The organism is Helicobacter himalayensis, from assembly GCF_001602095.1.
Lineage (GTDB): Bacteria > Campylobacterota > Campylobacteria > Campylobacterales > Helicobacteraceae > Helicobacter_F > Helicobacter_F himalayensis.
In genome coordinates, this window is the sequence record NZ_CP014991.1 from 230687 (window position 1) to 287678 (window position 56992).

General features: G+C 40.0%; 58 protein-coding genes, 1 tRNA gene and 1 pseudogene (2 of these 60 cut by a window edge). 35 read left to right on the forward strand and 25 right to left on the reverse strand.

All coding sequences use genetic code 11. The features are described 5' to 3' along the window. The 6 genes from A3217_RS01105 to A3217_RS01130 form a co-directional block, all read left to right on the forward strand. On the forward strand, positions 1–625 hold the 3' portion of the coding sequence (locus A3217_RS01105) for a homoserine O-succinyltransferase (protein WP_066386942.1). Its footprint begins 257 nt before the window's first position; only the last 625 of its 882 coding nucleotides appear in the window; its start codon lies off the left edge, out of view; the stop codon is at positions 623–625. A gap of 90 nt (positions 626–715) precedes the next feature. Next, complete coding sequence (locus tag A3217_RS01110) at positions 716–1738, forward strand: ABC transporter substrate-binding protein (RefSeq protein WP_066386945.1); 1023 nt, start codon at positions 716–718, stop codon at positions 1736–1738. A 9-nt stretch (positions 1739–1747) separates the two neighbouring features. Continuing rightward, the gene (locus A3217_RS01115) at positions 1748–2527 is read left to right on the forward strand and encodes an ABC transporter permease (RefSeq protein ID WP_066386948.1); all 780 of its coding nucleotides are present in this window, start codon (positions 1748–1750) and stop codon (positions 2525–2527) included. Beyond that, positions 2527–3291: an ABC transporter ATP-binding protein gene (locus tag A3217_RS01120; protein ID WP_197456894.1), complete on the forward strand. Its 765-nt coding sequence runs from the start codon at positions 2527–2529 to the stop codon at positions 3289–3291. Before A3217_RS01115 ends, A3217_RS01120 begins: the two co-directional genes overlap by 1 nt. A gap of 157 nt (positions 3292–3448) precedes the next feature. Then, positions 3449–3988 (forward strand): OsmC family protein, encoded by a 540-nt coding sequence (locus A3217_RS01125; protein WP_066386952.1) that lies wholly within the window; start codon positions 3449–3451, stop codon positions 3986–3988. After that, positions 3988–5256, forward strand: coding sequence for an acyl-CoA dehydrogenase family protein (locus A3217_RS01130; protein ID WP_066386954.1), 1269 nt, complete (start codon positions 3988–3990; stop codon positions 5254–5256). Before A3217_RS01125 ends, A3217_RS01130 begins: the two co-directional genes overlap by 1 nt. A gap of 95 nt (positions 5257–5351) precedes the next feature. Here A3217_RS01130 and A3217_RS01135 read toward each other — a convergent pair whose 3' ends face one another. The 4 genes from A3217_RS01135 to A3217_RS01140 form a co-directional block, all read right to left on the reverse strand. Then, positions 5352–5795 carry a hypothetical protein gene (locus tag A3217_RS01135; RefSeq protein ID WP_066386957.1) on the reverse strand — a complete coding sequence of 148 codons (444 nt, stop codon included), beginning with the start codon at positions 5793–5795 and terminating at the stop codon, positions 5352–5354. A gap of 57 nt (positions 5796–5852) precedes the next feature. Next, positions 5853–5984: a hypothetical protein gene (locus A3217_RS09545; protein ID WP_257722277.1), complete on the reverse strand. Its 132-nt coding sequence runs from the start codon at positions 5982–5984 to the stop codon at positions 5853–5855. A 14-nt stretch (positions 5985–5998) separates the two neighbouring features. Beyond that, positions 5999–6163 (reverse strand): hypothetical protein, encoded by a 165-nt coding sequence (locus A3217_RS08915; protein WP_156471815.1) that lies wholly within the window; start codon positions 6161–6163, stop codon positions 5999–6001. A 313-nt stretch (positions 6164–6476) separates the two neighbouring features. Continuing rightward, positions 6477–7325, reverse strand: coding sequence for a ferritin-like domain-containing protein (locus A3217_RS01140; protein WP_066386966.1), 849 nt, complete (start codon positions 7323–7325; stop codon positions 6477–6479). A 66-nt stretch (positions 7326–7391) separates the two neighbouring features. Between A3217_RS01140 and A3217_RS09270 the strand changes: the two genes are divergently transcribed. From A3217_RS09270 to murA, 7 genes are all read left to right on the forward strand, one after another. Continuing rightward, positions 7392–8321 (forward strand): class I SAM-dependent methyltransferase, encoded by a 930-nt coding sequence (locus A3217_RS09270; protein WP_231860251.1) that lies wholly within the window; start codon positions 7392–7394, stop codon positions 8319–8321. Positions 8322–8383: 62 nt separating this feature from the next. Further along, on the forward strand, positions 8384–8740 hold the full coding sequence (locus tag A3217_RS01150; RefSeq protein ID WP_066386967.1) for a rhodanese-like domain-containing protein: 357 nt from the start codon (positions 8384–8386) through the stop codon (positions 8738–8740). A gap of 17 nt (positions 8741–8757) precedes the next feature. Beyond that, a complete protein-coding gene (locus A3217_RS01155; protein WP_066386969.1) occupies positions 8758–9048 on the forward strand; it encodes a YggT family protein in 291 nt (96 codons plus the stop codon). A gap of 1 nt (position 9049) precedes the next feature. Continuing rightward, the gene (locus A3217_RS01160; RefSeq protein ID WP_066386971.1) at positions 9050–10675 is read left to right on the forward strand and encodes a lytic transglycosylase domain-containing protein; all 1626 of its coding nucleotides are present in this window, start codon (positions 9050–9052) and stop codon (positions 10673–10675) included. A 21-nt stretch (positions 10676–10696) separates the two neighbouring features. Next, positions 10697–11515 (forward strand): UTP--glucose-1-phosphate uridylyltransferase GalU, encoded by an 819-nt coding sequence (gene galU / locus A3217_RS01165; RefSeq protein WP_066386974.1) that lies wholly within the window; start codon positions 10697–10699, stop codon positions 11513–11515. 9 nt (positions 11516–11524) lie between these two features. Then, on the forward strand, positions 11525–11932 hold the full coding sequence (locus A3217_RS01170) for a hypothetical protein (protein ID WP_066386976.1): 408 nt from the start codon (positions 11525–11527) through the stop codon (positions 11930–11932). 18 nt (positions 11933–11950) lie between these two features. After that, entirely contained in the window at positions 11951–13237 is a 1287-nt protein-coding gene (gene murA, locus A3217_RS01175; RefSeq protein ID WP_066386977.1) for a UDP-N-acetylglucosamine 1-carboxyvinyltransferase, read from the forward strand. Positions 13238–13247: 10 nt separating this feature from the next. Here murA and A3217_RS01180 read toward each other — a convergent pair whose 3' ends face one another. From A3217_RS01180 to A3217_RS01230, 11 genes are all read right to left on the reverse strand, one after another. After that, a complete protein-coding gene (locus A3217_RS01180; protein WP_066386979.1) occupies positions 13248–13802 on the reverse strand; it encodes a DUF2393 family protein in 555 nt (184 codons plus the stop codon). After that, a complete protein-coding gene (hisIE, locus tag A3217_RS01185) occupies positions 13802–14491 on the reverse strand; it encodes a bifunctional phosphoribosyl-AMP cyclohydrolase/phosphoribosyl-ATP diphosphatase HisIE (protein ID WP_066389657.1) in 690 nt (229 codons plus the stop codon). The genes A3217_RS01180 and hisIE overlap by 1 nt, the downstream gene beginning before the upstream one ends. A gap of 102 nt (positions 14492–14593) precedes the next feature. Further along, the gene (locus A3217_RS01190) at positions 14594–15685 is read right to left on the reverse strand and encodes a prohibitin family protein (protein WP_066386980.1); all 1092 of its coding nucleotides are present in this window, start codon (positions 15683–15685) and stop codon (positions 14594–14596) included. A 21-nt stretch (positions 15686–15706) separates the two neighbouring features. Then, a complete protein-coding gene (locus tag A3217_RS01195) occupies positions 15707–16630 on the reverse strand; it encodes a branched-chain amino acid transaminase (RefSeq protein ID WP_066386983.1) in 924 nt (307 codons plus the stop codon). 69 nt (positions 16631–16699) lie between these two features. Then, positions 16700–17089 (reverse strand): 30S ribosomal protein S9, encoded by a 390-nt coding sequence (rpsI, locus tag A3217_RS01200; RefSeq protein WP_066386987.1) that lies wholly within the window; start codon positions 17087–17089, stop codon positions 16700–16702. Between the two features lie 20 nt (positions 17090–17109). Next, positions 17110–17547: a 50S ribosomal protein L13 gene (rplM, locus tag A3217_RS01205; RefSeq protein ID WP_066386989.1), complete on the reverse strand. Its 438-nt coding sequence runs from the start codon at positions 17545–17547 to the stop codon at positions 17110–17112. Between the two features lie 36 nt (positions 17548–17583). Then, positions 17584–18222, reverse strand: a complete 639-nt coding sequence (locus A3217_RS01210; protein WP_066386990.1) for a hypothetical protein — start codon at positions 18220–18222, stop codon at positions 17584–17586. Then, positions 18212–18568, reverse strand: coding sequence for an AtpZ/AtpI family protein (locus A3217_RS01215; RefSeq protein WP_066386992.1), 357 nt, complete (start codon positions 18566–18568; stop codon positions 18212–18214). The genes A3217_RS01210 and A3217_RS01215 overlap by 11 nt, the downstream gene beginning before the upstream one ends. Positions 18569–18570: 2 nt before the next feature. Then, positions 18571–19878, reverse strand: coding sequence for a glutamate-1-semialdehyde 2,1-aminomutase (gene hemL, locus A3217_RS01220; protein ID WP_066386994.1), 1308 nt, complete (start codon positions 19876–19878; stop codon positions 18571–18573). Positions 19879–19974: 96 nt separating this feature from the next. Then, complete coding sequence (locus A3217_RS01225; protein WP_066386995.1) at positions 19975–21276, reverse strand: fibronectin type III domain-containing protein; 1302 nt, start codon at positions 21274–21276, stop codon at positions 19975–19977. After that, entirely contained in the window at positions 21227–22354 is a 1128-nt protein-coding gene (locus A3217_RS01230) for an RluA family pseudouridine synthase (protein ID WP_066386999.1), read from the reverse strand. Before A3217_RS01230 ends, A3217_RS01225 begins: the two co-directional genes overlap by 50 nt. 43 nt (positions 22355–22397) lie before the next feature. Between A3217_RS01230 and A3217_RS01235 the strand changes: the two genes are divergently transcribed. From A3217_RS01235 to A3217_RS01245, 3 genes are all read left to right on the forward strand, one after another. After that, positions 22398–23555 (forward strand): FtsW/RodA/SpoVE family cell cycle protein, encoded by a 1158-nt coding sequence (locus A3217_RS01235; RefSeq protein ID WP_082807940.1) that lies wholly within the window; start codon positions 22398–22400, stop codon positions 23553–23555. Then, positions 23517–23593, forward strand: a tRNA-Ile gene (locus A3217_RS01240). Before A3217_RS01235 ends, A3217_RS01240 begins: the two co-directional genes overlap by 39 nt. 165 nt (positions 23594–23758) lie before the next feature. Next, the gene (locus tag A3217_RS01245; RefSeq protein WP_066387002.1) at positions 23759–25333 is read left to right on the forward strand and encodes a DUF6056 family protein; all 1575 of its coding nucleotides are present in this window, start codon (positions 23759–23761) and stop codon (positions 25331–25333) included. 35 nt (positions 25334–25368) lie between these two features. Here A3217_RS01245 and A3217_RS01250 read toward each other — a convergent pair whose 3' ends face one another. Then, entirely contained in the window at positions 25369–26727 is a 1359-nt protein-coding gene (locus A3217_RS01250) for a M99 family carboxypeptidase catalytic domain-containing protein (RefSeq protein ID WP_066387004.1), read from the reverse strand. A gap of 149 nt (positions 26728–26876) precedes the next feature. Here A3217_RS01250 and A3217_RS01255 point away from each other — a divergent pair, with 149 nt between their 5' ends. Both A3217_RS01255 and gltX read left to right on the forward strand, forming a co-directional pair. After that, the gene (locus A3217_RS01255; protein WP_066387007.1) at positions 26877–27410 is read left to right on the forward strand and encodes a flagellar FLiS export co-chaperone; all 534 of its coding nucleotides are present in this window, start codon (positions 26877–26879) and stop codon (positions 27408–27410) included. A gap of 1 nt (position 27411) precedes the next feature. Next, complete coding sequence (gene gltX / locus A3217_RS01260) at positions 27412–28743, forward strand: glutamate--tRNA ligase (protein WP_066387009.1); 1332 nt, start codon at positions 27412–27414, stop codon at positions 28741–28743. 17 nt (positions 28744–28760) lie between these two features. On the opposite strand, the gene A3217_RS01265 is transcribed toward gltX, so the two are convergent. Next, positions 28761–29813, reverse strand: coding sequence for a type I restriction endonuclease (locus A3217_RS01265; RefSeq protein WP_066387011.1), 1053 nt, complete (start codon positions 29811–29813; stop codon positions 28761–28763). A 108-nt stretch (positions 29814–29921) separates the two neighbouring features. On the opposite strand from A3217_RS01265, the gene A3217_RS01270 reads away from it, so the two are divergent. From A3217_RS01270 to mutY, 3 genes are read left to right on the forward strand one after another with little or no spacing between them, the layout of a single operon-like run. Continuing rightward, positions 29922–30176 carry a helix-turn-helix domain-containing protein gene (locus tag A3217_RS01270; protein ID WP_082807833.1) on the forward strand — a complete coding sequence of 85 codons (255 nt, stop codon included), beginning with the start codon at positions 29922–29924 and terminating at the stop codon, positions 30174–30176. Between the two features lie 55 nt (positions 30177–30231). After that, complete coding sequence (locus A3217_RS01275; RefSeq protein WP_066387013.1) at positions 30232–31722, forward strand: Na+/H+ antiporter NhaC family protein; 1491 nt, start codon at positions 30232–30234, stop codon at positions 31720–31722. Between the two features lie 9 nt (positions 31723–31731). Continuing rightward, positions 31732–32748: an A/G-specific adenine glycosylase gene (gene mutY / locus A3217_RS01280; RefSeq protein ID WP_197456895.1), complete on the forward strand. Its 1017-nt coding sequence runs from the start codon at positions 31732–31734 to the stop codon at positions 32746–32748. A 283-nt stretch (positions 32749–33031) separates the two neighbouring features. Here mutY and A3217_RS01285 read toward each other — a convergent pair whose 3' ends face one another. From A3217_RS01285 to A3217_RS01315, 7 genes are all read right to left on the reverse strand, one after another. After that, positions 33032–33580, reverse strand: a complete 549-nt coding sequence (locus A3217_RS01285) for an FKBP-type peptidyl-prolyl cis-trans isomerase (RefSeq protein ID WP_066387017.1) — start codon at positions 33578–33580, stop codon at positions 33032–33034. Between the two features lie 11 nt (positions 33581–33591). Further along, the gene (locus A3217_RS01290; RefSeq protein WP_066387018.1) at positions 33592–34473 is read right to left on the reverse strand and encodes a tetratricopeptide repeat protein; all 882 of its coding nucleotides are present in this window, start codon (positions 34471–34473) and stop codon (positions 33592–33594) included. A gap of 38 nt (positions 34474–34511) precedes the next feature. Next, positions 34512–35048, reverse strand: a complete 537-nt coding sequence (locus A3217_RS01295) for an OmpA family protein (protein ID WP_066387020.1) — start codon at positions 35046–35048, stop codon at positions 34512–34514. A gap of 76 nt (positions 35049–35124) precedes the next feature. Further along, positions 35125–36387 (reverse strand): Tol-Pal system protein TolB, encoded by a 1263-nt coding sequence (tolB, locus tag A3217_RS01300; protein WP_231860252.1) that lies wholly within the window; start codon positions 36385–36387, stop codon positions 35125–35127. A 131-nt stretch (positions 36388–36518) separates the two neighbouring features. Beyond that, the gene (locus tag A3217_RS01305) at positions 36519–37418 is read right to left on the reverse strand and encodes an NAD(P)H-dependent glycerol-3-phosphate dehydrogenase (RefSeq protein WP_066387021.1); all 900 of its coding nucleotides are present in this window, start codon (positions 37416–37418) and stop codon (positions 36519–36521) included. 3 nt (positions 37419–37421) lie between these two features. Next, a complete protein-coding gene (locus tag A3217_RS01310) occupies positions 37422–38831 on the reverse strand; it encodes an alanine/glycine:cation symporter family protein (protein ID WP_082807834.1) in 1410 nt (469 codons plus the stop codon). A 63-nt stretch (positions 38832–38894) separates the two neighbouring features. Beyond that, positions 38895–39401 carry a DUF2147 domain-containing protein gene (locus A3217_RS01315; protein WP_082807835.1) on the reverse strand — a complete coding sequence of 169 codons (507 nt, stop codon included), beginning with the start codon at positions 39399–39401 and terminating at the stop codon, positions 38895–38897. A 94-nt stretch (positions 39402–39495) separates the two neighbouring features. Here A3217_RS01315 and A3217_RS01320 point away from each other — a divergent pair, with 94 nt between their 5' ends. From A3217_RS01320 to A3217_RS01345, 6 genes are all read left to right on the forward strand, one after another. Further along, the gene (locus A3217_RS01320; protein ID WP_066387023.1) at positions 39496–40191 is read left to right on the forward strand and encodes a hypothetical protein; all 696 of its coding nucleotides are present in this window, start codon (positions 39496–39498) and stop codon (positions 40189–40191) included. 54 nt (positions 40192–40245) lie between these two features. Then, a complete protein-coding gene (gene pyrE, locus A3217_RS01325) occupies positions 40246–40854 on the forward strand; it encodes an orotate phosphoribosyltransferase (protein WP_066387029.1) in 609 nt (202 codons plus the stop codon). After that, the gene (locus A3217_RS01330) at positions 40854–41384 is read left to right on the forward strand and encodes an RDD family protein (RefSeq protein WP_066387032.1); all 531 of its coding nucleotides are present in this window, start codon (positions 40854–40856) and stop codon (positions 41382–41384) included. The genes pyrE and A3217_RS01330 overlap by 1 nt, the downstream gene beginning before the upstream one ends. A gap of 269 nt (positions 41385–41653) precedes the next feature. Continuing rightward, complete coding sequence (ccoS, locus tag A3217_RS01335; protein ID WP_066387034.1) at positions 41654–41878, forward strand: cbb3-type cytochrome oxidase assembly protein CcoS; 225 nt, start codon at positions 41654–41656, stop codon at positions 41876–41878. A gap of 16 nt (positions 41879–41894) precedes the next feature. Next, positions 41895–42860 carry an NAD(P)-binding domain-containing protein gene (locus tag A3217_RS01340; RefSeq protein ID WP_066387036.1) on the forward strand — a complete coding sequence of 322 codons (966 nt, stop codon included), beginning with the start codon at positions 41895–41897 and terminating at the stop codon, positions 42858–42860. 8 nt (positions 42861–42868) lie between these two features. After that, positions 42869–43624 carry an exodeoxyribonuclease III gene (locus A3217_RS01345; RefSeq protein ID WP_066387039.1) on the forward strand — a complete coding sequence of 252 codons (756 nt, stop codon included), beginning with the start codon at positions 42869–42871 and terminating at the stop codon, positions 43622–43624. Between the two features lie 535 nt (positions 43625–44159). On the opposite strand, the gene purH is transcribed toward A3217_RS01345, so the two are convergent. Beyond that, the gene (gene purH / locus A3217_RS01350) at positions 44160–45698 is read right to left on the reverse strand and encodes a bifunctional phosphoribosylaminoimidazolecarboxamide formyltransferase/IMP cyclohydrolase (protein ID WP_066387042.1); all 1539 of its coding nucleotides are present in this window, start codon (positions 45696–45698) and stop codon (positions 44160–44162) included. A gap of 91 nt (positions 45699–45789) precedes the next feature. Between purH and A3217_RS01355 the strand changes: the two genes are divergently transcribed. The 8 genes and pseudogenes from A3217_RS01355 to A3217_RS01390 form a co-directional block, all read left to right on the forward strand. Continuing rightward, the gene (locus A3217_RS01355; protein WP_066387043.1) at positions 45790–46674 is read left to right on the forward strand and encodes a 3'-5' exonuclease; all 885 of its coding nucleotides are present in this window, start codon (positions 45790–45792) and stop codon (positions 46672–46674) included. Positions 46675–46683: 9 nt separating this feature from the next. Beyond that, positions 46684–48234 (forward strand): NFACT family protein, encoded by a 1551-nt coding sequence (locus A3217_RS01360; protein ID WP_066387045.1) that lies wholly within the window; start codon positions 46684–46686, stop codon positions 48232–48234. Positions 48235–48367: 133 nt separating this feature from the next. Continuing rightward, a complete protein-coding gene (locus A3217_RS01365) occupies positions 48368–50860 on the forward strand; it encodes a DNA methyltransferase (RefSeq protein WP_066387046.1) in 2493 nt (830 codons plus the stop codon). Positions 50861–50897: 37 nt separating this feature from the next. Then, the gene (locus A3217_RS01370) at positions 50898–51203 is read left to right on the forward strand and encodes a hypothetical protein (protein ID WP_066387047.1); all 306 of its coding nucleotides are present in this window, start codon (positions 50898–50900) and stop codon (positions 51201–51203) included. Positions 51204–51372: 169 nt separating this feature from the next. Beyond that, entirely contained in the window at positions 51373–52704 is a 1332-nt protein-coding gene (purB, locus tag A3217_RS01375) for an adenylosuccinate lyase (protein ID WP_066387053.1), read from the forward strand. Between the two features lie 145 nt (positions 52705–52849). Beyond that, on the forward strand, positions 52850–54226 hold the full coding sequence (locus A3217_RS01380) for a DNA methyltransferase (RefSeq protein ID WP_066387055.1): 1377 nt from the start codon (positions 52850–52852) through the stop codon (positions 54224–54226). Between the two features lie 383 nt (positions 54227–54609). Continuing rightward, a pseudogene (locus A3217_RS09275) lies at positions 54610–55071 on the forward strand (DNA methyltransferase); the annotation flags it as partial. Beyond that, a protein-coding gene (locus A3217_RS01390; RefSeq protein ID WP_066387058.1) for a DEAD/DEAH box helicase crosses the window boundary here: on the forward strand, positions 55068–56992 show its 5' portion. Its footprint extends 247 nt past the window's final position; only the first 1925 of its 2172 coding nucleotides appear in the window; its start codon is at positions 55068–55070; its stop codon lies off the right edge, out of view. The pseudogene A3217_RS09275 and the gene A3217_RS01390, both read left to right, overlap by 4 nt.

A 56992-nucleotide genomic window follows, 5' to 3' on the forward strand; every position in this document is an offset into this window, starting at 1 on the left:
TTTTTATGTAAATTTTAAGGATATTAAGCACACGCGCTTTGATGGTGCGATTGTGACAGGCGCGCCTATTGAGCATTTAGACTTTGAGAGTGTGAAATACTGGCGGGAGTTGGTAGAGATTATGGATTTTTTAAAAGAATCTTGCACAAGCACAATGTATCTTTGCTGGGGAGCGATGGCGGGTTTATACCACTTTTATGGCATTGAAAAAATCGCGCGTAAAAGCAAACTTTTTGGCGTTTTTCCACATTTGCAAAAGAACCAAGATGTGCTGTTAGGCGGACTTGATGATTTGGTGTTGATGCCACATTCTAGGCATTCTCATATCAATGAAAAGCGAGTGGCGCAAGAAAATGCGCTTAGTGTGCTTTTACAAGGAAAGCAAAGCGGGATAAGTGTGCTTAAAGATTCTAAAGATATTTTTATCTTAGGACACCCAGAATACGCGCGCGAAACGCTTTTGGGCGAGTATGAAAGAGATAGGGCAAAGGGATTAGAAATCGCTGTGCCAAAAAACTATCTCAAAAATGGCAAACCTGTGTTTTTGTGGCGAAGTAGCGCGAGTGTGATTTTTACTAACTGGCTAAATTTTTATGTTTATCAAAATACGCCTTATGAATTATAGAATTCTAGGGCATTTCAAAATATTAAAATTGGCTGAATGATAAAATTCAAAGAAAAAAAAGAGTTTCTCTTAAAAAAAAGGAGTTGTTTTATGGACAGAAGAACATTTTTTTACCACGGCGGTGCGCTACTTTCATCATTTGGATTGCGTGCATTAGGTGGTGGCATAGGAGTTGGCGCGTTTAGTTTTTTGAATGCTAAAGATTCTCAATTTAGCGCACCAAAAATTGGGTATTTGCCTATTACGGATCATTTGGTGGTGATTGCAAAGGAGCTTCAAAATGCAAATTTCATACCTCTCAAATTTTCTTCGTGGGCGGATTTAAGCGAGGCATTGCGCGCTGGGGCGATTGATGGGGCATTTATCCTCACACCTTTGGCGCTCAAGCTCAAATCTCAAGGCGTGGCGATAAAAGCGCTTTTTGCCGCGCATAGGAACGGCTCGGCGTTGGTTGTCAAAAAGGGGCTTTTGCAAGATTTAGAAAAAAGTGCGCAAATTAAGCACAATCCTGCTTTATTAAAAGGCAAGAAAATTGCAATTCCTAGCAGATTCTCAACACATTATCTCTTACTTGGCGAGCTTTTAGCGCAGGCAAATCTTAACCCAAGAGATGTGAATCTCATCGATATGGCGCCACCAGAGATGCTCTCCGCCCTTAGCAATGGTAGCATTGATGGCTTTATCGTGGCAGAACCCTTTTGTTTTGCGGCACAGACGCGCAAGCTTGCTGATGTTTTTGCGCTTTCAAAAGATATTAGTAACAATCACATTTGCTGTGTGCTAACATTCAATGAAAATCTCATCTCCACGCGCACAAATGAGGTGCAGGCTTTGAGCAAGGCATTTTTGCAAACTGCGCATTTTATTAAGGAGAATCCAGCCAAAGCAGCGCAACTTAGTAAAAAGTTCCTAGGGCAAAAGGTTGAGCTCATTGCTTCGCTTTTAGAGCAAGATAGGCGCGTGGTGTATGAGAATCTTAAGCTCACGCAAAATGACTTAGACAAAACCATTGAGGATATTAAACGTTTTGAAGTGGGTGTATTTGATGTGAAGTTTGAAGAGTTTGTGGATTCTCGCTTTGTGGATATAGCCCTTGCGAGCAATCAAAAATAGGCAAAAAAAATGAAAAAAACCGCATTGAAAAATGTTTATTGGCGTATTGGCGCAATCGCGCTTTTTGGCGCATTTTTGATTCTGTGGGAATTTTTAAGCAAAGATTCTTATGAGCTTAATCCCCAAAGTGCGATTCCGCCTATAAGTGTGGTGTTTGCAAAGTTTTTGGAATTGCTTGGTGAAGGTGTTTTGTTGAGTGCAATTACAGATTCTTTGGAGCGATTTTTCTTAGGGCTTTTTATTGGTGGTGCGTTAGGAAGTGCTTTGGGGCTGATTTTGGGGCGCTTTGAAAAAATGGAGATTTTGCTTGAGCCTTTCATTCAGCTTTTTCGTCCCATTTCGCCTATCGCGTGGTTGCCTATTATCGCGTTGTGGCTTGGCATTGGCAATGCTGGGGCTGTATTCATCATCGCGTATGCGGTGTTTTTCCCGGTTTTGGCGCTTTGTATTGCGGGTGTAAGGCAGATTAATCCCACACTTTTAGCAATGGCAAAAAACTTTGGTGCAAAAGAGTGGCAAATCACAAAAGACATTATTTTGCCCGGTGCTTTTGTTCATATCGCAAGTGGGCTAAAACTCGCAGCTTCTGTGGCGTGGATACAGCTTGTCGCAGCAGAAATGCTAGGCATTCAAAGCGGACTAGGCTACCTTGTGGCTGATGGGCGCAATTTATTAGAAACAGATATGGTCATTGTGGCAATGATTTGGATAGGGATTTTAGGCTATGGAATCTATCTACTTTTTGGTGCAATAGAATATGGAATCTTAAAAATACTAGGAGTGCGATGATGAGCGCGATTATACAAATAAATGATTGTTCAAAAAGCTTTGGTGCTCAAAAGGTGCTAGATTCTATAAATTTAGACATACAAAAGGGCGAGTTTATCACGCTTCTTGGGGCAAGTGGTTGCGGTAAAAGCACTCTGCTTAATCTTATTGGTGGATTTGAGAGCTTTGATAGCGGGGAAATTATCATCGAAAATACGCGCTACACAAAGCAATGCACATCAAAAAATTGTATAAAAATTTTTCAAGACTACGCGCTTTTAGAATGGAAAAGCGCACTTGAAAATGTGATGTTTGCCCAGCAAGCGCAAGGCACGGAGAAAAAGCTTGCAAAAAAGCGCGCGCAAGAATATTTGGAACTCACGCATTTGCAAGGCTTTGAAAATCACTATCCACGCGAGCTAAGTGGCGGGCAAAAACAACGCGTGGCTTTAGCGCGTGCTTTAAGCGTGCAACCAAAAATCTTGCTACTTGATGAGCCTTTTAGCGCGCTTGATAATTTTACGCGCAATTCTCTGCAAGAGGAGCTTTTGAAAATTTCAAAAGATCTTGGCGCGACTTTTATTTTTGTCACACACGACATTGAGGAGGCGATATTTTTAGGTTCGCGTGTGATTGTGCTTTCCCCTGTACGCAAAAGCGTGATTGCTGATATTGAAGTAAATATCAATAAAAGCGAGCGCAATAGTTTGGAGTTTTTGAATCTCAAGCGTGAGATTGCGTGGCTTTTAAAAGCGCATAGATTCTCGCTTGAATATGTGATTTAAGCGCGCTTTTTACGCGTGCTTGCACTTTTTGAAAATTAAAATTTTTAAAGTTTGGAGAATGTGGCGCGTTTAGCAGTTTCTCTAAACTTCAGAAATTTTTTTAAGAAATTTCTGACGCCTTTTATTTAGGCGCAAGAAAAAAACTTAAGGAGAAAATATGAGTAATCAAAAACCAGTAGCAACGAGTTGCACGAGATTAGACCCGATTGATAAGGCAGGATTGGAAGCTTTGATAAAAGATGGTAAAGCAAATCCAGATGTGATAAAAACACTCAAATGTAAAACCGTGGCAGAGGGGCGATTTCGTCACGCAAACTATATCCGCAACCTTCCAGCTTACATTGTCGATGAGCCACCAACCTTGCTTGGTGATGATACTGCGCCAAATCCTAGCGAAGCGGTATTGGCGGCACTTGGAAGCTGTCTAGCTGTGGGGATTCACGCAAATGCAATCGCACAAGATATTGTCATCACAAAGCTTGAATTAGAGTTGGAAGGTGATTTGAATATTACCGCTGTTTGGGGCACAGGCGATCTTTCAAAAGACAAGCCATTAGGTTTTACTCAAGTGCGCGTAAAGGTGAATTTGGAATCTAATGCTTCAAAACAGAAGCAAGATGAGCTCATCGCGCACGCGACGAAGTATTCCCCAGTGGCAAACACTATCTTGCGCGCGGTAGATTTGGATATACAATAATGTCCGTGCAGATAAACGCTCTAGATTCCGAGCTTTTTCAAAATGCGCTTGTAAGCTTAAAAGGTGAGCGCGCAAAAATCCACAACGGAAGCTATCCTAGCGAAATTTTACACGCATTTGGCGAGGCTGGACTGTATGCGTCCTTTGCCAAAAATGGCGTAAAAGGCTTGCAAGAAGCGTTGCTTAGCGTGCAAAAAGTTTCAGAATCTTGCGGAAATAGTGGCTTTTGCGTGTGGTGTCATCAAGCGCTTTTGTGGTATTTGCTAAATTCTACGAATAAAACTAGCGCGCAAAAAGAGCTTTTCTCAAAGCTTGCAAGCGGGGAAATACTCGGTGGCACAGGGCTTTCAAATCCACTCAAAGCCTTTGTGGGGCTAGATAAAATGCGTTTAAGCGCAAAGCGCGTTAAGGGTGGATTTGTCATCAATGGCACTTTAGCGTGGGTGTCAAATCTCGCATCTAGACATTATTTTGCCTTTATTGCGGAAGTGGAAGAGGATTCTAAGGATTCTCAAACGCTAGATTCTCAAACACCCAAACAAGGTGGCAGAATCTTAGATTCTAATCAACCAAAAAACGTTGAATATGGGCGCGTAGCGGAGCCGAGCGGAATTTACTTCCGCGAAGGTGATACAATTAATGGAATAGATTCTCAAACCACCAAACAAGGCGACAGAATCTTAGATTCTAATCAACCAAAAAACGCCGATTTGCCAAAGCCTAAAGAGTGTATTATGGCACTGGCGTGCTGTCAGGGCGCGCTTAGTTTGAAGCCAACCACGCCTTTTTGCGCGCTGGAAGGTTCTGGGACTTATGCTACGCAGTTTAGGGATTATTTTGTGAGTGATGAAATGGTGCTAGCAAACCCGGCAAGTGCGATGATTCCAAAGATTAATGCAGGATTTGTGCTGTTGCAGTGTGGTATGGGGCTAGGTATGAGTGAGGGCGCGATAAGGGCTACGCAGAGGAACTGCTACAATAAGGCGCGCCTACAAACGCTATGTGTGCAAAAAGAAAAGCTCGAACAAAGAGTGCTGAAGCTCGCGCAAAATCCTTACACAAAGGACGCTTTTAATGCGTCATTGCGCGTGAAGCTTGCTATTATCAAGCTTTTAAATGAGTTAGTTACGCTTTGTATTTTGCATAATGGTGCTAGCGGGTATTTTCAAGGCGCATTTGCAAGCAAACTTCTTTTGGAATCTGCATTTTTTGGGATTGTAAGCCCAAGTCAAGGGCACATACAAAAGATTTTGGAAGCTACTTCTTAAATACTTGTGCGAGATTTCGCGCAAGTATTTAAGGATTTTATAAGAATTACGCCAAAATGCGCTTTTTCTTAGCGCAATATCTCTAGAATTTTTGCTTAGAATCTATACTTTATCACAAGATTCTCACTTGCGTAGATTTCGTTTTTGGAATCTACTTTGCAAGCGAGGATTTGCTTGATACCTACGCCAAGATTTATGTTCAAGCGATCGCTAAAATCGATCGCGCCTCCGACAATGATTTGTGCGTAAGTTTTAGCAGTGTTTTGAGATTTTATACTAAAACTTGGCGCACTAGAACCTACAAAGCTAGCAGTATAAGCACCTCCATTTTTTTCAATGTAGCTTGGTGTGTGCGTGAAATAGTAGTTTGTGCCAACAAAGGGCTTTATATTTGAATCGTCAAACTTGAAAACACGCCCAATGTTGGCATTTAGTCTAAAATACACGCGATTAAAATCTGCGATAGAAATAAAATTGCCCGCATAAGATTCTTGTGTTGTTGGGGAAACTGCCCATAAGCCTTTAGTCCTACTTCCCAAAGTGGTGTGAGATTGAGCGAGGCATACACGCCAAGTTGCGCGTTATGGGAGTTTTGATTAAACGTGTTGTCCTTCAAAGTCGTAGCGCATATCACTTGCAATCATCGCAAAGCGCACTTTTTTGAGTTGCATTAAGCGCGTAGTTGCTATATGGTTGCGTAGCAAGACGATTCTATTCCCCACCGACATATCATTTGATATGTTTATGGGGAGGTGTTGGCGTTTTTGTTCCCACTGCCAGAATCTGCCGCGTTTTTTGCGTTGTCGTTGATATTTTCAAGCGTGGTTGTGAGGCTTGTTGTGTTTGTTGCAAGCTCAATTAAGGGGCTGTTATCAAGGCTTGAGCTTGTCAATCCGCTAAAAATCACGCTTGCTGTTTGCGTGTTTGGTAGTCAGCGATAGATTTGTTATGGTTTGTGATTTGAGATTCTAAATCCATAACACTCTTTTTGTGTTGCCTAAAGTTTTTTCTGCTTCTAGAATCTTTCCATAACTATTACCAGCTTTTGCGCTAGATTCTACAAGCAAATTGCAACCGCTCACCTGAAACCTGCAAGCCTTGCAAAGTAAAAGAAAAGGTTTTTTAGTAAAAAATTTATAAAGTAGAGATTTATGAAGCAAAAATTATTTTTGCGTGTGTTGTATTGTATGTTTTGCATTGAGATTCTCTAAAGCTCGCAATTATTCTTTGCTAAATCCAGCCTTTAGGCGCTCTTGTGAGTTTAGCACTTTGCCACAAAGTTTGAAACGCCAAAATTCCTCGCACAGCGCGCTAAAGGCATCAATTTGCGCATTTTGCGTGCAAATCCCCTCATTTTGCAAGGCGTATTTCCACCACTTATCACCTTTTTCCACGTGCCCCACTTCATCGCGCAAGATGATATGAAATACCTCTTTTATCTTCGAATGTATCGATAGTGGTGTTTGTGCAAGCTTTTCTAATACAAAAGGATTTGCATCCAATCCTTTTGCTTCTAAGCCTCTATGCACCACACCCATACGGATTTTTAGACTTCTTTCACTTGCGCTTAGTGCATCAAAAAGCCCATTATGCACGTTAAAATCCCCATACTTGTAGCCAATCTCATTTAAAAGTCCCTCCAAAAGCTCAAAATGCGCTATCTCCTCGCTCGCCACCTCTAGCCAATCAGCGTAAAACTCTAAAGGCATATTTTTAAATCTATACGCCGCATCAAGGGCTAGGATAATCGCGCTAGATTCTATGTGTGCTATGGAATGCAAGATTTTCGCACTTTGCTGGGGTGTGGCGGCGTGCTTTGGACGGCGGATTTTTAGCGGACTTAGGACTTTAGCTTTGCAAAGTTTGAGCGCGCCAAAATCCTTGCTTGGAAGTGAATTTTCTGTGTTAAAGGGCTGGGGTTTGTAAGTATTAGATTCTATAAATTGTGAATCTAAAAGAATGTTGCCCTGCTTAAAATCCTCGTAAAAATGCGAAAAGCATTCTTTGAGCGTGCCAAAATCGCTCATATTTAGGAGTTCATAAAGTGTGCTAAAAAAATCTTTTCTCATAATGCTATTGTAGCAAAGCAAAAATCTATTACAATAGCGGATTAAAAATTGAATTTAGGAGGTTGTATGCAGTGTAAAATTTGCAAACAAGAAACACAAGTCGCTTTTAGTGCAAAAATTTTAGGACGCTATGATGAGGCATTTTATAAATGTGCGCATTGCGGATTTTTGAGTGCTGGGGAGGCATATTGGCTAGATGAGGCGTATGAAGAAGCGATTAATATTTCAGATACAGGTATAGTTGCGCGGAATCTCTATTTGTATAAAGTTGTTGTATGTGTAGCATATTTTTTCTTTGGTTTTAGAAATTTCCTTAACGGGGGGGGGCAAAATACCACTTCACAAGTTTCTCAAAATAAACATTCTCTAACAAATCCCTACACTTCACAAACTCTCAAACAAAAAATTTTGCTAGATTTTGGCGGCGGCACTGGATTGCTTGTGCGATTATTGCGCGATAGCGGGATTGAGGCATTTTGGGAGGATAAATATTGTCAGAATATTTTTGCGCGAGGCTTTGAGTGGAGGAGTGATAATCCGCGATTATTTGCGCTAGATTCTGTTATTCAAGAAACATTATCAAAACAAAAAATGCGCCCACCAGAGCTTGCTACAAGTTTTGAGGTATTTGAGCATTTGCCAAATCCGCTCGAAGAGATAGAATCTATGCTTTCACGCGCGCCAAATCTACTCTTTTCTACTGAGCTTTTACCCTCATTTATTCCAGAATCTAGCGGGCAAAATGCGTGGTGGTATTATGGTTTTGCGCACGGACAGCATATTAGCTTTTATTCTTATGAGAGTTTGGCATTTATCGCTAAGAAACGAGGCTTATATTTTTACTCTTATGGTGGTTTGCATCTTTTTAGCAGTAAAAAAATTAACCCGCTTGCCTTTAAGCTTGTGATAAAGCTTGCGGGAAGGGGATTGTTTTTGTGGGTGAAAAAAAGATTAGGAAGTAAGACAATGAGCGATAGTCTCGCTCTTTTGGACTAGTTTTAATCAATTAATTTACTTAGGCTATAATCCGCGCCTTAGCTAAAAACTAAAGGATTGCTATGTCTGAAAATTCTCTAAAAGGAAAAAATAATCTTTCACTTGCTAAGCCAATCTATCCGCAGGATATTGCGCAGGGGCGACTTTCAGAGTTCAAAGTCTTTGATATTCGCGATAAAAGTGATTATGACTCCGCGCACATTAGAGAATCTCGCAATTTTTCAAACGCTCAAGATATTTATCAATATGCGCTTCAAAATAAAAATGTAAAAATCCTTCTTGTGTGTTATAGCGGGCATACAGCAAGTGTGGTTGGAACGCGCTTAGTAGAGGCGGGGTGTGAGAATATCTATTATTTTGACGATTATTTCACGCATTTTGAGCTTTTGGGGCTTTTGAATACGCAACAAGAAAGCTAAAAAAAGGGGGGGGTTATATGCTAGCGGTGTTTTTGGAATCTCTTGTGAGTGTGATAAATATCGCGCTTAATTTGTATATTTTTGTGCTTATTGCTGCGGTGTTAATAAGCTGGGTGCGTCCTGATCCTTATAATCCAATCGTGCAAGTGCTCTACCGCCTAAGTGAGCCGCTTTTTTCGCGTGTGCGTAGGATTATGCGGACAAATTTTGGCGGGCTTGATTTAGCGCCACTTATTGTGATTTTGGCGTTAGAATTTATCAATATTTTACTTGTCAAAAGCGTACCTTTGCTTATACAGGGACTATAATTTGCTAAGAATCCTACTCTTTGTCTTTGCGCTCCATTCCTTTGCTTTTAGCATTGATATTACGCTTGAATTTTTAGAATCTAAGCCAAAAGGCTTGGCGCGCGATTTTTATATTTGGCGTTTTTTGAGTGATGAAAAGACAAATCTACAAGATTCGCTCAAAGCCTATGAGCTTATTTTTAGAAAAAATGCAAAGCTCACAGCCTTAGTGGAAAAAAAGGGTATGCCCCACGAGTTACCAAAAGATTTGCTTTGTAAAAAGCTTGATTTTGATACCTTGCTTACACAAGATATGGAGTGCATTGTCTTTGGTTTGCGACTTTCGCAGATTCCAAGCCTTGAAGCTCAAAGGTTGCAAAAACTGCAAGCTGTGATTGCGACAAATGAGAATCTCAGCAAAAAAGTGCAAATTTTAAGCTCAAAAGCAATCCTTACAAATATGCTTACAAGCGATGCAAAGACTTTCGCGCAGATTTTTAATGCGTTGAGTGAAAATCAAAAAGCCACAATTATAAATCAAAATATTAAGCCCCAACGACTCAAAGTCCTTGTAGAAGAGCAGAATGCGTATTTTGATAAGATTATACAAAATACTATTCTTTCAGATTCTCTACCAAGGTTCAAAAAATCCCTGCTGAATGCACATATAAAAAAGGCTTACAGCGGCTATACATTGTTTTTACTCGGAATCCACGAGCTTTTGGCAAATAACAAAACAAATGCACTTGAATACTTTGCACTCGCGCAAAATGCGAGCAAGGACCCACTTTTTATTAACAAAGCACTTTTTTGGCGCTATCTTGTTTCGCAGAATAAAGCGCTTTTAAACGAGCTTGCAAAAAGCACAAATATTGATATTTACACGCTTTATGCGCTTGAAAAGCTGAATGCTGCGCCAAATTACACAATTTTGAGTGGTTTTGAGAATCTTAAAAGTGAGCCAGCACCTTTTGATATTTCAGATCCTTTTCAGTGGGAGATTTTGCGTGCAAATTTGCTCAAGGTTTCAGATTCTAAGAATCTGCTTGAGCTATTAGATGAGTTTGGCTTTGAAGGTTTGCAGCCTCATCTTGCCTTTATCCACGCGCGCGCAACAAAGTTTCAAAATAGCTATTTTCTAACGCCCTTTAGCGATTCGCTTAGCTGGAAGGATACTAGTCAAAAAGCCCTAACTTACGCTATTGCAAGGCAAGAATCTCACTTTCTTCCTGCGCTTATTTCGACTTCTTATGCGCTTGGAATGATGCAAATTATGCCCTTTAATGTCGCGCCTTTTGCTAAAAGTATGGGAAAACAGGACATTGAGCTAGAGGATATGTTTAATCCCGTGTTAGCGCTTGAATTTGGAAGGTTTTATTTAGATGAGTTACGGGCGGAGTTTAAGCATCCTTTGCTTGTTTCTTATGCGTATAATGGCGGACCGGGATTTTTGCGCCGCACATTAAAAAAAGGAAATCTTTTCCTTAAAAAGCGTAAATTTGAGCCTTGGATTAGTATGGAGCTTATCCCGTATGAGGAATCGCGCACTTATGGCTTGAAGGTTCTGGCAAATTATATTGTTTATCAAAGACTTTTTGGTAATAATACCCGTCTTGAAGATATCATAAAACAGATTCCGTTAAGATAATTTTGATTTAAGGAGTAAGTGATGATTGATAAATGTTTATTTCCAGCAGCAGGCTATGGGACGCGATTTTTACCTGCGACAAAAGCGATGCCAAAGGAAATGCTACCCGTGCTAACAAAGCCACTTATCCAATATGGTGTGGAAGAAGCACTCGAGGCGGGCTGTCATACGATGGCAATTGTTACAGGACGCGGGAAGCGCAGTATTGAAGATCATTTTGATGTTAATTATGAATTAGAGCATCAAATCAAAGGCACAGACAAAGAGGATTTACTCAAGGATATTCGCCGACTAACAAATCTTTGTAATTTTTCTTATACAAGACAAAATGAGATGAAAGGACTAGGGCACGCGATTTTAACCGGGGAAGTGCTTATTGGGCAAGAGCCTTTTGCGGTGGTTTTGGCTGATGACTTGTGTATCAATAAAGGCTCGCAAGGGATTCTCGCGCAAATGGTGGAGCTGTATAAAAAATATCGTTGCTCGATTGTGGCGATTCAAGAAGTGGCAAAAAGTGAAGTTGATAAATATGGGATTATACAAGGTGATGAGGTAGAAAAGGGCGTGTATCGCGTGAGTAATATGGTGGAGAAGCCAAGCGCTGATAAAGCCCCTAGCAATCTTGCAATTATTGGGCGTTATATTCTCACACCTGATATTTTTGATATTTTGCGCACGACTTTGCCGGGCAAAAAGGGTGAGATTCAGATAACTGATGCGCTTTTAGAGCAGGCAAGGCAAGGGCGCGTGCTGGCGTATAAATTTAAAGGCAATAGATATGATTGTGGTTCTGTGGAGGGTTATGTGAAAGCTACGATGGATTTATTTAAAGACTGCTAGTTTGCATATATGTTTGATATCTGTTTTTATGCATTATGTTGGCTGGTGATGCTTATTTTTGCGTTGCCAATCGTTTTTGCAGGGCTTTTAAGCGTGGCGTTAGAATCTGAACCAAAGGTGGAAATTAACCCTTTGCAAGAGCTTGCAAATGCTGTGAGTGCAAATAAAGAAAATAAAGAGCAGTTAAAAATCAATTATGACACCTTTCGCAAGAAATTTACCAAAGCCCCTCAAGTGGGAAGTGCGGACTATCAAACTTGGCTTCGTATTATCTATGACTTTTCAATCAACCCCTTGCTTATGGAGGCTGAAGAAGTGGCAAAATTCCGCGATGAGCTAGAAGATTCTAATGCGAGTATAAAAAATGATATTCGCACAAAAATAGGCACAGCCTTGCAAAAGCGCGAAAAAAAATAAACACAAAAGGAATAGTTAATGGATTATTTGCAAATACGTCAATCACCTAAACTTTCTGGAGAAGTCGCAATCTCTGGGGCTAAAAATGTCGCTTTGCCGCTTTTAGCACTTAGTCTTTTAAGTGATAAGCCTGTGAAAATCTCAAATCTCCCAAATGTGACAGATGTAAAAACGCTCATAAAGCTTTTAGAGCATTTGGGCGCAAATATTACTACGATAGATTCTCATAGCCTTGAAGTGACTTGCGAGCAGATAATCCACACTCGCGCGATTTATGACATTGTGCGGAAAATGCGCGCTTCTATCCTTGTGTTGGGACCGCTTTTGACGCGTTTTAGGACTTGTGAGGTGAGCTTGCCCGGAGGCTGTGCTATTGGTGCGCGCCCGGTGGATTTACATTTGAAGGCATTAGAAAAAATGGGCGCGCAAATCCACATACAAGGCGGCTATATCATCGCCCACGCATCAAAGGGCTTAAAAGGCACAGATATTTTGTTTGATAAAATCTCTGTCACAGGAAGTGAAAATATCATTATGGCAGCAGCACTCGCGCAAGGCAAAACGCGCATTATAAACGCAGCAAAAGAGCCAGAAGTTGTGCAATTATGCGAGATTTTGCATAAAAGTGGAATTGAGATTGAGGGTATAGGAAGCAATGAGCTCTTAATTCGTGGAAGCGATGGGATTTTGCCTACTTTTGCGCCCTTTAGCGTTATCCCGGATAGAATCGAGGCTGGAACTTATCTCTGTGCTGGCGCGATAACCAACTCGTCTATAACACTTAAAGGCGTTTTATGCGCGCATTTGAAGGCAGTTTTGGATAAATTAGAAGAAATTGGCTTTAGCTTTGAAGTGCAAGAATCTGACAAGCAAGAAGGCGTGCAGAATCTACGAATTTTAAATGCAAAAAAATTTAATCCTTTTGAAATTATCACAACAGAATATCCCGGATTCCCCACAGATATGCAGGCGCAGTTTATGGCGCTAGCTACGCAGTGTGAGGGTGTGAGCGTGATAGAAGAGCGATTATTTGAAAATCGCTTTATGCATGTGAGCGAATTGCAGCGCTTAGGTGCGGATATTAAACTTACAAATAATATTGCAAAAATTAGTGGCAAGAAAGAGCTTTTTGGTGCAAGTGTGATGGCGACAGATTTGCGTGCAAGCTCGGCACTCGTGCTAGCTGGGCTTGTGGCACAAGGTGAGACGCAAGTGCATAGAATCTACCATCTTGATAGGGGCTATGAGGCATTAGAGCAGAAGTTTTTGGGGCTTGGAGCGGACATCACGCGTTTGAAAGAATAAATTTAAGTACTTAGGGTATTTGTTTTGGCTCTTTTCTTAAACCATTGCCAAGATAGCAGTCAATTTGTACACGGTATTCAAAGGGCAATTTTTGGGTAAAGCCATTAAATAAAACGTTAAGATTCTGACTTTGTTGTGGCTCAAGGCGCATAAAAAGCGTTTTTTTGTAGGATTTTTTGGGATAAATGGGATTTAAGAATTTGAGCCAATCCTCCCTTTGGATATCCACACCAACCTCACAAATGCTAATGGGTAAAAAGCCCTTATTTGTGAGCTTTGCTTCTAAGAGAAAGGCATCAATATACTCCAAACGCTTGCTTTGTGTAATATCGATTTCAAGTGTGTAAAAGAGATTTTGCATGCAGTATTTCAACACAAAAGGACCGCTTACAAAAACTAAAAATGAAAGAAAGAAAAAAAACTTTGGTAAAAACCTCCGCCCGCGCAAAAGTAGCCCAAGCAAAAAAAATAGTAAAAAAAGGATAAACAAACTCCCCATAAGCGCGATTTCAAACACCGCAAAAAGATTAAAAAAATTAATAATAAGCTCTTTGTATTGTTGCATTAGCTTTTGCGTGAGTTTTTTTCTGCTATGCCACTCACCCCTTCACGCCTTTTGAGTTCTTGGCGGATTCTATCTGGGTTAATGTCCTTGCTAGCAAGCCCTATGAGACTATGAAACACCAAATCCGCACATTCATAAATAATATCTTTTTGTTTTCCATCTTTGAGCGCGAAAGTGAGCTCGCCGGCTTCCTCGATGATTTTTTTGCAAATGCTATTTTCACCTTTGGCAAAAAGTGATGCAACATAAGAGTTTTCGGGGTCTTTTGTTTTGCGCTCTAAGATTGTGTGATAAAGAGAATCTATGATTCCATAAATTTCCCTTGTATCAAGTTTTTGCGTGTTTTGTGGAGCTTGCACATTTTGAGAATCTAGTCGTCTAAAAAAACAGCTCATATTGCCCGTGTGGCACGCCACGCCGTGTTGTTTGACAAGGAAAAGTAAGGAATCACTATCACAATCAATGAGCACTTCTACAATTTCTTGTGTATGCCCGCTTTGCTCGCCTTTGTGCCAAATGCGTGCTTTTGAGCGTGAAAAATAATGCGCTTGCTTTGTTTTAAGCGTGAGCTTTAGAGAATCTTCATTGCTAAAAGCAAGCATAAGCACTTCTTTGGTTTCAAAATCTTGCGCGATTGTGGGGATAAGCGGGGTTTTTTGCCAGTTAATGCTATTTAGTAAATCCTGTATGTAATCTTGCGTAAGTGTAGAATCTAGTGCTTTTGTGCTAGATTCCAAGTTTGAATGTGTAGCCACTTGATACCTTTATAAAGTTTGACGTGCAGACTTGGGCTATTGCGAAATAGCCGTATTTTGCCTTTTGTTTTTGGAATCTACCCATATATTTGGCACTGAACCGCCCGGTGTTAAGAAAATCTGCGCGTCTTTGTTTTCTCTAAGCGCGTCATTAAACTTCCCTTGCATTTCAATCTGTCGCAATTCAAGCAATCTTTGCGAGAGACTTTCGCTTACAAGCTGGTTTGCCTTTGCTTGTCCATTAGCCTCGATAATCGCTGCATCTGCCTTACCTTGTGAGCGCTCACGCAATGCACGCGCCTCTTCTTTAGCTTTCTCGGCTTCTTGTTTTGCTACTTGGACTTGCTCGATTTTATTTTTCACTTCTGGTGGCAAAATAATCTTACGCAACTCCACAGAATCTAAGCGCACAGGTTTATCGCGGATTGCGTTAATTTTATTTTGAAAGTTTGTGGCGATGAGATTTGCGATTTCATCCCTCTTGCTTGGCAATTCCTCCGCGTGGTAGTTCCCTATCACACTTCCTACTACTTCTAGGATTCCGGGCACGATGATGACCTCGTCCCACAAAGTCGTATAATCCCTAATCGTATCTGATACTTTTGAGCGGTCAAGCTGGTATTTAAGCGTTAGCTCGATAGCCACATCAAGACCGAGCTTATCACGCACTTGGATTGGCACTTTTTGCGCGATACTTTGATTATTGCGCCGTTCCATATCTTCATTGCTTGTAAAATGCAAAGTTTTTACGCGGGTATCAACGATAATCACATGTTCAATTGGCGGGATAAAGAAATGCAAGCCTGCTTCAAGCGGCTGTTTTTGGTATTCTCCCAAATGCACCTTAATCCCAACTTCGCCAGAATTCACAATCACAAAAGGCTTCTGCGCAATGAGAATGACTAAAAGCGCGATGATAATAAGCCAAATAAAAAGCTTCTTTCCGCTTGGCACGAAATTTGTAAAATTGCTAAAATCACTCCCACCTCTATTGTTATTCCAATTATTGCCACCGCCCCAATTGTTATTGTTTCTGCCGTCATCTTTCTTTGGTTCTGGATTCTCTTTTTGCTGATTTTGGCTTTGCTGGCGCTTGTTTTTTAGATGTTCGTTTAAATCAATGGGCATAAAAATCCTTTTAAATTCTTTTTAAATATAGGTGAGCCATTCTTTGTGTTTTTCGTTTTTGCCCCGCACCACTTCAAAGAACGCCTCTTGAAGTCTCTTTGTGATAGGACCTCGCGTGCCTAGCCCAATCTGACGAGAATCAAGCTCTCTAATAGGCGTAATCTCTGCCGCAGTGCCTGTGAAAAACGCCTCATCAGCGATATAGATTTCATCACGCGTGATTTTACGCTCAATAAATGGAATCCCCAAATCTTTTGCAAGTGTAATCACGCTTGCTTGTGTGATGGATTCCAAACTATTATCATGTGGAGGGGTGATAAGCACACCATCGCGCACGATAAAGATACACTCCCCACTGCCCTCTGCTATAAAGCCATTTTCATCAAGCAAGAGCGCTTCCTCGCAACCACACTCAATAGCTTCTAGTTTTGCCATTTGTGAGTTGAGATAGCTTGCTGCGGACTTTGCTTTTCCCATAATGGATTTTATGCTATTGCGTGCAAAAGAGCTTGTTTTTACTTTTATGCCATTTGTGATGCCTTCATCTCCAAGATACGCGCCCCATTCCCACGCAGCTATCGCCACATTTACAGGTGCTTTTATATGATAGAGCCCCATAACGCCATAGCCTAGATAAATGAGCGGGCGAATATACACACTTGCCTTATAGCAATGCGCATTTTTTTGTAACAATTCAATTTGTGCCGTTTCTAGTTCTTCTTGAGAATACGGACATTTGATGGCTGTGATTTTGGCAGAATTTAAAAGACGCTTTGTGTGGTCTTTCAAGCGAAAAATCGCTAATCCTTTGGGCGTCATATACGCCCTCGTTCCTTCAAAAACGGCATTTCCATAATGCAAAGTATGACTTAAAACATGTGTCGTAGCTTCTTGCCACCTTACAAAAGCGCCATCTTTCCAAATATAATCGGCTTCTGGTAACATACGAACTCCTTTAAAATAAGGCTATATCTTAGGAAGAGATTCATAAAATATAGCAAATAGTAAGAAAAATTATCTCTTAGAGAATTGTGGTGATCTTCTCGCTTTTTTCTTTCCGTATTTTTTACGCTCAACCACACGAGAATCCCTTGTAAGCAAGCCTTTTGGCTTCAAAATCGCACGAAATGCTACATCATAGCTATTGAGTGCTTTTGAGATTCCGTGACGCAAAGCCTCCGCCTGCGCACTATAACCACCGCCAAGCGTTTGAGCGATAATATCCACAGATTTTTCTTGCTTTGTAAGGATAAGTGGTTGCATAACTTTCATTTTGATTGCCTCGTGCCCGCCTAGCCAGTCATTAAGACTCATACCATTAATGCTGAGTTTGCCGGAGCCACTTTGTAGCCACACTTTTGCGATGGCTGTTTTTCTTTTACCTGTTGCATAGATTTTTGTCATTAGCTATCCTTTTGTGTGTTCTATTTTGCTACAGCTGAATTTTTTGCTACTTGTGCGCTGTGTGGATGTGTATCACCCTTATAGACTTTGAGTTTTTTAAGTTGTGCGCGTCCAAGCTTTGTTTTTGGGAGCATACCGCGCACTGCTAGGTGATAGAGCTTTTCAGGCGACTTTTGGAGCATCTCTTCAAGCGTTTTGCTTTTTGTGCTACCAAAATAGCCGGAGTGTGTGAAATACTCCTTATCTTTGAGCTTCATACCACTAAATTTTACTTCCACAGCATTGATAATGATGACAAAGTCGCCACAATCAACATTTGGCGTAAAACAAGGCTTGTGCTTCCCGCGCAAAAGTGTAGCTACCTCTGCAATCAAGCGACCAAAAATTTTATCTTTCGCATCAAGCACGACCCACTGACGATTAATATCAGCTTGTGTTGCTATCTTTGTAAGTTCCATAAAGAATCCTTAAAAATTGGAGTTAAAGGAGCGCGATTATAAGGAGAGTTTCCTTAAGACAAAGTTAAATTCATTGTGATATAAGGATTGCAAGGCGATGATAAGAATTATCACAACACTTGCAATACTACCTATAAGAAAGCTTAGTGGCTCAAAAAGCTTAGATTCTAAAAGCCCGATAAGTGCGAAAGTGAATCCTATATAGCACAAAAGGCGTAAAAACGAAAAGCTTAGCTTCACACCAACCAAAAAGCGAGAGGTAAAGGGGATTTGAGTTTCTTTTGATTGTATCGCCTCCGCGGAAGTTGCTTTTGCTTCGTTGCACTTTGCTTGCGTGCTCATACTTGGCGATTTGATTAGGTTTGTAGATTCTGTAACGCTCTCTTTAGAATCTTGCGTATTGGTGCTAGATTTTTTGCCATTTTGGGAATCTGTGGATTCTTGCTTTTGTGCGTTTAGCTCTGCTAAAAGTGCTTCTTCTTTCGTTCTTTGCACTTGCTTGATAATCCCAAAAAACGACGCAAATAAAATAAGGCTAAACCCGATAAACGCGCACTCAAAGCTTGCAAAATGTGGCAAACCAAAAAACGCGCTCACCACCCCGCCAACTAGCGCCACGCCACACAGTGCACACAGCGCAAAAATGAGCATGGCGCGCTTTATGCTAGTCCTCATCATCTTCTTTGTCCCATTGTTTTTGTTTTTTCAAAAAGGCTTGCGAGTTGTAGCGCGGATTTTTTGCCAGCTCATCAAGTGCCTTTTTTTGGCGTTTGTAGGCTTTGTAGATATTTGAAATTGCCGCGCAGATTCCCCAAAAAATCCCAAGCCACAAGAGCCACTCATAAGAAAAGAGTTTTTTTAATCCAAATCCAAGCCCAAATCCAAGCGCAATTGCTACGATAATGGAAATGCCCAAGCTCAAATCATACGCACCCTCAATGACTTTTTGGAATTTTGGCAGTTTTTGAGAATCTTTTGTGGAATGCTTTAAGTTTTGTAAATCTTTTTGGTTGGAATCCATTCTTAAAGCCCTTGCGTGATTTCTGCAAAGCATTCTTTTGCTGCGCAAATTGTGGTGTCAATCTCTTTTTCGCCCATACTCGTGCAAATAAAGCCCGTCTCAAACTGCGAGCAAGCAAGATACACGCCTTTTTCAAGCATTTTTTGATGAAACTTTGCAAAAAGTGCGGTGTCTGCTTTTTTGGCATCATCAAAATTTTTCACTTCATTTTCACAAAAGAAAAAGCCAAACATAGAGCCTCTAAATGTCGTCTGTATCGGGATTTTATATTTATTTGCAGATTCTTTTAATCCCGCTGTTAATTTGCGTGCGAGATTCTCTAAATATGTATAAATTTTTGGATCTGCCTTTAATTTGCTAAGCGCACACAAGCCACCGCTCACAGCAAGCGGATTCCCACTTAGTGTGCCTGCTTGATACACGCCACCCACAGGAGAGAGCAGATTCATTATCTCATCTTTTCCACCAAACGCAGCAAGGGGCATTCCAGCACCAATAACCTTGCCAAAAGTCGCCATATCCGGCAACACATCACAAAAGCTAAGCGCGCCTTTCAGGCTAGCGCGAAACCCGCTCATTACTTCATCAAAAATAAGCACCGCACTAAATTCATTGCAAAGCTTGCGCAATGCGCGCAAAAACTCTTTGCTTGCCGGCACAAGTCCCATATTCCCAGCGATTGGCTCGATAATCACGCAACCTACGCCACTACCATTTTTCGCGCTTGTCTCAAAGCAAGCACGCACAGAATCTATATCGTTATAGCGCGCGACTAAAGTATGCTTGCTAATATCCTTTGGCACGCCCGGCGAGCTAGGATTCCCAAAAGTCGCACAACCACTTCCCGCACTCACAAGCAAACTATCAGAATGCCCGTGGTAGCAACCTTCAAATTTTATAATATCATCTTTTCCGCTATATGCGCGCGCTAGGCGGATAGCGCTCATTGTGGCTTCAGTGCCGGAATTAACAAGGCGGATTTTTTCGACATTATCATAAACACTAATAATTTCTTTTGCCAAAGTCGTCTCAAGTTCGGTAGGTGCGCCAAAACTAAGCCCATTTTTTGCTGCGTGCAACACGCTAGATTCTATATCTTTGTCACAATGTCCAAAAATTAATGGTCCCCAGCTTTGCACAAAATCAATATAAACATTGTCATCTTCATCGTATAAATACGCTCCTGCACCTTTTTTGATAAATCTAGGTGTCCCGCCTACAGAGCCAAACGCACGCACAGGGGAATTTACGCCACCTACAATCACTTGTTTTGCTTCATTAAAATTATTGATACTATGGATAAGCTCCATTTTGCCTCCTTAGGAAAAATGTCTGAAAAATCGCATTATAGCGGATTACGCCCAAATAGCACTTTAAGCGACATTTTAAGCGATACTTTCAAATTTTTAGTTTCGCATAAGCGTTACAGGCGCGCTTTGTGGGGATTCTATGCCAAATTCATCAATGCTAGAAACGCTGTAAGTGTAGTTAAGCGCGCGTTTGGTTTCTTTGTCAATAAAACTTGTGGATTTTATATTGTTGTAGCGATTAGAGCGGTTTGTTTGGGGTTCTTTGCGATAGAGTGCGTATTTCTTTGCGCGAGAATCTTCTGGTTCGCTCCATTGAATGATGATATTGCGTCCTTCAACCCTAGAGCTTGTGATTTTTGGTGCTTGTGGGCGTGCAAGTGTAGAGCCAACAAGCGGTGTTTTTAGCATTTCTCCATCTAAATCATAAGAATCTAGCCCAACAATTTGATAGCGCACGCTTTGCCCGTGTTCTTTGAGTGTGTGGGTAAAATGCGTTTTTGTCGTGGTGGCAAGGACTTTGTATTGTCCGTTATTGTCCATATCCGCGTAGATTCTGTAACGTTTGGCTTGGGAGATCGGATTCCAATTCAGCTCGATTTTAAGCGCCAAATTATGCGAGGCGCTGGCATTTTCCACACTTGGCAAAAGCTCAAGCGTGCGCTCACTCACTTCGATAGAAGGCTCGCTTAGATTCCCTAGAAAATCCTTTGCAAGCACGCGGTAAGTGTAAGTTGTGCCATCTTGAAGATTAGTATCAAAATACTCGATATTAAAGCGCCCTTTAAGCTCGGTAATATTGATAAATACGCCTTCATCGTTTTGACGTTGGATAATGTAGGATTTTATGCTCGGATTTGCGTGTGGGGCGATGACTATTTTTAGTGTTTTTGGCTTATGGTTTAGTACAAAAAGCCCTTCTATCGGGTCGATGAAAGAAGTTTCTACTCTAATAGTTTTGCTAAGATTACTCATTGTTTTATCCTCGCCAAGTGTGGCAAAAAGATAGTAATACGCGCTTTTTGGCGTAAGGTTTGTATCAAAAAAATGCGTGGTAAGGGGATTTTTTAAAATTGCAATTTGTTTAAAGGCGCTAAAAGGCAGATTTTCCTGCTCTAACTCCTCGCGACCAAAATCGCCCTCATTTGCGCGATAGATGACAAAACCTTCAATCTCTAACTTTTCTAAGATATTTTGAGAATCCACCTTTTGCGCGGGTATTTCCCATTCAAAGCCTATGGTGCTGACATCGCTAATGGTGCGAATATTTGAAAGAGTTGGCAAATTAGAATCTTGTTCAAATTTTTGGTTAAATCCTTGCGTGAGTGTCGCACAGCCTGTGAGATTGAGGCTAAAAATTGCTAAAACGTTGCAAGAGAGTGTTGTTATCCAGCACTTCATTGAGTTTGTCCTTTTGGAAGTTTTGTTCTAAAAAGTTTAGCATATCGGCAAAAAGTGGGGCTTTAAAAAATAGTGTATCCATCGTGCTTGGGTGTTGTAGATACATTATGTGGGCGTGTAGCAAGATTCTGCCATTGTAAGAAATCCTGCTAGATTCTTGCTTGTAGCCATAGAGTTCATCGCCTAAAATATGGCGGTTGATGCTTTCTAAATGCGCGCGGATTTGGTGCGTCCTGCCGGTAAATAGCTTTATGGCAATGAGTTCAAAACAACCATTTTTGGAATCTAAAAGCTTAACAAACGCGCTTTTTGCGTAGCGGAGGTTTTTTGGCAAAGTTGGCGTGCTTTGGGGAATTTGTGGATTTTGTGCGCTTTGAAGTCTGTGCGCAAAGTGAGAATCTTGTAAAAGGTGAGAATCTTGCAAAGGTTGGGAATCAATAGAAGCCAGCTTTGCCATTTTAAGGCGATTTTTAGGATTGCGCCCAAGATAGCATTCAATCACCATATCACTTTTAAGCTTTGGCGTGATTACAGCGAGATAGATTCTCCCCATTGTGCGAGTTTTGAGCTGATTGCTTAGAGAAGTATGCGCTTTTAAATTACGCGCCACCGCAAGCGCACCGCTTGTGAATCTATCCAGCCTATGCACAATTCCATAGCGCAAATTCCCACTTAAAGAATCTAGGGGTTTTTGGGTGAGTTTGAGCCAGTCAAGCAAAGTTGGCTCTTTGGTGGAGGGCGCATCGTGGATAATGAGATTTGGCGGTTTGTTAAGAAGTAAAATATCATCATCTTTGTAGAGAATCTCAATTTGACTAAATTCTTTTTTAGAAACTAGCGTTTTATCCTGCGTAAGCGTGCTAGATTCTGTATTTTGCAAGGCTTGTTGTTGCGCAAATTCCACGCAGTCATTTAGCTTTAAAAGCGCACTTGGTTTGGCGCAGATTTTGCCATTTACGCGCACACCTTGAGATTTGATACATTCCGCCACCTGCGCGCGCGAAGCATTGAGATTCTGACTTAGAAAAATATCAAGGCGCATTTTGGTAGCGTTTTCTGATATAATAATTTTTTTCATAATTTTAAATAGTCTTTTGCGTGGGATTTTTAAGGATTAAGCATTGAATGCGAAGAAAATTTTAGCACATTTTGATTTTATTGTGATTTTGCTCGTTGTACCTTTAATTGTGCTGTCATTTTTTTTGGTGAGCGAGCTTGATAGTGTGCTTTTTGCAAAGCAGTTAAAATACCTAGCCCTTAGCCTTTGCGTGGCTGTGGTGCTTTTTTTTATTCCTTACAGACGTTTAAATTACTCGATTATTTTTTTGTATGTGTTGCTATTGCTTTTGGTGATAGCAGTGAAGTTTGTGGGTGTAGAGAAAAATCACGCGCAACGTTGGATTGAGATTCCATTTACAAGCTTTTCAATCCAGCCAAGCGAGATTATGAAAGTTGCGCTTATGCTCTTCCTCGCCTCATATATTTCTAAGAATCCGCCGCCAGAAAGTGGCTATGGATGGAAAGATTTTGGGATTATAGCCTCATTTGTCATTTTGCCATTTTTTCTTATTTTGTTAGAGCCGGATTTAGGCACGGCACTTATTATTTTGTTTGTGGGGTTTGGTGTGCTGTTTTTGGTTGGTGTGCATAAAAAGATTTGGATTACACTTGGAATTATTGGGTTTTTAAGTATTATTCCGGCTTATACTATTGCCATAAACACCGGGCTTTTGAAGCAATACCACGAAAAAAGGATAAATGACTTTGTCAGTGGAAACCACCCCTATCAAGTCCAGCAAGCTCTTATTGCCATTGGTTCAGGTGGCGCGAGTGGGAAGCCTCAAGTGCTCGCCACGCAATCCCAGCTAAAATTTCTCCCCTATGCAAGCACGGATTTTATTTTCGCATATTTTGTGGAGCGCTTTGGATTCCTTGGGGCGTTGGGACTTTTGGGGCTGTATTTTTTGCTTATTTTGTATTTGCTTAATATTTGTTTGAGCGCGGTGAAGGACTTTTTCTTGCGGGTGGTGAGCGGGTATATTGCGGTGCTCTTTTTTCTTTATGCGGGGGTAAATATTTGTATGGTGCTAGGGCTTGCACCTGTGGTTGGCGTGCCATTAGCGCTTATGAGCTACGGGGGGACGAGCTTTATGACTTTTGTTGCACTTTTAAGCATTTTAGAAAACACACTTGCCTTTCGCTTTGTTTTTAAGTATAATTCGGACTCTGCAAATGGCGGGGGGCCTTTAGCTCAGTTGGTTAGAGCGCTCGGCTCATAACCGATCGGTCGCAGGTTCGAGTCCTGCAAGGCCCACCACGCAAGGTTTTTACTTCTAGTTTTCTTAGATTCTCAAACATCAAAATCCATTAGAATCTTTTGAGCACCTTGATTTTTCTTTTATTTTTAAGCTACACTACCTTTTCAAAATCACACAACAAGGAGTTTTTATGAGCGTAGATTATTCAATCTCAAAAAATACAAGTGCCCCCCCCCCCTATAGGCTTTCTTTCAAAGTATAAAAACTTTTTAAAAAATTCTTTCGATTCTCAAAATTCTTGTTTTTCTCCGCTTTTTTCAAGTATCGTAATCTTTCTTGGCTTGTATGTATTTTTGCTTTTTGTCAATGTAATGTTTCCCGTGCAAAGCGATGATTTAGGACATGCAACTACCAATTTTCAAGCAGCTATTTCTAGTTATATGGGCTGGAATGGGCGCATTGGCGATATGGCTCGCGTTTGGTTTGGGAGCTATCTTGCGACAATGAGTATTTTTAATTTTATCAATGCTTTCGTTGGCGTGGGCGTGTTGTATCTCTTTTTTGCCTTGCTTTTTGGGCGCTTACCAAATGGTGGGATTGAGAGCGCGACAATCTTTGCTGGTATGGTGTTTTTAATACTTTTTGATAGTGCTTTTGGTGCGATTTTTTATTGGGCGGCTGGAAGCTTTAATTATCTTTGGGCGTATTTTGTTATTTTGCTATGGCTTTTGCCTTATAGAATCTTTTGGGGCAGGGTATTAGCACAGGCAAACATACAAAGAACAAAAGAATCTTTTTTAGCACAATCTTTAAAATCGCTTGGTATGTTGTTTTTAGGTATTGTGGCTGGCTGGGCGAGCGAGCTTAATGCTGTGATAATTATTGTCCTGCTTGCTAGCTTGGTCATTGCGTGGCGTAAAAAAATTACACTTCCATTTTGGTATTTTTCAGGGGGGCTTGGGTTTTTAGCAGGATTCTTAGTGCTTTATTTTAGTCCGGGAAGTGCGAAGAGGGCTGCGCTTTTTCGTGGTTGGGGAGCATATTTCACACTTAAAGATTTATGGGATATGAGTTTTAGCCAAAAAATTGAGCGCATAAAATTTATTTTTAGCAAGGTTGATAACACTTATTTTAACATTGCGCTTTGTGTGAGTGTTGTAATCTATGCATTTACGCGTTTTCATAGGATTCTTTTGAGCCTTTGCGTGGCTGTTGCTGGGCTAGTAGCCATTAATGCAGTCTTTACATACGCACATAGTGTGTTATTTCTTAGCTTTTGCGCGATTATTGGCTTTTTACTTTTTTTAGATTCTAAAAAAGCCAGATTGCAAGATGAGGCGAAATTTTTTCTTATCCTAACGCTTGCTATTTTGCTTTATATGCTCTATATTAGCGCGACCATACAGATTCTTATTCCTCATCGCGCGCAGTTGCATTACACGCTGATTAAAATTACCTTGCTTGTGAGTTTGCTTGTGTATTTACGCGCAAAATGTGAATGCAAAACAATGCAATATCTTTATAAAGGGGCAAGTATCGCGTTATTGCTTATGGCATTTGTCTATGGTGCGTATGTGGCAAAGGAATGTTATAGTATGCATAATAAATGGCAACAAATGGTGGGCTTTATTGAGGGACAAAAGGCATTGGGAAATAAAAATATTGCAGTAAGTTTGAAATATTTTAAATCAAACTACAAATACTACACCGGCTGGCAGAATCCAGATTCTGACCCAAATAGCTGGCCAAATCCAACTTATGCAAAATATTTTGGGCTTGATAGCTTTATCGTAAAATAATTTTCTTACGCTTATGTCTTTTTACAAGGCATAGGCTACTCAAACTCCACTAGCACCATTCCCGCAAAAGCGTCATTTTTGTAAAATTCCACGCGATAAATGCGCGCGTTTGTATCAATGGCGAATTTCTTAAAAAGCGCTTTTTTATGCACTAAAGTATCAAATTCATTTGGCGCTGGCGAGGTATCACCTTTTTTGACAAAGCCAATCACATTTGCCCTCATATTAGAATCTGTATTCTTGGTTTCATCACGTGGCGTGTGGATAAGAAAGCTTGTTTTAGCTTTCACAAGCGAGCCAATTTTTACCTCCTGCCTCACATCATCAATGTCAAATTCCACGCTTTGTAGTGATTTATCAAACTCTAAATACAAAGGATTTAGGCGCATCATTGTGCGATTGCCATATTTCACATCTATAAGCGCACTTTGGGGCGCTTGAGAAAGTCCTAGAATCTTGCTCTTAGATTCTATATTCACACTTTGTAAATTCTGTTTTGCACTCAAAGGCATAGGGAAAAAATTTAGCGGAGATTTGATAGAAAATAGCGGGAGTGTGAGAATCTCATCAATTGTAAGCGTGATACTTGGGTCATTGATGAGCTTTGCCACCACTTGCGGAGTAAGCTCAAAATGCCTTTCAAATTCAATCCCCACCGCTTTCAAAAATCCTTCAATCCCTAGCAAATGATAATATGTCTTTTCGCGCAGGGGTAGAGTTTTGGATGCTTCGTGCGCGAAGGCTGGCTTATTATGCGTGATAGCAAAAAATGTCAAGCTTTTTTGCATTTGCGTGTCTTTTTTGGCGGTTTCTGTATTGCGCAAATGGTATTTGTGAAATGGCTTTAAAAGCCCGCTATTTGTGTGGTTTATCACTACTTCAATGATATTTTTTAAATCCCCAAAAGGACTTACATCAATAGAATCTTGGTCGATTATCGAGCAGTTCCCCCAACGTTTCGGACCAAAGGTTTCATTGATATATTTTGGACGATAAAAGCCGCTTCCATCGTGCATATGGAAAATCGCCTGCACCTTTGAATCAAGAATCTGTTCTTTGATTTTTTGGATTACCTCAAATTCTGGGTCATTTGAATCTAAGTTTGCAAATTTGCGATTCAAATCCCCATACACGCCTCGACTATTATAAAACATTGAGTGCGGGCTAAGTGAGGGGATTACGCGCACATTGCCTTTTTTAATCGTGTAGTATTGTAAAAAAAGATTTGTGGCATTATACGCGCCGGGCTCATCGCCCTGAATCCCGCTCATTATAAGCACATTTGGTCCTTGAGAATCTTCACTTGGCATATCATACACTTTAAAATCAATGGGCATCACACCCGCACACAGCATGAATTTTAAAGCAAGCATTAAAAGTAAAAAGATTCTCATTCATTCCCCTTAGTTTTCAAAAATATTTAAATATTTTTAGGACAAAAAATGCGCGATTATAACATAACTTCGCCATGCTTAAATGGAATAAAATGTGCTTTAAATTCACATTAAGGAGCTTTGAAAATCTTATTTAACAAGGAAAAATAATGATAGATTCTAAGACTTTAGCGCAAATTTCTAGCGCGCAAACTCCCCTTAATCACGAGACTTCACGGCAGGCAAATAAGCGCTTTGGTGAGGATATAAAAGGCGTGAATGAATTTATTGGTGCTTTGCAAAGTGCGCAGATTGTGCTTACAAAGATTCTCAAAATTGCACAGGACTGCTTGTATGATGCTACTGATTTGCAACAAGCCCAAATGAGCGAATCTGAACTTGATTCTAAAAAAGCACTTGCCATAAGTGAAATCGCCTCGCTTGTGGCAGAAGCGCAGTTTTTAGGCACGCCACTTTTTGATACAAATTTAAGCGCAAATATTAATGGCGCAAAACAAAGCATTTGCTTTGCTTCCCCACTAAGCCTTTCACCTGATTTTTACGCGCTAAGTGTGTATGTGCAAGAAAAGCAAGACGAGAGTATGCAACTATTGCTTCTTTTAAGCGAGGTGCTTAGCACGCCTTCAAATGCGCATTTTGAAAGTGTGGATTCTAACGCGCTTACTTCAATGCTAAAGGGCTAAAATGCTACGCTTTGCGCCATCGCCAACGGGCGATATGCATATTGGGAATCTGCGTGCGGCGATTTTTAACTACATTATCGCCAAGCAAACAAATCAACCCTTTTTAATCCGTATTGAAGACACCGACACAGCACGCAATATCGAGGGGAAAGATAAGGAAATTCTAAGTATTCTCAATCTCTTTGGGCTTTTGTGGGATAAGCTCGTGTATCAAAGTGATAATTTTCCTCGTCATAGACAATTAGCAGAGTATCTCATCGCGCAGGATAAGGCGTTTTATTGCTATTGTAGCAAGGAGTTTTTAGATAAGAAGCGCGAGGAGGCGAAAGAGCAAAAAAGGGCATTTCGCTATGAGAGTGTATGGGCGGAGCTTGAGAAAGATTCTAATCCAAAGCCTGTGGTGCGCTTGCGTGGGGTGGATAGAGAGATAAACTTTGAAGATGTGATAAAAGGAAAGCTCACTTTTGCACCAAATGAGGTGGAAAGCTTTGTGATTTTAAAAGATGATGGCATTCCTACCTATAACTTTGCCTGCGCGGTAGATGATATGCTTTATGATGTGAGCTTTATCGTGCGTGGCGAGGATCATGTGAGTAATACGCCAAAGCAGATTCTCGTGCATAAATCTTTGGGCTATGATAAAAATATCGGCTATGCGCATTTGCCAATCATTTTGGGTGATAATGGGAGCAAAATGAGCAAGCGCGATAGTGCATCAAGTGTGAGCTGGCTTTTGGAGCAGGGCTATTTGCCACAGGCGATTTGTAACTATCTCATCGGTATGGGGAATAAAACGCCATATGAAGTGTTTAAATTGCAAGATGCGCTTGAGTGGTTTGATATTAAAAATGTTGCAAAAGCGCCGGTAAAGTTTGATATAAAGCGTCTGCGCTATTTAAATAGAGAACATTTGAAGCGACTAAATGAGTCTGAGCTTGCACTTCTTTTGCAATCAAGTGATGCGAGTATCGGCGCGATTGCAAAACTGCATTTGCAAGAGGCTAGCACGCTTAATGAAATCCGCGAGAAAGTGGATTGTATTTTCGCACCAAAGGATATTTACGCGCTCTATGAGGGGCAGGATTTTAGCAAGGAAGCACAGATTCTCTATGATACATTGCGCGAGCTTATACAAACAAAATCTAATGCCTTGCAAGAATATGAAAGCTTGAAAGAAGTCCTCTTGATGCGCACAAACTTAAAGGGTAAAAGCTTTTTTAAGCCTTTGCGTATTTTGCTAACGGGCAATTCCCAAGGCTTAGAGCTAAACGAACTCTATCCTTATTTGCGCTTTTTCCTAGATGAGATTGTGAGGCTAAAGCCTCGCTCTTAAGGCATACAAGGTTTAATTTAAAGAGTATCATTCCTTGTTTTATAAGCTTTAAGAATCTGTTCTCGTAAAGAATAAAGCTCATTAATGTGTGTAAATTTTTGCTCTGTTCCATCGGGGAATTCGATACGATTTTCCTGTTTTTTGAAGAGATAAAGTCGGCAAATCCATTTGTCTTGCAAACTAACACGCAAATAAGGTGGCCTCGCTTTCGTTTTGTAATAGTCAATCCGTGATGAATCCACTCCTGCATTGCCCAAAATAGATTTGATAATCTGGAATCCTTGTAACTCCTCTTTCGTGAGGGGTATTTTCTTATCTTTTATTTCTCCATTTTCTTTGTTGTTATTGGGATTTTGGAGGTTGTTTTTAATATTTACATTTTTTTCATACGCAGTGTCACTTATAAATTCTTCAAGTGATTTTTTGATATGTTTTCTAAATTTCTCTATTGTACTACTTATCATTTTTTGCTTGGTGAGTCGCCTTGCAAAAAATGTGACAAATTCATCACTAGGTTTATTGATTTCTTGTTTGAAAATCTCTTGTATTTCACGATGATATTTTTTCTCCTTAGCCACTCTTAAAATATCATCTATATCAAGTTTAGAGTAAATAAAACGTTCCAAATCCTTTATATCTCTGGCCTTTGGGTTTTCAAGATTTATCACAAGAAATGGAATCTTATCCATAAGATTTTGGTGCTCCATATCTGTGAAAAATCGGTATTCTATGCCATTTGTAAGTATGGCAAATTTTATGCTTGGTGCGGTTTTGAAATATCTGACAAGTTGGTTGATGTGGTTATCAAGGTTTTCTGCGTGATTTTTAGCCTCTATCATGATAAAAGGCTTATTGTCTTTGAAAATAGCATAATCAACTTTTTCGCCCTTTTTTATGCCAACATCTGTAGTGTATTCAGGCACAACAATACTTGGATTAGTTACATCATAACCAAGTGCTTTGAGAAATGGAATAACAAAAGTCATTTTGGTAGCTTCTTCAGTTTTCACAAGTGATTTCCTTTCAGAAATTGTCTCGACGATAGTATTTATTGCACTTTCAAAGTCCATAAATCCCCCTTAAACCTTTTAAATCAAATTTTTACTCTATTATAGTAGAGTGAAAAAGAATTGTAAAATAAATAAACTTAAGAAAATCTATAATAATAGAGTTTCTTAATGCCACAATATAAAAACACAGATGAAATTTCTAAAACTCAAATTATGTATTTTTATCATCAAGTTGCGCAAAATGTTGCAAGAATCCGTAAGGAAAAGGGTTTATCACAACTTGAATTAAGCCTTGCCATTGGTTATAAATCTGTTTCTTTGGTGGCTGGAGCAGAGGCAGGATATAAAAATATTCATTTTAACTTAGAGCATTTGTATAAAATCTCGCAAGTGCTTGAAGTGGATATAAAAGAGTTGTTTTAAGTCCGCATTTGCTACAATGGATTTTTTAAATATTCCTAAATAGAAAGCGAAGATTATGTATTCAGATTCTGTATTGAGTTTGGTGGTGCCGATTTTTGTGATTGCGCTTGTGTTTATCACAAAGCGCGTGGTGTTTTCACTGCTTTTGGGTATCGTGCTTGCAAGTTTTATGATGAAAGGGAGCGATATTTTGGGTGCGGTGGAATATGTGATAATAAAAATTGGCGCGGTGTTTTATGAAGATGGCGCGCTTAATATGCAAAGCGTGTATGTATTTGGATTCTTGCTTTTGCTTGGAATCTTAACGCAACTTATGAGTTATTCTGGCGGTATTGGTGCGTTTGTGAAATGGGCTAGGAAGCGTGTTAAAAGTGCGCGTGGTTCGGAGTTTGTGGCTTTTATTGCGGGGATTGTGATTTTTATTGATGATTATTTTAATGCTTTGAGTGTGGGGCAGATTAGTAAATCGCTCAATGATGCTAATCACTCCACGCGCGAGCGCCTTGCGTATGTGATTGATTCTACTTCTGCGCCGATATGTATTTTGATGCCAATTTCTAGCTGGGGCGCGTATATCCTCGTGCAGTTGGATAAAAATTTTAGCGGGGATAATTTTTTGCTTCTATTTGAAAGTATTTGGGCAAATTTTTATGCGTGGTTTGCGCTTTTGGGCGTGTTTTTGACGATTTTATGGCAGATTAATTTACCTGCTATGCGCAAATATCAAAATGTTGGCGTGGTGGAGAGTTTCGAGTTAGATTCTAGCAAAAATACGAGTGTGTGGCTTTTAATCATTCCTGTTATTGCGCTTATTTGTTTTGTGGCGGGGCTTATTTTTTATACCGGCTATCGCAACAGCGGGGAGCTTAGCCTCATTGCTATGTTGGGAAAAACAGACACGGGACTTTCGCTTTTTTGGGGTGGATTTGTCGCGTTTGTCCTCACGCTTTTGCTTTCTTTTAAGAATTTAAAACTAGTTGATTTTGTGCCAATATTTAAACAAGGAAGCACGGCAATGTTGCCTGCATGCCTTATTTTGGTGCTTGCGTGGGCGATAGGACCGATTATTAAAGATGACTTAAGCACGGGGCAATATTTGGCAAATCTTAGCCGTGAATTTTTAGAATCTAGCACGATCAATGCGAGCTTTGTTATTGTTTTGGTGAGCTTTCTTATTTCTGGGTTTATCGCATTTTGCACAGGTACGAGCTGGGCGACTTTTGCGATTATGATTCCCATCGGGGCGAGTTTGGCGCAGGTGAATGGGATTGAAATTGTGCTTGTGATTTCTGCGATTTTGAGTGGTGCGGTGTTTGGCGATCACGCCTCGCCTATTTCTGATACGACTATTCTCTCCGCCACAGGGGCTGGGTGCTCGGTGCAGAGCCACTTTTTGACACAGCTTCCGTATGTTTGCACAGCGGCATTTATCGCGCTTGTGTGTTTTAGTATCGCTGGACTTAGCGGGTCGATTTTGCTTGCGCATTGTGTAGGTTTGACACTTGGAGTTGGGATATTTTATTTGTATAAGCGGGTGTATTATTAGGATATGCCTTTGCTTTTTTCCTCTTTACCTTTGGTGCAACAGCGCATTTTAGAATGGTATGAAAAAAATGGGCGCAAAGAGCTTCCGTGGCGCAATCTCAAGCGCGATGGGAGTGAGGCGTATGGTGTGTATGTGAGCGAGATTATGCTACAACAAACGCAGGTTTCGCGTGTTTTGGAAATTTTTTATTTTCCATTTTTGAAGCGATTCCCGACTTTGCAAGCATTAAATAATGCACAAGAATCTGAAGTACTTTTTTTATGGCAGGGGCTAGGTTATTATTCTCGCGCGCGCAATATGCGAAAGTGTGCGCAAATTTGTGTGAAAGATTATGGGGCGAATTTACCTGCAAATGTGCAATCTTTAAAACAACTTCCGGGCATTGGGAGCTATACAGCAGGGGCGATTGCGTGTTTTGGTTTTGGGGAGAGTGTGGGATTTGTAGATTCTAATATCAAGCGTCTTTTTGCACGTCTTTTTGCGTTGCAAAATCCAAGTCAAAAAGAGCTTGAAAGCCTCGCACAACGCTTATTAAATAAAAGTGCGAGTTTTAATCACAATCAAGCCCTGCTTGATTTAGGTGCGCTTATTTGCACACCTGCCCCGCGCTGTTTGATTTGTCCTTTGAGTGAATTTTGCAGGGGCAAAAATGCGCCTATGCAATACCCTTTAAAAATTGCCAAAAAATATGAGAATCTGCATCTTAAACTTTGTATTTTTTATGTGCGGGATTTTCAAGGTATTTGCTTTGCGCTTAAAAAGGCTGAAAAGGGCTTATACGCGGGGCTTTATAATTTGCCACATTTGGAGGATTTCCCACTCACACAGCAAAGTCAAGCACGCCATATGGGGGATTTTAAGCATTCTTATACAAGATATAACATTACAGCTTCTGTGTATGCGCTAGAATCGCTAGATTTGTCAAATCCTCAAAACAATGAGTTTATTTTCGCGCATTTAGGGGATTTACCGCCGATTTCAAACCTCACTAAAAAGGCGTTGCAATATATAAGTGCTATTCTTTAAAATTGTATCATATCGCGCGAGTGGATTTTACTTGTTTTCGCCGAGATTTACTCGCACTCATATTCGTGTTTGTTAATAAGGCTTTGATTCTATTATAGGTGTTAGAGAATCTATGCCTTCCGATGTATTGCCTGTATGGAAGTGAATTCCGCTTGTCTCCGCTTCAATTTCGCTACACTTCGCTTGCGTGCGCCAATATTTGGCAATTTCTCGTTAATTAGGTTTATAGATTCTGTCCTGTTTTGGTTGTTGAGAATCTGGATAGATTCTCTAGAGTGAAGTTCTAATGTCCGCAGCCACAACCGCCACTACCGCAACAGCCAGAGCGTCCGCTATGATCATGTCCGCCTTCACCTCCACAACCACAGCCTCCGCCAACACCACCTTGCAAGATTTCAAGCTCGCTCGCATCGCGCACACCAAGCACTTTCACTTCAAAGCTAAGTGCTTTTCCAGCTAGCGGGTGATTGTAGTCGATAATCACAACTTCATCATTAAAGCCTTTTACAATCACTTGCGCAGTTTGCCCATCATCGCTTTGACCAAAAAGCGTCATACCTTCTTTTAGGTCAATGCCACTAAACTGCTCGCGCGCTACCTCTTGGATAAGATCGGCTTGATACACGCCATAAGCATCTTCAGGCTTTATCTCTGTTTTGATAACTTCGCCTGTCTTTTTACCTAAAAGTGCGTTTTCTAAACCAGCGATGACTTGATTTGCCCCGACTAAAAATTCTAGCGGTGCGCCACCTTTATTAGAATCTATAATATCCCCACTTTGTGTATCGATTACCTCATATTCAATACTTGCTACTTTGTTTTTTTCAATCATTTTTATTTCCTTTATTTTGTTGATTTGGATTTGTTGGAATTTTTGTTTTGTAGTAGCTCCCTTGCTTGAGCTGCCTCTTTACTCTTTGGATAGTTTGCAATAAGGACTTCCAAAAAATTATTATAATTTGTTAAATCTTTAATCCCCTTGAAAGACAGCGCGCTATGAAGTAAAAGTGCGGGGATATATTTGCCTTGCTCGCTTAAACCAACGCTTTGTTTATAATAACGGATAGCAAGGTTATAGTCTTTTTGCAAATATGCCACCTCTCCTAGGTAAAAAAGCACTTCCGGTTGATTGTAATTTAGACTTTTAAGCCACAGCAAAATTTCTTTAGAATCCTTATAGCGCCTAGCATTAAGATATTCTTTTGCCTGTGCGAAAAGTTCTGATTGTTTTGTTTTATCAAAAGTTTTTGGTTTAGAATCTTGAGTTTTTTTAGATTCTTGTGTAGTTGTATTTGGCACATTACCAGCGTTGAGCTTTTCTAGTTGTGCAAGGATAGAATCTTGAGTTTTTAGCACAAGTGCTTGCATTTCTTTGATCTGAGATTGCAGAAGCGCGATATTTTTACTCTGTTCCTCGCTTTGCTTTTTAAGATTTTCTAGCTCTGTTTTTAGTGTTAGAATCTCTTGCTCATTTGTTGATGCCTTGTTTGCAGTGGTTTGAAGCTTTTGACTTTGGGATTCATAGAGACTTTGTAAGCCTTCTTGAGACTGCTTGATTTCATCTGTTTGAGATTGCAGATTTTCGGTGATATTATTAAGGCTTTGGATTGAGTTTTGTAGGGTGGATAAGTCTTTTTTTGTAGCCCCACTTTGCTTTTCAAACGCAGAAGGCTCTTTTGCAAAGGTGAAAAGCACAAGGAGCAAAAAAAGTGAAAATATCTTCATCACCTTCCTTGTGCTTGTTTTTTAATGTTTTGTGGCAATTACTGCACGACTTTAAATTCAACGCGCCTGTTTGCTTGGTAGCACTCTTTTGTCGGCTGTGTGCATACAGGCTTGCTTTCACCATAGGTGACAGTTGAGATATTTTGTGAATCTACACCGCGTGTGGTGAGTGCATTTTTTACAGAATCTGCGCGTTTTTTGCCAAGCGCGAAGTTATATTCATCACTTCCAAACGAGTCCGTATTGCCTTCTAATACGACTTTCACACCTGTGCTTTTTAGTGCGTTTGCTGCTTCATCTACTCTCTCTACCATACTTGCTTGAATATCGTACTTGTCAAATTTAAAAAGGATATTTTTCAAGCTTGAGCTATCAGGCTGCACGAAATTATCAGTGCCTGTTTGCGTTGTATTGTCCGAAGCATCTACAACTTGCACATTTTGCGCATCAGTCCCTTGCACCGCTACTGCGCCATCTCCACCTGTTGTCACAGTCGCATCACCTCCACAACCACTCAAAAATAACATACCACCAACGAGGCTTCCAAACAAGCCAAGAGTTAAAACCTTTTTCATTTCAATCGCTCCTTTTGTAAAAATTCCGGTATTATAACTTTTAAATATTTTTTGTCAAGCAATCAAACGCGCATTCTCACCAATCATAGGCTTGAATCTTTACCTTTGGCAAAGGGAAAAAGTAGCTTTTATTATAATCCAAGCGGATAATGCCTAGCGCACTTTGATTTGCGGTGTGTTTGATAAACATAATATTGCTTCCATCTTTTGAGAATGTCGGCATTTGATTTGAGCCTTCACTTGTTAAGCGACGGATATAATCAGAGTTAAGCGCGATAAGATAGATATTAAAGGTGTTTGCACCAAACTCATTATTGCTTTCCCTGCTTGTATAAACTACTCTTTTATCATAGCTTGAGACAGAGCTATTATTGCGCCCGTGGAAAACGACTTGCTCCACCGCGCCACCATCAATGCTTGTAGAAAATACATTTGGATAGCCTAGTCTATCAGAGATAAACACCACTTCTTTTTCATCATTGATAAATTTTCCACCTACATCAATGCCAGAAAAAGTTGTGAGTTTTTTTAGATTTTTTGCATTGATATCATAAAGATACACATCAGCTGCACTTCCAGCGGGTGTGAGTGATAGGAGCAGTTTTGAGCCATCTTCGCTTACATCAGAGACCACTGCCATACCATCGCTACTCACTACACCTTCAATCGTGTTTGTGGGCAAATCGTATTTTAAAATCGTTGGTTTATTATCAATGTATTTTGTGAAGTAAAGAACGCTTTTATCCTTATTGCCCCATTTTGGGAAAATATTAAACCCGCCTTTGATGATTTCTTTTTGAAAAGTGAGCGTGTAATCAGCAAGCATAATATCCGCACTTCCAGAAGTCGTGTATTTAGAAAGCACGACAGGTTGTTTTATCCACTCAATACTTGGGGCTTTGATATAGGCGTTAATATCACTTGCCATTGCGTGCGCGACAAAGGGAAATTCTGTCAAAAAACCCCTATTGTAAGCGCGTTCCAACACCTTTGAAGCGGAATTCACATCATAAAGCGCGAGATTCCCAATTATGCCATCGCTTTTTTTTGCCACACTCACACGCGCAATAAGATCAATTTTTTTGTCTTTGTAGCTTTGAAAATCAATAGAAGAATCTTTCACATCGCCACTTTTTTCTACTTGAAAATGACTACTCACACGCAAATCCGCATCAAGATGGGCGATAACTTTTTTCCCATATTCGCTATTGTTAGAAATATGCTCGATTGTAATAAATGGAAGCTTGCTAGAATTTTTGACAATTTCTAGCGTGGCGTCAATCCCAAAGAGATTCCCACAAAAAAATACAACAAACATACAAGCAAAACGCCTTAGCATTCAAACTCCTTTGAGATGATTTAGCGCGCATTATACTAGATTCTCTTTAGAGAAATTTAATTACGCACTTTGTTTTGTGATTTACAACAGCATTTTGTGTGCCTTAATTTGGATTAGAATCTGCGGATTCTCTAATCCATAAGCGCATTGAGGCTGGTTTTTGCGTCTTTGCCTTCAATGATAGCACTTACTTCGCGTGCTATCGGCGTGTGGATTGCGTGTTTTTGACTGATTTGTGTGATAGCTTTTGCCGTGATGACGCCCTCAGCCACTTCGCCAAGCTCACTTAGGATAGAATCTATCTTTTTACCTTGACTTAAGGCAAGCCCCACGCGGTAATTTCGCGACATTGTGGAATTTGAAGTAAGGAATAAATCTCCCGCGCCAGAAAGCCCCAAAAAAGTCTCCATTTTTCCGCCAAAAAACTCCCCAAAGCGACTCATCTCTACTAATCCACGCGCTAAAAGTGAAGCCTTAGCGTTTCTCCCAAGCTTCAAACCATCGCAAATCCCCCCAGCAATGGCAATGACATTTTTATACGCGCCTGCGATTTCCCCGCCAATCACATCAGTGCCTGCATACGCTTTGATAAAACTAGGAAACAGCGTGCCAAACTCATTTGCAAGCGCAAGATTCTTAGAATGCACTACTAGCGCGCAAGGAAGCGATTGCATTACTTCAGCAGCAAAGCTAGGACCGCAAAGATAGGCGAGGTTATTTGAATCTATAAATCCCTCATAGATGTCGCTTACAAAGGCACTATTTGCGGTTTCTATGCCTTTTGACGCGCAGAGAATCTTGCTTGTTTTTGGAAGATTCACACTTTCAAGCCAAAGACGCAAGGCATTTGTCGCAATAGCTATAATAAAAAACTCAGAATCTAAACCTTCAGTAATATCTACTTGAATGATATTTGGGCTTAGATTCTCTAATTTTTTGCGCGAGATGATTTTCACTTGATTTTTTTGTGAAAATGCAAAAGCCAGCGCCTTTCCCCACGCGCCTCCGCCAAAAACACTAATATTTGCCATAGACTATTTCCAGCATTCTGTGTTTGTTAGCCCAATATCAGAGGCTTTGAAATGTGGGTCAAGCCCGGCTTTGCGTTGTCTTTCATAGTCTTTTAACACACGCAACGCGATATTTCCAAGCAACACAATAGCCACAATATTTGTGATCGCCATAATCCCCATAAAAATATCCGCCAAATTCCACGCAAAACCAAAATTTATTTGTGTACCAAAAAATACCATAAGCACGGCACTTAGGCGGAAAATATTTAAGAGAATCTTGTTTTCTGTGATAAATTTGAAATTTATCTGCGCGTAGAAAAAATTCCCAATAAGCGAAGTAAAGGCAAAAAGCACCACAGAAAGGCTTACAAAATGCAGTCCAAAACTACCAAAATAGCCCTCCATCACCCTTTGCATAATAGGCAAGCCCTTAAGCCCACTCACATCAACACTAGAGCAAAGCACCACAAGCGCGGTAGCCGTGCAGATAATAAGTGTGTCGATAAAGACAGAAAGCGTTTGTACCATACCTTGTTTTGCTGGGTGAGTTGTATGCGCGCTGGCTGCGGCATTTGGCGCAGAGCCCATACCTGCTTCATTTGAAAAAAGCCCACGCTTAATGCCAATCACCATCGCACTTCCTGCAAAGCCTCCAAAAATTGCTTGGAAATCAAAAGCCTTTTCAAAAATATGGTTAAAAGCTTGTGGTAAAAGTGTGAAGTTATTGACAATCACAAAAAATGCCACGCAAAGGTAGCCCACCGCCATAATAGGCACAAGAATAGAAGTGATGAAGGCTGAAGATTTGTTTGTGCCAAAGAAAAAAGCTGATACAAATAAGCCCAAAATCACGCCAACAAACACTTTAAAATGCCCCTCCTCAAAGGCTTGCGCGCCGATATAGACTTCAAAAGCTGAAGTGAGTGTGTAGGCTTGCAAGGCATTAAATCCATAAGCAAAGCAAAAGATGAGAGAGATTGCAAAGCAGATCCCAAAGGTTTTTGAGCCAAGCGCGGATTCTATATAATATGCCGGTCCGCCTTTGTAGTTGTACGCGCCGTCCTTGCGTTTATACACTTGCGCTAGTGTGCTTTCTATAAAAGCACTCGCTCCACCTAAAATAGCAGTTACCCACATCCAAAAGAGCGCGCCGACGCCTCCTGCGCTAATAGCCACAGAAACACCCACAATATTGCCAATGCCAACGCGTGAAGCAGTAGAAATCATCAATGCGCCAAATGGGCTTACATGTTCTTCGTGCCCGCGCTCGCGTAAGAGTTTGAAAGCATAAGGCAAAAAGCGGATTTGAATAAAACGCGTGCGAATGGTAAAATACAGCCCGCAAGCAATGAGTGCAAATACCAAGAAATAGGTATAAAGAAAGCCATTAGCCTCGCCCACAAATTTTCCAATCCACTCTACAAACTCCACGCAATCCCTCCTTTCAAAAGTCTTAATTTTTTTAGAGAATCTAAACTCCTTGCAATTTTAGCATTATTGTTCCCAATCCTTGAGGCTTTTTAGCACTTCTTGCATTGGGGGCTTTTTAGAGAGATAGGGCTTTAGCTCCTCATCACTTAGCCTGCTCCATATTTTTGTCTCGCCTAAAACCCCAGCAAAATCCACGCTTGCACGCAAAGTGAGATTCTTGTCTTCAAGTGTGATTTTAGCGTAATAAATCTCGCCACTATCATAGTTATACACCTTGCCATTTTTGTAAGTGTCAGAATCACCCTCTAAGCCATACACAAAAATTGTCACATTGTCATAGCGTTCGCGCAAGTTTGGATTTTTATTATGAATATCTTTTGCAGGTGGCGTGCCATCGACATTTGCAAAGCCATAGGCATAATATTTTCCATCTTTTTGGAAAAATTCTACAATGCTTTGACGCCCGCTTTTTCCTATATGTGTTTTATAGAATCCCGAAAGCAAATCTTGACTTAAACAAAAAGTAAGCGCGCCAAGGAGCAAGAAAAACCCGTTTTTCAAGCTTTTCATAGAAAAACCTTTTAAGAGAATTTTAAGCTTAAGTATATCCAAAAATGCTAAAATTGCGCAAAAAAAGTGATATGAATTGTTAGAGGGAGAAGGTTTGAAGCGAAATTTGATTGGCTTGAGTTTATTAGCTTTGTGTGCGTGCGTGTGTGAGGCTAGAATGATTTGGACTGAAGACAAAAAAGAAGTGCGCTATGATTCTGATTTGAAGCCCACTGAAGAGATTTTGCAAGAAGTAGAAAAGACGCGTCAAGCATTGCTTGATAAAGCTGCGGGCAAGCCAGAGCCAAAAAAACCAAAAGATCCACGACAAAAAATTTATTTAGGTTTCAATCTTAATGTTTTAGCAAGCCCAAAAATAGGCTTAGGCTATGGTATGGGCGTTGAGGGCGGGTATAATTTTGTGGTGCAAAAAAATAATTCCCTGCGCCTTTTTGTCTTTTTTGACCGCTTTAGCAATAGTTATAGTGACTTTAACTTTAACCCAAATGTGCGCAATGCTTTTCAAATCTATCGTTTTGGGATTTCAGCCGAATATCGCGCGTATGTGAATCCTTACTTTGGATTCCGTGCGCGTTTGTTTTCTTTTGGCGTGCGCGATTTTGCGCTTAATTCTGATACGCTTATCCCCACAACCACGCGCGCCAAAAAGATTGGGATTTTGCCTACCATTGCCTTTGGACCTATTTTTAACTACAAACAGCATGAACTTTTTTTAGGCTATGATTTGATTGACTACACCTTTGAAAATGGTCCGAGTGTGAATTTTTTGCAATATAGTTTGAAGTTTTAGAAACTTTAAGAGTTTGCAAATTCCGCACTACTCACAAAACAAAAGGAGGCAAAAATGAATATAAAACAATATTACCTGCAATCAAACGCATTGCTAAATGGACATTTTCTCTTAAGCAGCGGAAATCACTCTTCTTGCTACTTGCAATCAGCAAAGGTGCTTGAAAATCCACAAATAGCGGAAATCCTCGCAACTGCTTTGGCAGAAAAAATCATGCAATATGGCTTGAGCGTCTCTTGTGTGTGCTCACCCGCACTTGGTGGGATTTTGGCTGGATATGAGCTAGCACGCGCGCTAAAAGCACGTTTTATTTTTACAGAACGTGTTAGTGGTGAAATGACTTTGCGCCGTGGCTTTGAAGTAGGGAGGGGCGAAAAAGTGCTCATTTGTGAAGATATTATCACCACAGGTGGTTCGGCTTTAGAATCTGCTAGATGTGTAGAGGCGCTAGGTGCGGAAATTGTAGGTTTTGCTGGGCTTGCAAATCGCGGGCTTTGCAAGCGCGTAGATTCTGAGCTAACGCCTAGTCCATTAGCTAAACTTCCACAGGATAAGCCACTTTTTGCCTTGCAAGATTTTGTCTTTGAAATGTATGAACCAAAAGACTGCCCGATGTGCAAAGAAGGAAGTGTGGCGCTAAAGCCCGGCAGCAGAGGCAATTAATGTCAAAACAGCAAAAACTGCGCTGGCGCAAGACTTTAGCAACTAGAGATTCTCACGCACAAAGCGCACGCCTCGCGCAAAAAAGCAAAAAAGCGCCTTTTTACCTCACCGACAGGCTTGTGGCATTTGTTACAGATATGTTTATGATAAATATGCCAATTTTGTATGTGGCAACTTATCTTGTGCTAGGCTCTAAAGAGGCATTTTTGGAAAATCAGGTGGTGATTTTTATTTGTGTAGCGCTTTTTGGGATTGTGCTTTCAATATTTTTTGCGCTAAGTGGGCAGACTCCGGGCTACAAATACGCAGGTTTGCGCCTTATCAATAAGTCAGATTCTAATGATTTATCAGAATCTAAACCCAACCCATCATTTTTAATTGCCTTTTTGCGCTATTTGTTGTGGATTGTGAGTGTAGTAAGTATTGTTGGCGTGTTGATGGCACTTTTTAGGAAAGATTCTCGGACATTTTATGATGTGGTATGTAAAACGCAAGTTATCTCTGTAAAGCCCACAAAGTCTATGTCTTAAGAATCTGGAAAATGTGAGGTAGAAATATTGCTAGAGGCGAAAAGTAAAAAATCAAAAAAAATATCAAGCAGGCAAAAGCACTTGATAAATCAAGTCAGAAAAAAGCAAAATAGTCTTGCCTAAAAGTGTCCTAGTGCTTTAAATTTCTCGCGCATTAAAATGTTTTTTAGTAAGATTTTGGCAGAATGTGTAGCTTGTGAAAGGTTTAGCAAAGCTTTAAAGCGGTGCAAACTCTATGCAAAGGCTAGGATTATACAGGGGCTAGGATTATGAATGTAGGGATTATCGCACTTATGCTTGGCGTATCGCTTGTTTTGGGATTTTTTGGCTTGCTGGCATTTGTTTGGGGGCTGAAAAATGGGCAGTTTGATGATGAAAACAAAATGATGGAGGGCGTGCTTTTTGACTCGCCTGAAGATTTAAACAAAGTTGCTAGCGTTGAGAATAAACAAGACTTCCTACAAGAGCTTATGCACAATCCTAAACATAAATAACACATAAGGAGAGAGTATGTCTGAAATCTATGATATTGCCATTATCGGTGGCGGACCTGGCGGGATCGCTTCGGCAGTTGAAAGCATAACTTTGGGGATTAAAAAGCTTATTATGTTTGAAAAGGGTGAAAATCACTCTGCGACTATTCGTCAATTTTACAAAGACGGCAAGCGCGTGGATAAAGACTACAAGGGACAAAAAGTCGAGCTCAATGGCAACATCTACTTTGTCGATGGCACTAAGGAAAGCACGTTAGATCTCTTTGATGAATTGCTAAAAACAAAGCAAATTGATGTGCGCTTTAAAAGCGAGATAGAATCTGTGCGCAAAGAAGATGAGATTTTCATCGTGCAAACAAGCGGTGGGCAAAGCTTTAAAGCACATTTTGTGATTATTGCCATAGGCAAAATGGGACAGCCAAATAAGCCAAGTTACCAAATCCCCTCATCAATCCGCAAAAAAGTGCAATACAATGCAAATAATATAGAATCTAGCGAAAAAGTGTTGATTGTTGGCGGGGGAAATTCCGCTGTAGAATATGCGAATTTCCTTTGCCAAAGCAATGACGCAACACTTAATTATCGTCGTAGCGAATTTAGCAGGATTAATGAAGTGAATAATGAGCAATTGCAAGATTCTATCCAAAGTGGGAAGCTCAAAACGAAGCTGGGTATTGATATAAACGCACTAGAAGATAGCGAGGGAAAAGTCAAAGTATGCTTTACTGATGGCACAAGCGAGGTGTTTGATAGGGTGGTGTATGCTATCGGTGGGCTTGCACCTGTGGATTTTCTCAAAAAATGTAATTTAGAGCTTGATGATAACGGCGTGCCTGTGGCGATAAATCACGAAAGCTCGATAAAAAATCTTTTTATTGCTGGGGATATTTTGTTTAAAAGCGGTGGCTCAATCGCTGCGGCACTCAATCACGGATATGAAATTGTGCTTGAGATTAAAAGACGCTTGGATTCTGTGCAGTAGGTGTGCGAATGAAGCTTATTTCTTGGAATGTCAATGGCTTGCGCGCGTGTATGAATAAGGGTTTTATGGATTTTTTCAACGCTGTAAATGCAGATGTGTTTTGCATACAAGAATCTAAAATGTTGCGCGAGCAAGCGACTTTTGACTTTCCAAACTATGAGGAATACTGGAATAGCGCGGAGAAAAAGGGCTATTCTGGCGTGGCGATTTTTAGCAAACAAACACCTTTAAATGTCGCCTATGATATGGGGATAACGCACCACGACAAAGAAGGACGCATCATCACGGCAGAATACGATAACTTTTATCTCGTCAATGTCTATACGCCAAATAGTAAGCGCGAGCTAGAGCGCTTGGAATATCGTATGGAGTGGGAAGATGATTTTCGCGCGTTTTTAAAAAACCTAGAAAAACATAAAGGCGTTATCGTGTGTGGCGATCTCAATGTCGCGCATACAGAAATTGACCTTAAAAATCCCAAAACAAACCGCCGCAATGCCGGCTTCACCGATGAAGAGCGCGAGAAAATGAGCGCGCTTTTAGATTCTGGATTTATTGATACTTTTAGGTATTTTTACCCTGACAAAGAGGGTGCTTATACTTGGTGGAGTTATATGGGGAAAGCAAGAGAGAACAATACAGGTTGGCGGATTGATTACTTCCTTTGCTCAAAAATCTTAGAATCTAAATTGCAAAGCGCGTGTATTTATCCAGAAGTTTTAGGAAGCGATCATTGCCCTATTGGGTTGGAAATTAAAAAATAAGATTAAGGAATTTTTAGAATCTAAAAAGCCTTCTCTTGTTGTATTGATTGAGCGTAAGTGAAATATCCATAATGGGATTTATATGGATTCTTCGGGCTTTGCCCTCAGAATGATAAAATGGGGTGATAAGGTTATTTTTTATTTATCCACGCACACACAATCGCAGTGATAAATAAAGATGATAAATATCACCAAAATACCTAACATTTTTCATTTCCTTTTTTGTAGTAAAGCCTTGCATTCCAACATAAAAGGCTTTACTACGACTTGACTTCTTTTTGTCTTACTTAAGCGACCTCTTGTCGTTTTGAGCGTAGCGAAGATTCTTTTTTACTTAATCGTCTTTGCGTACTCATCAAAACAATCCTTTACAAACCGCACAAACAGCGAGCGAAAACCCCGCTCGCGAAAAGCTAGCTTTTTGTGTTGCGTGATTCATCTTGTTTTCTTGTGCCGTATTTGCTACTTCCAAAAATAGTTGAGAGATTCTAAAATTAGAATCAATACAGGCAGTTTTTGGATTTAATATAAACTTTTAATGCAAGAAATGGCGCACGCCGCTAAAATAGAGCGCAATCCCGTGTTTATCGCATTCTGCGATTACTTCATCATCGCGTATGCTACCACCGGGCTGGATTATCGCGCTCACACCTGCACTTTGGGCGAGCTCTACGCTGTCTTTAAATGGAAAAAACGCCTCGCTTGCCATCGCGCTTCCTTGCAGTGAAAGCCCCATATCTTTTGCCTTTCGCATTGCTGCGCGCGCAGAATCTATGCGACTTGTCATACCCATACCAATGCCTACTAGCGCGCCATCTTTGACATAAGTGACGCAATTTGATTTTGTAAGACTTGCGATTTTATACGCGATTTCTAAATCCCGCATTTGTTCTTTTGGCGCACTTTTTTGACTAACAAGCTTTGCATTTGTTACTTCATTTTTACCCACATTATCGCTTTGCTGATAGACAAAGCCCCCTTGTATGCGCTTAAAATCATACTTATCAAGCGCAAATTCTAACGTATTGCGCGCATTTGTGAGTGTAAAAATCTTAGTGCGTTTCTTTGGTGCAAACACTTCTAGCGCCTCATCTGTAATCCCCGCAGCGATAATTACTTCGATAAAAATTTCATTCATTTTTTGTGCTAAGTCTTTTTCAATAACGCCATTTACCGCCACCACGCCACCATACGCACTCACGCTATCGCATTTTAACGCACTCGCATAAGAATCTAGCAAATTTCCTTTTATCGCAAAGCCACAAGCATTGCCGTGCTTTACAATGCTTACCGCCTTTGCTTCTCCAAATGCGCTTGCAAGCAAAAGTGCGGCATTCATATCAGTGAAGTTATTAAAACTCGGCTCGCCTTTTAAGATTCTAAAATTCTCACTCCAAAAGTTTTCAAATTCATATAACGCGCCTTTTTGATGTGGATTTTCCCCATAGCGCGTATCGCGCACCTTGCTTCCTACGATGAATTGCTTCTCCCCAAAACCCTCGCAAAAGCGCGCATTCATATAATTTGCAATCATACAATCATAGCTTGCTGTGTGTGAAAATGCCTTTATCATCAGCTCCCTGCGCAATTCTAATGTGTTATGATTTGTCTTAAGTGCTTCTATTACGCGTGCATAATCCTTGCAATCCGTCACCACAAGCACAGATTCAAAGTTTTTCGCTCCTGCGCGCACGAGACTTGGTCCGCCTATATCGATATTTTCGATGATTTCAGCAAAATCATCAGTGCGTTTAATTGTTTGTTTAAATGGATAGAGATTCACACACACAAGGCTAATTGACGCGATATTATGCGCCTTTGCGCTTGCAATGTCAGATTCATTTGTCCGCCGATACAAAATACCTCCAGCGATCTTTGGGTGCAGTGTCTTCACACGCCCGCTAAAAAGCTCTTCGCTTTGCGTGTATTGGCTCACTTCAAGCGCATTTATGTTGGATTCTCTTAGCACTTTTAGCGTCCCGCCTGTGCTTAAAATTTTATAGCCTAACGCCACTAACTCCCGCGCAAATTCCACAATCCCGCTTTTATCGCTCACACTTAGAAGTGCATACATTTTCGCCCCTTTTTTCCTTCATTTAGCTACAATTTGGAATCTGCAATTGTAGCTTGATTTCACTCTAATTTAGATTAAAGGAGCTAGGAGAATGATTTGTGTATTTGATATAGAAACAATCCCAGATACGCATTTACTGCGCGCGAAATTTGGCTTTGAAGAGGGTTTAAGTGAAAAAGAGGTGTGCGAGCGCGCCTTTAAAGAGCAAAAAGAAAAAAGCGGCTCGGAATTTCTACCTATCCCTTTTCATCGCATTATTAGTATCTCAAGCGTGATGGGCGATGAGTTTGGGCGATTTGTGAAGGTTGGAAATTTTGGCAGAAAGGCAAAAGAGGAGTTTTTACAAGAAGTTAAAAACGCAGATTCTCTATCCTTAGAATCACTAGATTCTTTTGAGTGTGGGCTTTTGCGCGATTTTTGGAAATTTTTTAATAAAAAGCAACCAACCCTTGTAAGCTTTAATGGCAGAGGCTTTGATATGATTGCGCTAAGCCTTCGCGCGATGCGTTATAATATCGATGCGAGCGGATTTTTCGAGCAGATAAATCCGCAATTAAATAAAACAAAATATGAAAATTACCGCAATCGTTACAGCGAACATTTTCACACAGATTTGCTTGATAGTTTAGGCGGATTTGGCGCGGTGCGCGGGCTTAACCTTGATACGCTATGTCAGATGAGCGGACTTGTAGGAAAATATGATATGGACGGCGCGCAGGTATATGAGTGCTTTTTTGAATCTAAAGAAAACTTGCAAAATGGCTTAGAGCGTATAGAATCTTATTGTCAAAGCGATGTTATCAACACTTATTGGCTGTATTTGAAGTATCTCATTGCTAAAGGTGAGTTATTGCTTAGCGATTATGCCGAGATTTTGAGTGATTTAGTCCAAAAGCTCCCAAAAGAGCAGGAATATTACGAAGTCTTTGAGAATCAGATTCAAAAAGAGCTAGAAAAATTGGTAAAAGAAATGTAGGGTAAAATCGTGAATCTTACGCTCTTGCGCCTAAGTGCGCGTTATATAGCTCAATTTAAAAAGATTTATTTTTGTAAGCGCATTGATGATAATGTGTTTTTGCTAAATTTAGAAAACACGCTTTTTTATATCGATTTGACGCGCGGGAATAGCGGGATTTATTGCACCCAGCGCGAGATTTTGGGGGCAAAGTCTTTCAATGCGCCGATGGATTTAAAGTTGCGCGAGTATTGCACAAACGCCACATTGATAGACTGCCACACAGATGGGAACAATCGCATTTTATGCCTGCATTTTTTAGCAAAATCTTCTTATAAAGAAGAGTCTTTTTGCCTTGAATTTGAATTTACCGGGAAATTTACCAATGCCATTTTACTTAATCAAAAGCGCGTGGTTATCGAGGCTTTGCGCCATTTGCCAAATGCAAAGCGCCCTTTGCAAGTTGGAAAGGTTTTAGTAAAGCTTCCCCAGCAAACGCGCGCACTAGAATCGTTGCAAGATTCTCATCAATTAGGAAAGGTGGAGCAAATGCACGAAGTAGAGGCGAAGCGGAATTTATCCACGCGAGATGATACAAAAGCTTTTTTATGTGAGCTTTTTACAAAGCATTGCGCCCAAAAGCTAGAATCTGCCAAAGCCCAAGCGCAAAAAAACCTAGATTCTAAAAAACTTGCACTAGAAAAAAACCTGCAAAACTTGCCAGATAAAAATGAATTAGAGCATTTAAGCGAGCAGAGTGCGCTTTTTGCGCGTTGTATTTTGGCGCATTTGCACGAGATTAATCCTGCAAATATTTATGCTACGCATATTTTTTTAGAACAAAATTTTGCGAATTCTCTCAACCCCACAGAATCTAAATTCTCCAAACAGCTTGATAGAATCTACAAATATTCAAGCTTCCAAAAAACGCCAAGTATGCGCGCGCAAGCGGAGCCTTGCGGAATTCACTTCCGCGAAGGTGATATATTCAAAGGAAGAGAATCTAAAATCTTGCAAATCCCTATCCCAAAGGAAATTGCTAGCTTTTCCGATTTAGCACAATATTATTTTTTACTTTCAAAAAAATATGCTAAAAAAGCACAGAATATTCATTTACAAATAGAAAATTTACAAGATTCCTTGCGTTTTTTAGATTCCCAAAAGGCGTTGGTGCAAAGGGTTACTAGCTTTGAGGAGCTAAAAATTTTTACCCCACAAAAACAAAAAGGCAAAAAAAGCGACAAAAAAAGTGGAACAGCTTTTGAAGTATTTTTTATTGCAGGGGTGAAAGTGGGCGTTGGTAAAAACGCTAACCAAAATATCGCCCTGCTGAAAGCTGCGAGTGCAGAGGATGTATGGCTGCATGTGCGCGATGTGCCTAGCTCGCATATGATACTTTTTTGCGGGAAGACAAAGATAGCAGAATCTGTATTGCAAAAAGCAGGGCAGATTCTCATCGAGCTTTGCGGGATTAAGGGAGGGAATTTACCAGTCGATTATACCAAGCGTAAGTTTGTGAAAATCACACAAGGTGCAAATGTAGTCTATGCCAAATACCAGCGATTAGAGTTTAAGAGCTAAATCTTTGCAAGGAGAGGATTATGGCGGTAAGCTTTGTAGGAAATATCACTTATATCAACCAAAATACGCAAGCAAGTCCTAAAATTGCACAAGAAGCAAATCTTAGCGAGTTTGATTTGGAGGAAAAAGCAAAATGAATACTTGTGATTTTAAAATTTTAGAGAACGAAGATTTTAAAGAAGATTCTGTGCGGGAGTTTATCATTGCGCCACTTTTGAAACAACTAGACTTTGTGTTGAAAGATTCTAAGCAATCGCAAAAAAACTCTAAGCTAGAAATGGTTTTATCACTAAGGCTTACAAGTCCCACAATTACAGGAAGTAATGAGAAAATCACTCTCACACGTTTCCCTGATTATGTGCTTTATGTAGATTCTAAAGCGCATTGTGTGTTAGACGCAAAAGCTCCAAAGATTAAAATTAATGCTACAAGCAAGGCTGAGCGTCAAGCTTTTTATTATGCTATTAATCCCGAACTTAAAGCCCCATTTTATGCGCTTTGCAATGGTTTGGAATTTAATCTTTTTGAGACAAACAAGCAAGAATTGATTCAAAGCTTTTCTTGTGAGGAACTTTTTGCTAATAACTTTAAAAATGAAACTTTCACACTACTTAAGCAATATCTCACCACCCCGCTAGAATCCTTAAAGCAATCCCTAAGTCAAGATTCCAAAACACCCAAAAAAAGCGAGGAATGGTATCTAAGTCGCGAACTACCAAAGGCAATACTTAATCCAAAAAAACAAGCAAAAGCGCGTTATTTTGGCTGCACCGCGTATTTTACAAGGCAAAGCTGGGATATAGTAACGCAAAATATCAAAAATTTCACCGACAAGGGCGATGTAGTGCTAGACCCTTTTGGAGGCAGTGGCGTAACTGCCATAGAGGCTATGATGAATGAAAGAGTGGGAATCCACACGGATTTAAACCCACTAAGCATTTTTATGGTTAAAGCTTTAAGTGTGAAGTGTGATTTAAGCGCATTATACGATTTAAGTGAAGCAGTTTTAAGCGAGTTTGAGAATTTGCGCCCAAAAAATGAAAAAGAAGCAAAAGCACTTTTAAAAGGTGCTAAATACTATCCTAATGCACTAGATAGCGAGTTTGGCGAAGTAGCTACACAAAAAGAGCAGGATTCTACACTTTGGATTCCTCAAGATGAGATTCTGCCAAAGGGAAGTGATGTAGATTGCGTGTTAAGTCTCTTTAGTAAAATGCAGTTAGCCGAACTTGCTCTTTTACGCAAACTCATTTTTAAGCACACCACACCAAGCGGGAGTAAAGAAAATAGAATCTACAAAAGGAATATGCGGTATAGTCTTATGTTGGCATTCAGAAATACAATCACGATGTGTAATTTGACTTATCACGATTCTGAAGCACGAAAAGGTAAGGGTGGGAACAGCGGTGTTTTGGCATACTATCGATACAGAATAGCTAAAAAACCTATTTTTCTTAATGTAGCAGAAATATTTCAAGGCAAGACAAAACTAGTTATTAGAGGCAAAAAAGAGCTAGAATCCTCCTCCGTCTTTTATGACTCCTACTTTTTCCCCATACAACGAGTGATAAAAGATTTTAAACACCAAGAGCTAAGTAAAAGAGAGCAAGAGGACTTTAGCAAGGTAGATTCACTGCTGAATAAAACCAATGGAGAAAAAATCTTCCAAGCCGATGCAACTAATCTAAGAGAGATAGAATCCCAAAGCATAGATTTCATCTACACAGACCCACCCTATGGGGCGAAGATTCCCTATTTAGACCTTAGCGCTATGTGGAATGTTTGGCTAGATTTGCCTGTGGATTCTAGCTTAAAAGAAAAAGAATGTATAGAAAAAGGAAGTTTAGAAAAAAGCAGAGAGGAATACCACACTCTAATGATAGCAAGCCTAAAAGAAATGTATCGCGTGCTTAAATACAATCGCTGGCTTGCCTTTGTGTTTCAGCACCAAGACCCGCAATTATGGCAGATTCTAGTAGAGGAGGCGCAAAAGATTGGCTTTGAGTATGTTGGCTCTGTGCGGCAGGATAATGGACAAACGACATTTAAGAAAAGGCAGTTTAAAGCTTCTGTGTTAAGCGGACAACTAATTATTTATTTTAAAAAGGTGCAAAATCCCAAAACTCTAGCTAAAGAACATTTAGGCGATGATATTACTGCTCTTGTGCTTAATCACGCGGAAGCCTTGATTGCTAGAGATGATGGGGCGACATTAGAGGAAATCCACGCAGAGATTACCATTAAAGGCTTAGAACTTGGCTTTTTGCATAGCTTAAGTAAGGATTATGCGGATTTGACACCTTTAATTACCGCAAACTTTGACCTTGATGCAACAAGCGGAAAATACCATATCAAAAAAGGACAGAAATTTAAAAGCAATGCGATTCCGCTAGAGTTAAGAACAAAGTATTTCTTGCTCTCTTATTTACGCGGAGCAAAAAGACAAGGCAAAAAGGCTTATTTTGATGATATTTGCTTAGAGATTATCCCCTTGCTTAAAAATGGTGTAAGCCCGAGTAAAGAACTCATTAGAGAGATTCTAGAGGATATAGCTATGCCAAACTATACTACAGGCGAATGGAGATTAAAAGAAAAAACACACACGCTTTTTGATGATTTATATTAGGGAATTTTAAGAGCTAAATACTTGCAAGGAGAGGATTATGGCGGTAAGCTTTGTAGGAAATATCACTTATATCAACCAAAACACGCAAGCAAGTTCAATCGCGCTATCAAACGCGCAGGCACGTCCTGACATCGTGCAGGAGACGAGTCTTAATGAGTTTGAACGCAAGCTTCAAGAGATAGAATCTATCACGCCAGCTGATGAGGCGCAAAATATCAATAAAGATAGCGGCGGGGGCAATGGCGCATATACAGATTCTAACACGTCTGAAAACAAAGAAGGGGATAAAAAAGAGCAAGAGATTCACTATCACTACGATGGACTTTTAAATGTAAAGGCGTAAAGAGATGTTTTTATGTTTAAGATTATAGAATCTTGGATTTTTCGTTTTACTCAATAACAGGATTAGATTCTGTATTTTTTGTGGTTGCAAAATCATAAAGCCAAAAATCGCTAGAATTGTGCTTTAGATTCTAAATCTAGTTTTTAAGGCAAGCTAAAAAGGAGCAAAAATGGTAGAGCGGTATGCAAGAGATGAGATGAAAAATCTTTGGAGTATGGAGGCGAAATATAGCGCGTGGCTAGAAGTGGAAAAAGCACTTGTGCGCGGGTGGAATCGCTTGGGGCTGATACCAGATTCTGATTGTGAAAAGATTTGCAAAAACGCCCGCTTTGACATCGCCCGCATTGACGAGATAGAAGCGGTTACAAAGCATGATTTGATAGCTTTTACCACAAGTGTGGCGGAGTCTTTGGGCGAGGAGTCACGCTGGGTGCATTATGGCATTACTTCGAGTGATTGTATTGATACGGCTGTGGCTTTGCAGATTCGCGATTCGCTAAAGATTATCATCAAGGATTTACAAGACTTGCGCGAGGCGATAAAAACGCGTGCGATGGAGCACAAATATACGCTGATGGTTGGGCGCAGTCACGGGATTCACGGCGAGCCTATCACTTTTGGACTTGTTTTAGCGATTTGGTATGATGAGATAGGACGCCACCTAAAAGCACTAGAATCTAGCGTGAAAACCATAAGTGTGGGACAGCTAAGCGGTGCAATGGGGAATCTCGCGCATACTCCAATCGAGCTAGAAGAGCTTGTGTGCGAGGAGTTGGGCTTGAGTCCAGCGCCTGTGAGTAATCAAGTAATCCAGCGCGACCGCTATGCGCGTGTGATGAGTGATCTTGCACTGCTTGCAAGTAGTTGCGAGAAAATTGCGGTAGAAATTCGCCATTTACAGCGCACAGAGGTGTATGAGGCAGAAGAGTTTTTTGAAGTGGGACAAAAAGGAAGCTCTGCTATGCCACACAAGCGCAATCCCGTGCTAAGTGAGAATATCACGGGACTTTGTCGTATGATACGTTCCTACGCCTTGCCCGCGATGGAGAATGTCGCGTTGTGGCACGAGCGCGATATTAGCCATTCAAGCGTGGAGCGCTTTATCCTGCCTGATGGTTTTATCACTACGGATTTTATGCTTGCGCGCTTAAGCAATCTCATCAAAAAGCTCGTCATCTATCCTAAGAATATGCTAAAAAATCTAAACCTAACCGGCGGGCTTGTGTTTTCCCAGCGCATACTTTTAGAGCTTCCTAAAAAAGGCGTCTCAAGGGAAGATGCGTATAAAATCGTGCAACGCAATGCAATGAAAGTGTGGCGGGATTTGCAAGAGGGCAAAAGCGCGCTAAATGAGAAGGGTGAGAGCTTATATTTACAATATTTGTTAGCTGATGGTGAGCTTGTGGGGCTTATAGGTGCGGAAGCGGTGCGAGAGTGCTTTGAGTTTGACTACTATACCAAAAGCGTGGATTCTATCTTTAAGAGAGTGTTTGGGAAATGAAACCTCATTGAAAAATAAGTTTAGAATCTTGCTTGAATGTACTCCGGGGATAATAAGCTAAATTTAAGAAAAACTTAATCTTAAAGCAAACTTTAAATACAGATTTATTACAATCCCTGCCTTACAATCCACAAAAGGCTTAACAATGCAAGATTTAGATTCACAAAAGCAAACTTCAAACCTAGCACAACTTAAAGCAAATCTCATAGCAGAGATAAGGCAAAGGGTAGAAGATAAAATCATAGAAGAAAACAACGCAAAGCTTTTAGAAAAGCTTATTACAAACGCTGAAAACACACAAGAAGCCCTAAGCATAGCCGCACTTGGCACGACTTATAAAAGAACAGGCTTTCATTTTGATAAAAGATTAGAAAAGCAAAGCGAGGATATACATTATCTAAGCAAAAATGCGGCTTTAAGCTTTAGCGATTCTAACTCTACCCTAAAGCATAGCCTAATCATAGGAGATAACTACCCCGCTCTTTTAAACTTGCTCATCACTTACAAAGGCAAGGTTAAGGTTATCTACATAGACCCGCCCTATGGCAAAGATGCCTTAGGAGAGTTTGCAAACACAAACTACAATAACGCCATTTCAAGGGATAATCTTTTATCTATGCTTTATCCCCGCTTAAGCTTAGCAAAAGAATTGCTAAAAGATGATGGCGTGATATTTTGTAGCATAGATGATAGGAATCAAGCCTATGTAAAATGCCTTTTTGATGAAGTGTTTGGAGAGAGGAATTTTTGCGGACACATCATTTGGCTTAAAGGTAACGCACAAAATGATGCTGATACTTTGCAAAAAAACCACGAATACATTTTGACTTATACTAGAAATATAGAATTTAAGCCCATTAATCAAGTAAGGCAAAAGGCAGAAGAAAAACTATATAAAGAGGCAACAAATAAATTCTACTATGAAGGAGGTGGATTTACGAGTGGCAATTTAAATAGTGACCTCAATCACCATGTTTTATGTGGTTATACTATATTCTATAATCCTGCAACACATGATATACAACATTTTATGGATTATGATACCAAAAAAGCAAAAAATAGCAATAACGAAAATGAAGTATATAAAGAAATAGATAAAGAATTATTAAGTAAGGGTTACATAGCTATAAGACCTCCAAAGAAAAGAAATCTATTGGGCAGATGGGTAGTTTCTTATGAAAAATTTGCAAATTTAATAGCGCAAAATCAAATACTTATCAAAAAAAATAAAAATGGTTATTCTGTCTTACGTAAGGAATGGGTAAATCCTAAACAAGTAAAACAAAATGAAAAAGGCGAATATTATGCGATTATAGACAAAGAAAATCCGCCTAAAAGTTTTATTGATTTTTCAAGTGGTAGCGGAACAACTATATTTAAAACTATAATGGGCGATAAAATTTTTGCCAATCCTAAGCCTCTAAATTTAATCAAACACCTCCTTAAAATCTCCACCACCCCAAACACTGCAAATAATAGAGAGCATTTAGCGGGGGGGGGGGGCAACAGCTTCATAGCGTAGAATCTAAAGATTCTAAAGATGTTTTGGCTTCGCCTCAACATGACAATTTGTCTTGTCATTCTAAGCATTGCGAAGAATCCGACCCCCTTAATTGTCATTCTGAAACCCCCTTTTGTCATTCTGAAGTCTTGCAAAGCAGGACTTTAGAATCTCAAAGATATTTCGCTACCGCTCAAGACAGCGCAAAAGCAGTTGATAGCCAAATCAAGCAAGATGAGCAAAAATTAGATTCCAATGCAAAAAACTCAAAAGACAAGCAGGGGCTTAAGATTTTAGATGAGAAATCGGGGTTGTGTAGCCTTGAGCGAGGAAGTAGAATACAAGCATTCACTGACGAAGCGAAAGGCGAACTCCACGATTTATCGCTAAAAGATAAGCCCGAAGAGCAAGATATTATTTTGGACTTCTTTGCCGGCTCTGGCACCACCGCCCACGCCGTGCTAGAACTCAACAAAGAAGATGGCGGCAATCGTAAATTTATCTTAGTAACTAATAATGAAATCACCCCTTTAAATCCAAAAGGCATAGCAGTAGATGTAACAAGCAAAAGGCTAAAGCGCATTATGAGTGGAGAATGCTATAACGGGGATAAAAATTTCAAATGGCTTGAGAAAAATAAGCCTTATGGAGGGAGCTTAGAAGTAAGCGAGATAAAACACATAAGCCCCTTTGATAGAGAAATTTTTGCAAAAATTGATGAAAGACTTTATGGTTTAGAAAAATTTAGCAATCCTTGTGAAAAAATACAATGGATATGCGAGAGCTTTGACTTAACTAGAAAAAAGCTTGAAATGCAAGGGAGGGACGAAAAAGATTATGAAGCCAAATTAAAGGGTGGCAAATGATACAAGCAGTTAAGGACTTACAACAAGAGGCAGTAGCAAGGCTTATAGAACAATTTAAAGCTAAAGATAGCATCACTTTTCAAGCCCCAACAGGCAGTGGCAAAACCATAATGATAGCAGATTTTATGAACACACTTTTAAAAGAACATGCAAATATTGTTTTTATCGTTTCTAGCCTTTCAAAAGGAGATTTAAGCGAGCAAAATTATCAGGCTTTTAAAAAATTTCAAAGCAAATTCACGCATTTAAAGCCCTTTTTGATAGAGAGTGAAACAAGTGATGAGGAAAACCTCTTTATCCCTACAAATTATAATGTGTATGTTTTGCCCAGAGATTTGTATAAAGAAAAAAGCAAGCTTAAAGCGGGGGCTTTTGTGCGATTTTTGCGAGAGTTAAAGGGCTTTAGGGAGGATTTAGGGAATTTTCAAAGTCAAGTGAGAGAAAAGGAGATTTATTTAATCAAAGATGAAAGCCACATTGCGACAAATAACTTAGATGAATTGATTATAAAAAGCCATAAAACAAATGCGCCAAACAAAAGCAACCAGTTTTTTAGCAAGGTGCTAAATGTCTCTGCTACGCCAAAACTTGCAAGGGGGCAAATCCCTGATGTGCGCATAAGCGAGGAAGAAGCAGTAAGTGCGAAGCTTATAAAAAAAGTGGAGTATTTTGAGGAAGAGGTGAAGCTAGAAAGGGCTTTAGAAAAATTCATAGAACTTAAAAAGGATTATGTAGAAAAACTAGGGATTAATCCTTGCCTTATCGTGCAGATTTCTAATAAAGACAAGGCAGAAAGTGAGATAAAAAATTTAAAAGAAGTGCTTAAAGATACGCGATTTTCACATTTAAAATGGATGCTAATTGTTAATGATTCTAAACACAATGATAGCAATGATGAGTTGAGGGCAAAAAATTTGCCTGTGAAAAGATGGAAAAACTACGCAAAAGAGCGCGCAAGCACTATTGATATTATTATTTTTAAAATGGTTATAAGTGAGGGTTGGGATATACCTAGGGCTTGTATGCTTTATCAAATACGCGATTCTAAATCAAAGCAGCTTGATGAGCAAGTCATAGGCAGAGTAAGGCGGAATCCTTGTTTGCTTGAGTTTGAAAGATTAGGCAAGGAGGAGCAAGAGCTTGTAAGTAAGGCGTATGTGTATGGTATCTGTCCAAAGAGTGAAACAAGCATAGCGGTGCGTTTAAAAGGAGGTTTGCAAAATGGGCTTTTTGAAAATGCGGTGCAAAAGGAATTTACTATGCGCACAACAAGGCTTGAAAGAGTGGGTGAATATAAAGAAGGTGAGAAAAAGGAATTTGATGTAGGAGAAATCTTAAAACAAGAGGGCGAAAAAGAACTTAGAAAAGATATTTTTTCCTTTTATAAAGAACTTGTGAAAAATCAAGAACTACAAAAAGAATGTGAAAAATATGTGTTAGATTCAAATGAAACTAGCGAGGCTTATGCAAGGTGGTTTAGCTTTAATAACAATTTAGAAAAGATAAAAAAGAAATTTTTAAACGCACAGCTTGATGAAGACCGCTACATAGTAGAGCCTGAAAATAAAGTGCTGCCCTTGCAATCACTTTTGCAAAAAAGCAAGTTTGGCAAGAATGATATTAAGTGGATATGGCAAAGCCTCAATGAAAATTCTAAGAAAGATAAAGAGAATAAGGAATTTTATTTTGATAGTGAGGCAGAAAAGGAGTGGCTGGAATTTTTAATAGACCTTTATGATGAGGATGCCCCTACAAATCCAAATAATCAAACAAGGCTCATAAAAAGCATAGAAGTGAATAAGCAAAAACTCTATCTTTTTGGTAAGAATTTTCCCTTTGAGTCTGCTTTGAGATTTGAATATTATTTGGAGGGCTATCATTTTTCTTATCCGGATTTTATTTTAAAAGATTACAAAGATAG

Coding starts and splice junctions, on each gene's coding strand:
- A3217_RS01340 (WP_066387036.1), top strand. CDS start 41,895: ATGTCTGAAATCTATGATATTGCCATTATCGGTGGCGGACCTGGCGGG.
- A3217_RS01355 (WP_066387043.1), top strand. CDS start 45,790: ATGATTTGTGTATTTGATATAGAAACAATCCCAGATACGCATTTACTG.
- A3217_RS01115 (WP_066386948.1), top strand. CDS start 1,748: ATGAAAAAAACCGCATTGAAAAATGTTTATTGGCGTATTGGCGCAATC.
- A3217_RS01380 (WP_066387055.1), top strand. CDS start 52,850: ATGCAAGATTTAGATTCACAAAAGCAAACTTCAAACCTAGCACAACTT.
- A3217_RS01195 (WP_066386983.1), bottom strand. CDS start 16,630: ATGTTACCAGAAGCCGATTATATTTGGAAAGATGGCGCTTTTGTAAGG.
- A3217_RS01270 (WP_082807833.1), top strand. CDS start 29,922: ATGCCACAATATAAAAACACAGATGAAATTTCTAAAACTCAAATTATG.
- rplM (WP_066386989.1), bottom strand. CDS start 17,547: ATGGAACTTACAAAGATAGCAACACAAGCTGATATTAATCGTCAGTGG.
- galU (WP_066386974.1), top strand. CDS start 10,697: ATGATTGATAAATGTTTATTTCCAGCAGCAGGCTATGGGACGCGATTT.
- A3217_RS01290 (WP_066387018.1), bottom strand. CDS start 34,473: ATGAAGATATTTTCACTTTTTTTGCTCCTTGTGCTTTTCACCTTTGCA.
- A3217_RS01150 (WP_066386967.1), top strand. CDS start 8,384: ATGTCTGAAAATTCTCTAAAAGGAAAAAATAATCTTTCACTTGCTAAG.
- A3217_RS09270 (WP_231860251.1), top strand. CDS start 7,392: ATGCAGTGTAAAATTTGCAAACAAGAAACACAAGTCGCTTTTAGTGCA.
- A3217_RS01305 (WP_066387021.1), bottom strand. CDS start 37,418: ATGGCAAATATTAGTGTTTTTGGCGGAGGCGCGTGGGGAAAGGCGCTG.
- A3217_RS01125 (WP_066386952.1), top strand. CDS start 3,449: ATGAGTAATCAAAAACCAGTAGCAACGAGTTGCACGAGATTAGACCCG.
- A3217_RS01180 (WP_066386979.1), bottom strand. CDS start 13,802: ATGCAACAATACAAAGAGCTTATTATTAATTTTTTTAATCTTTTTGCG.
- A3217_RS01255 (WP_066387007.1), top strand. CDS start 26,877: ATGATAGATTCTAAGACTTTAGCGCAAATTTCTAGCGCGCAAACTCCC.
- purH (WP_066387042.1), bottom strand. CDS start 45,698: ATGTATGCACTTCTAAGTGTGAGCGATAAAAGCGGGATTGTGGAATTT.
- A3217_RS01285 (WP_066387017.1), bottom strand. CDS start 33,580: ATGATTGAAAAAAACAAAGTAGCAAGTATTGAATATGAGGTAATCGAT.
- A3217_RS01215 (WP_066386992.1), bottom strand. CDS start 18,568: ATGGATTCCAACCAAAAAGATTTACAAAACTTAAAGCATTCCACAAAA.
- gltX (WP_066387009.1), top strand. CDS start 27,412: ATGCTACGCTTTGCGCCATCGCCAACGGGCGATATGCATATTGGGAAT.
- A3217_RS01210 (WP_066386990.1), bottom strand. CDS start 18,222: ATGAGGACTAGCATAAAGCGCGCCATGCTCATTTTTGCGCTGTGTGCA.
- A3217_RS01170 (WP_066386976.1), top strand. CDS start 11,525: ATGTTTGATATCTGTTTTTATGCATTATGTTGGCTGGTGATGCTTATT.
- A3217_RS01140 (WP_066386966.1), bottom strand. CDS start 7,325: ATGAGAAAAGATTTTTTTAGCACACTTTATGAACTCCTAAATATGAGC.
- A3217_RS01110 (WP_066386945.1), top strand. CDS start 716: ATGGACAGAAGAACATTTTTTTACCACGGCGGTGCGCTACTTTCATCA.
- pyrE (WP_066387029.1), top strand. CDS start 40,246: ATGAATATAAAACAATATTACCTGCAATCAAACGCATTGCTAAATGGA.
- A3217_RS01315 (WP_082807835.1), bottom strand. CDS start 39,401: ATGAAAAGCTTGAAAAACGGGTTTTTCTTGCTCCTTGGCGCGCTTACT.
- A3217_RS01155 (WP_066386969.1), top strand. CDS start 8,758: ATGCTAGCGGTGTTTTTGGAATCTCTTGTGAGTGTGATAAATATCGCG.
- murA (WP_066386977.1), top strand. CDS start 11,951: ATGGATTATTTGCAAATACGTCAATCACCTAAACTTTCTGGAGAAGTC.
- A3217_RS01120 (WP_197456894.1), top strand. CDS start 2,527: ATGAGCGCGATTATACAAATAAATGATTGTTCAAAAAGCTTTGGTGCT.
- A3217_RS01265 (WP_066387011.1), bottom strand. CDS start 29,813: ATGGACTTTGAAAGTGCAATAAATACTATCGTCGAGACAATTTCTGAA.
- A3217_RS01250 (WP_066387004.1), bottom strand. CDS start 26,727: ATGAGAATCTTTTTACTTTTAATGCTTGCTTTAAAATTCATGCTGTGT.
- A3217_RS09545 (WP_257722277.1), bottom strand. CDS start 5,984: ATGTCGGTGGGGAATAGAATCGTCTTGCTACGCAACCATATAGCAACT.
- rpsI (WP_066386987.1), bottom strand. CDS start 17,089: ATGACAAAAATCTATGCAACAGGTAAAAGAAAAACAGCCATCGCAAAA.
- tolB (WP_231860252.1), bottom strand. CDS start 36,387: ATGCTAAGGCGTTTTGCTTGTATGTTTGTTGTATTTTTTTGTGGGAAT.
- A3217_RS01225 (WP_066386995.1), bottom strand. CDS start 21,276: ATGAAGTGCTGGATAACAACACTCTCTTGCAACGTTTTAGCAATTTTT.
- hemL (WP_066386994.1), bottom strand. CDS start 19,878: ATGGAGCTTATCCATAGTATCAATAATTTTAATGAAGCAAAACAAGTG.
- purB (WP_066387053.1), top strand. CDS start 51,373: ATGGTAGAGCGGTATGCAAGAGATGAGATGAAAAATCTTTGGAGTATG.
- A3217_RS01370 (WP_066387047.1), top strand. CDS start 50,898: ATGGCGGTAAGCTTTGTAGGAAATATCACTTATATCAACCAAAACACG.
- ccoS (WP_066387034.1), top strand. CDS start 41,654: ATGAATGTAGGGATTATCGCACTTATGCTTGGCGTATCGCTTGTTTTG.
- A3217_RS01190 (WP_066386980.1), bottom strand. CDS start 15,685: ATGCCCATTGATTTAAACGAACATCTAAAAAACAAGCGCCAGCAAAGC.
- A3217_RS01230 (WP_066386999.1), bottom strand. CDS start 22,354: ATGAAAAAAATTATTATATCAGAAAACGCTACCAAAATGCGCCTTGAT.
- A3217_RS01275 (WP_066387013.1), top strand. CDS start 30,232: ATGTATTCAGATTCTGTATTGAGTTTGGTGGTGCCGATTTTTGTGATT.
- A3217_RS01345 (WP_066387039.1), top strand. CDS start 42,869: ATGAAGCTTATTTCTTGGAATGTCAATGGCTTGCGCGCGTGTATGAAT.
- A3217_RS01365 (WP_066387046.1), top strand. CDS start 48,368: ATGAATACTTGTGATTTTAAAATTTTAGAGAACGAAGATTTTAAAGAA.
- A3217_RS01330 (WP_066387032.1), top strand. CDS start 40,854: ATGTCAAAACAGCAAAAACTGCGCTGGCGCAAGACTTTAGCAACTAGA.
- A3217_RS01295 (WP_066387020.1), bottom strand. CDS start 35,048: ATGAAAAAGGTTTTAACTCTTGGCTTGTTTGGAAGCCTCGTTGGTGGT.
- A3217_RS01130 (WP_066386954.1), top strand. CDS start 3,988: ATGTCCGTGCAGATAAACGCTCTAGATTCCGAGCTTTTTCAAAATGCG.